General features: G+C 64.3%; 41 protein-coding genes and 1 pseudogene (1 of these 42 running past the window's edge). 16 read left to right on the plus strand and 26 right to left on the minus strand.

Translation table 11 applies throughout. The features are described 5' to 3' along the window. A protein-coding gene (locus tag RHODMAR_RS02375) for a ribonuclease J (protein ID WP_051047720.1) crosses the window boundary here: on the plus strand, positions 1-1,457 show its 3' portion. 253 nt of this gene lie to the left of the window's left edge; the window shows 1,457 of its 1,710 coding nt (coding positions 254-1,710); its start codon lies beyond the left edge, outside the window; the stop codon is at positions 1,455-1,457. Positions 1,458-1,469: 12 nt separating this feature from the next. Here the strand turns inward: RHODMAR_RS02375 and RHODMAR_RS02380 are convergent, their stop codons facing one another. From RHODMAR_RS02380 to RHODMAR_RS02390, 3 genes are all read right to left on the minus strand, one after another. After that, positions 1,470-1,874 (minus strand): MerR family transcriptional regulator, encoded by a 405-nt coding sequence (locus RHODMAR_RS02380; RefSeq protein ID WP_008710895.1) that lies wholly within the window; start codon positions 1,872-1,874, stop codon positions 1,470-1,472. Between the two features lie 34 nt (positions 1,875-1,908). Then, the gene (locus RHODMAR_RS02385) at positions 1,909-3,417 is read right to left on the minus strand and encodes a SulP family inorganic anion transporter (RefSeq protein ID WP_042937687.1); all 1,509 of its coding nucleotides are present in this window, start codon (positions 3,415-3,417) and stop codon (positions 1,909-1,911) included. Between the two features lie 124 nt (positions 3,418-3,541). Beyond that, positions 3,542-4,528 (minus strand): 2-hydroxyacid dehydrogenase, encoded by a 987-nt coding sequence (locus RHODMAR_RS02390; protein WP_008710900.1) that lies wholly within the window; start codon positions 4,526-4,528, stop codon positions 3,542-3,544. Between the two features lie 146 nt (positions 4,529-4,674). Here RHODMAR_RS02390 and RHODMAR_RS02395 point away from each other — a divergent pair, with 146 nt between their 5' ends. Next, positions 4,675-5,748, plus strand: a complete 1,074-nt coding sequence (locus RHODMAR_RS02395) for an SDR family oxidoreductase (protein WP_008710903.1) — start codon at positions 4,675-4,677, stop codon at positions 5,746-5,748. Positions 5,749-5,801: 53 nt separating this feature from the next. Here RHODMAR_RS02395 and RHODMAR_RS02400 read toward each other — a convergent pair whose 3' ends face one another. The 3 genes from RHODMAR_RS02400 to RHODMAR_RS02410 form a co-directional block, all read right to left on the minus strand. Next, positions 5,802-7,220, minus strand: a complete 1,419-nt coding sequence (locus tag RHODMAR_RS02400; RefSeq protein WP_008710905.1) for a xylulokinase — start codon at positions 7,218-7,220, stop codon at positions 5,802-5,804. A gap of 40 nt (positions 7,221-7,260) precedes the next feature. Continuing rightward, positions 7,261-8,958: a SulP family inorganic anion transporter gene (locus tag RHODMAR_RS02405; protein ID WP_008710907.1), complete on the minus strand. Its 1,698-nt coding sequence runs from the start codon at positions 8,956-8,958 to the stop codon at positions 7,261-7,263. 109 nt (positions 8,959-9,067) lie between these two features. Beyond that, the gene (locus RHODMAR_RS02410; protein WP_008710908.1) at positions 9,068-9,424 is read right to left on the minus strand and encodes an ArsR/SmtB family transcription factor; all 357 of its coding nucleotides are present in this window, start codon (positions 9,422-9,424) and stop codon (positions 9,068-9,070) included. Positions 9,425-9,553: 129 nt separating this feature from the next. On the opposite strand from RHODMAR_RS02410, the gene RHODMAR_RS02415 reads away from it, so the two are divergent. From RHODMAR_RS02415 to RHODMAR_RS02435, 5 genes are all read left to right on the plus strand, one after another. Then, positions 9,554-10,201 carry a TetR family transcriptional regulator gene (locus RHODMAR_RS02415; protein ID WP_008710911.1) on the plus strand — a complete coding sequence of 216 codons (648 nt, stop codon included), beginning with the start codon at positions 9,554-9,556 and terminating at the stop codon, positions 10,199-10,201. A 138-nt stretch (positions 10,202-10,339) separates the two neighbouring features. Next, on the plus strand, positions 10,340-11,506 hold the full coding sequence (locus RHODMAR_RS02420) for an acyl-CoA dehydrogenase (RefSeq protein ID WP_042937652.1): 1,167 nt from the start codon (positions 10,340-10,342) through the stop codon (positions 11,504-11,506). Between the two features lie 5 nt (positions 11,507-11,511). Further along, positions 11,512-12,360 carry a 3-hydroxybutyryl-CoA dehydrogenase gene (locus RHODMAR_RS02425; RefSeq protein WP_269744595.1) on the plus strand — a complete coding sequence of 283 codons (849 nt, stop codon included), beginning with the start codon at positions 11,512-11,514 and terminating at the stop codon, positions 12,358-12,360. A gap of 167 nt (positions 12,361-12,527) precedes the next feature. Further along, complete coding sequence (locus RHODMAR_RS02430) at positions 12,528-13,322, plus strand: SDR family NAD(P)-dependent oxidoreductase (protein WP_008710918.1); 795 nt, start codon at positions 12,528-12,530, stop codon at positions 13,320-13,322. 160 nt (positions 13,323-13,482) lie between these two features. Continuing rightward, a complete protein-coding gene (locus RHODMAR_RS02435) occupies positions 13,483-14,376 on the plus strand; it encodes a glucose 1-dehydrogenase (protein WP_008710920.1) in 894 nt (297 codons plus the stop codon). 107 nt (positions 14,377-14,483) lie between these two features. Here RHODMAR_RS02435 and fabG read toward each other — a convergent pair whose 3' ends face one another. The 3 genes from fabG to RHODMAR_RS02450 form a co-directional block, all read right to left on the minus strand. Beyond that, positions 14,484-15,242 carry a 3-oxoacyl-ACP reductase FabG gene (gene fabG / locus RHODMAR_RS02440; protein ID WP_008710922.1) on the minus strand — a complete coding sequence of 253 codons (759 nt, stop codon included), beginning with the start codon at positions 15,240-15,242 and terminating at the stop codon, positions 14,484-14,486. Positions 15,243-15,309: 67 nt separating this feature from the next. Next, positions 15,310-16,047, minus strand: a complete 738-nt coding sequence (locus RHODMAR_RS02445) for a lysophospholipid acyltransferase family protein (RefSeq protein ID WP_008710924.1) — start codon at positions 16,045-16,047, stop codon at positions 15,310-15,312. A gap of 123 nt (positions 16,048-16,170) precedes the next feature. Further along, positions 16,171-17,136, minus strand: coding sequence for a lysophospholipid acyltransferase family protein (locus RHODMAR_RS02450; RefSeq protein WP_232433552.1), 966 nt, complete (start codon positions 17,134-17,136; stop codon positions 16,171-16,173). Positions 17,137-17,252: 116 nt separating this feature from the next. Between RHODMAR_RS02450 and RHODMAR_RS02455 the strand changes: the two genes are divergently transcribed. Then, complete coding sequence (locus RHODMAR_RS02455) at positions 17,253-18,656, plus strand: GntP family permease (RefSeq protein WP_008710927.1); 1,404 nt, start codon at positions 17,253-17,255, stop codon at positions 18,654-18,656. Between the two features lie 37 nt (positions 18,657-18,693). Here the strand turns inward: RHODMAR_RS02455 and heR are convergent, their stop codons facing one another. From heR to RHODMAR_RS02480, 6 genes are all read right to left on the minus strand, one after another. Continuing rightward, positions 18,694-19,485 carry a heliorhodopsin HeR gene (heR, locus tag RHODMAR_RS02460; protein ID WP_008710928.1) on the minus strand — a complete coding sequence of 264 codons (792 nt, stop codon included), beginning with the start codon at positions 19,483-19,485 and terminating at the stop codon, positions 18,694-18,696. A gap of 147 nt (positions 19,486-19,632) precedes the next feature. Further along, positions 19,633-20,337, minus strand: a complete 705-nt coding sequence (locus RHODMAR_RS02465) for a M50 family metallopeptidase (RefSeq protein ID WP_008710932.1) — start codon at positions 20,335-20,337, stop codon at positions 19,633-19,635. Between the two features lie 79 nt (positions 20,338-20,416). Further along, positions 20,417-21,373: an acyl-ACP desaturase gene (locus tag RHODMAR_RS02470; RefSeq protein ID WP_008710934.1), complete on the minus strand. Its 957-nt coding sequence runs from the start codon at positions 21,371-21,373 to the stop codon at positions 20,417-20,419. Positions 21,374-21,501: 128 nt separating this feature from the next. Next, entirely contained in the window at positions 21,502-21,999 is a 498-nt protein-coding gene (locus tag RHODMAR_RS02475; RefSeq protein WP_008710936.1) for a GtrA family protein, read from the minus strand. 94 nt (positions 22,000-22,093) lie between these two features. After that, entirely contained in the window at positions 22,094-22,261 is a 168-nt protein-coding gene (locus RHODMAR_RS28090; protein ID WP_157225959.1) for a hypothetical protein, read from the minus strand. A gap of 122 nt (positions 22,262-22,383) precedes the next feature. Continuing rightward, a complete protein-coding gene (locus RHODMAR_RS02480) occupies positions 22,384-23,769 on the minus strand; it encodes a maltokinase N-terminal cap-like domain-containing protein (protein ID WP_008710938.1) in 1,386 nt (461 codons plus the stop codon). 155 nt (positions 23,770-23,924) lie between these two features. Between RHODMAR_RS02480 and RHODMAR_RS02485 the strand changes: the two genes are divergently transcribed. Beyond that, a complete protein-coding gene (locus RHODMAR_RS02485; RefSeq protein WP_042937654.1) occupies positions 23,925-24,689 on the plus strand; it encodes a pirin family protein in 765 nt (254 codons plus the stop codon). 8 nt (positions 24,690-24,697) lie between these two features. On the opposite strand, the gene RHODMAR_RS02490 is transcribed toward RHODMAR_RS02485, so the two are convergent. From RHODMAR_RS02490 to RHODMAR_RS02505, 4 genes are all read right to left on the minus strand, one after another. Further along, positions 24,698-25,804, minus strand: coding sequence for a GGDEF domain-containing protein (locus RHODMAR_RS02490; protein ID WP_008710940.1), 1,107 nt, complete (start codon positions 25,802-25,804; stop codon positions 24,698-24,700). 98 nt (positions 25,805-25,902) lie between these two features. Further along, positions 25,903-27,477, minus strand: a complete 1,575-nt coding sequence (locus RHODMAR_RS02495) for an ABC transporter permease (protein WP_042937656.1) — start codon at positions 27,475-27,477, stop codon at positions 25,903-25,905. After that, positions 27,474-28,352, minus strand: coding sequence for an ABC transporter ATP-binding protein (locus tag RHODMAR_RS02500; protein WP_008710944.1), 879 nt, complete (start codon positions 28,350-28,352; stop codon positions 27,474-27,476). The genes RHODMAR_RS02495 and RHODMAR_RS02500 overlap by 4 nt, the downstream gene beginning before the upstream one ends. Continuing rightward, positions 28,349-28,963 (minus strand): TetR/AcrR family transcriptional regulator, encoded by a 615-nt coding sequence (locus RHODMAR_RS02505; RefSeq protein WP_042937696.1) that lies wholly within the window; start codon positions 28,961-28,963, stop codon positions 28,349-28,351. Before RHODMAR_RS02505 ends, RHODMAR_RS02500 begins: the two co-directional genes overlap by 4 nt. A 54-nt stretch (positions 28,964-29,017) precedes the next feature. On the opposite strand from RHODMAR_RS02505, the gene RHODMAR_RS02510 reads away from it, so the two are divergent. Further along, positions 29,018-30,976, plus strand: a complete 1,959-nt coding sequence (locus tag RHODMAR_RS02510) for a M13 family metallopeptidase (RefSeq protein ID WP_008710948.1) — start codon at positions 29,018-29,020, stop codon at positions 30,974-30,976. 77 nt (positions 30,977-31,053) lie between these two features. Next, positions 31,054-32,365 (plus strand): annotated as a pseudogene (locus RHODMAR_RS02515) (cytochrome P450). On the opposite strand, the gene RHODMAR_RS02520 reads toward RHODMAR_RS02515, so the two are convergent. The 5 genes from RHODMAR_RS02520 to RHODMAR_RS02545 form a co-directional block, all read right to left on the minus strand. Further along, complete coding sequence (locus RHODMAR_RS02520) at positions 32,343-33,428, minus strand: ABC transporter ATP-binding protein (protein WP_008710953.1); 1,086 nt, start codon at positions 33,426-33,428, stop codon at positions 32,343-32,345. The pseudogene RHODMAR_RS02515 and the gene RHODMAR_RS02520 sit on opposite strands and share 23 nt — an antisense overlap. Further along, positions 33,428-34,753 (minus strand): ABC transporter substrate-binding protein, encoded by a 1,326-nt coding sequence (locus tag RHODMAR_RS02525; RefSeq protein ID WP_008710954.1) that lies wholly within the window; start codon positions 34,751-34,753, stop codon positions 33,428-33,430. The genes RHODMAR_RS02520 and RHODMAR_RS02525 overlap by 1 nt, the downstream gene beginning before the upstream one ends. Before the next feature lie 28 nt (positions 34,754-34,781). After that, positions 34,782-35,672 carry a carbohydrate ABC transporter permease gene (locus RHODMAR_RS02530; protein ID WP_008710956.1) on the minus strand — a complete coding sequence of 297 codons (891 nt, stop codon included), beginning with the start codon at positions 35,670-35,672 and terminating at the stop codon, positions 34,782-34,784. After that, on the minus strand, positions 35,669-36,601 hold the full coding sequence (locus tag RHODMAR_RS02535; protein ID WP_008710958.1) for a carbohydrate ABC transporter permease: 933 nt from the start codon (positions 36,599-36,601) through the stop codon (positions 35,669-35,671). Before RHODMAR_RS02535 ends, RHODMAR_RS02530 begins: the two co-directional genes overlap by 4 nt. Positions 36,602-37,197: 596 nt before the next feature. Further along, on the minus strand, positions 37,198-38,112 hold the full coding sequence (locus tag RHODMAR_RS02545; protein ID WP_008710960.1) for a L,D-transpeptidase: 915 nt from the start codon (positions 38,110-38,112) through the stop codon (positions 37,198-37,200). Positions 38,113-38,409: 297 nt separating this feature from the next. Between RHODMAR_RS02545 and RHODMAR_RS02550 the strand changes: the two genes are divergently transcribed. The 4 genes from RHODMAR_RS02550 to RHODMAR_RS02565 are packed head-to-tail and all read left to right on the plus strand — an operon-like array spanning position 38,410 to position 41,523. After that, positions 38,410-39,144 carry a glycosyltransferase gene (locus tag RHODMAR_RS02550; protein ID WP_008710962.1) on the plus strand — a complete coding sequence of 245 codons (735 nt, stop codon included), beginning with the start codon at positions 38,410-38,412 and terminating at the stop codon, positions 39,142-39,144. Further along, positions 39,141-40,136 (plus strand): acyl-CoA dehydrogenase family protein, encoded by a 996-nt coding sequence (locus tag RHODMAR_RS02555; RefSeq protein WP_008710963.1) that lies wholly within the window; start codon positions 39,141-39,143, stop codon positions 40,134-40,136. Before RHODMAR_RS02550 ends, RHODMAR_RS02555 begins: the two co-directional genes overlap by 4 nt. Beyond that, positions 40,130-40,879, plus strand: a complete 750-nt coding sequence (locus tag RHODMAR_RS02560; protein ID WP_008710965.1) for a PIG-L deacetylase family protein — start codon at positions 40,130-40,132, stop codon at positions 40,877-40,879. Before RHODMAR_RS02555 ends, RHODMAR_RS02560 begins: the two co-directional genes overlap by 7 nt. Continuing rightward, positions 40,876-41,523: a class I SAM-dependent DNA methyltransferase gene (locus RHODMAR_RS02565; RefSeq protein WP_008710966.1), complete on the plus strand. Its 648-nt coding sequence runs from the start codon at positions 40,876-40,878 to the stop codon at positions 41,521-41,523. Before RHODMAR_RS02560 ends, RHODMAR_RS02565 begins: the two co-directional genes overlap by 4 nt. A gap of 26 nt (positions 41,524-41,549) precedes the next feature. Here RHODMAR_RS02565 and RHODMAR_RS02570 read toward each other — a convergent pair whose 3' ends face one another. Continuing rightward, positions 41,550-42,290 carry a GAF and ANTAR domain-containing protein gene (locus RHODMAR_RS02570; protein WP_008710968.1) on the minus strand — a complete coding sequence of 247 codons (741 nt, stop codon included), beginning with the start codon at positions 42,288-42,290 and terminating at the stop codon, positions 41,550-41,552. Positions 42,291-42,390: 100 nt separating this feature from the next. Continuing rightward, positions 42,391-43,416, minus strand: a complete 1,026-nt coding sequence (locus RHODMAR_RS02575) for a zinc-binding metallopeptidase family protein (protein WP_008710970.1) — start codon at positions 43,414-43,416, stop codon at positions 42,391-42,393. A 243-nt stretch (positions 43,417-43,659) separates the two neighbouring features. On the opposite strand from RHODMAR_RS02575, the gene nhaA reads away from it, so the two are divergent. Further along, complete coding sequence (nhaA, locus tag RHODMAR_RS02580; RefSeq protein WP_008710973.1) at positions 43,660-45,516, plus strand: Na+/H+ antiporter NhaA; 1,857 nt, start codon at positions 43,660-43,662, stop codon at positions 45,514-45,516. Positions 45,517-45,541: the final 25 nt, after the last annotated feature.

Below are 45,541 nucleotides of genomic sequence, written 5' to 3' on the forward strand. Positions count from 1 at the left end.
TGGTCGCGATCGTCCTCACCCACGGACACGAGGACCACATCGGCGGCGTCCCCTATCTGTTGCGCGAGCGCGGCGACATTCCCGTCATCTCGTCGAGGCTGACGCTGCACTTCCTGGCGGCCAAGTTCGAGGAGTTCAAGGTCTCGACCAAGCTGATCGAGGTCGAGGCGGGGCAAACCCGTCAGGAAGGCCCGTTCGAGCTCGAGTTCCTCGCCGTCAACCACTCGATCCCCGACGGTCTCGCCATCGCCATCCGGACGGACGCCGGTCTGGTGCTGCACACCGGCGACTTCAAGATGGACCAGTTCCCGCTGGACGGTCGGATCACCGACCTCCGCGGATTCGCACGGCTCGGCGAGGAAGGGCTCGATCTACTCCTCGTCGACTCGACCAACGCCGAAGTTCCCGGGTTCATGGTCTCCGAACGCGATCTGGTCCCGGCCATCGAGAAGGTCTTCCGCGAAACATCGGGGCGGGTCATCGTCTCGAGCTTCGCCAGTCACGTACACCGCATTCAACAGGTACTCGACGCCGCGCACGCGCAGGGTCGCAAAGTTGCGTTCGTCGGGCGGTCGATGGTGCGCAACATGAAGATTGCGACCGATCTGAACTACCTCGATGTGCCCGACGGACTCGTCGTGGACCTACCGAAGCTCAATCGGCTTCCGGCGAACAAGATCACGCTGATCTGCACGGGATCGCAGGGCGAGCCCCTCGCGGCGCTGTCGCGGATGGCGTCGGGTGAGCATCAGATCAAGGTGGGCGACGGCGACACCGTGCTGATGGCGAGCAGCCTCATTCCCGGAAACGAGAACGCGATTTACCGCGTCATCAACGGTCTCGTCGACAAGGGTGCACGGGTGGTGCACAAGGGAAATGCGAAGGTGCACGTTTCCGGCCACGCCAGCGCAGGCGAGCTCGTCTACTGCTACAACATCCTCGAACCCGCCAATGTGCTTCCCGTACACGGGGAGTCGCGACACCTGCGTGCCAATGCCGATCTCGCCATCAGGACCGGCGTTCCGCGCGATCGCGTGCTGATCGCCGAGAACGGCAGCGTCATCGACCTGTTCGACGGCGTCGCGAGCATCACCGGCAGCGTCCCGATCGAACTCATCTACGTCGACGGCAGTTCCGTCGGCGGTGTCACCGAGGATTCGCTGGCCGATCGACGCCTGCTCGCGAACGAGGGCGTGCTGACCGTTATCGCCATCGTCGATCCCGATACCGGCCTGCTGGTCGACGACGTCGACTTCATCGGACGCGGATTCGCGCACGAGGCCAACGCTTTCGACTCGCTGGCCAAGGCGATCGGCAAGACCCTGACCCGAGAGAGCGACGTCAAAGTCGCATCGCGCGAGCACATCGAGAAGCGGATCGTGCAGGAATCGGCCCGCTGGGCCAAGCAGACGCTGGGCCGTCAGCCGCTCATCGTCCCGGTGGTCGTGGACGGATAGATCCCGGCCGGCTCAGGGCTCGGCCGCTGCTCCGCGCGCGGAGAGCAGCTCCGTCAGCTCCTCGGCGTAGGCGAGCTGCCGCCGCAACGTGCGGCAGCTCTCCTCGGCCTTGGTGTGGCATTCACCGACGAAATCCGCAGCCGAGGATCGTGAGTCCTCGCTCGCATCGGCGTCGGACACGACGTCGAGGGATTCGAGAAGTTGCTTCATCTCGGCCAACGTGAAGTCGAGTGGCTTCATTCGGCGTATGACGAGCAGGCGCTCGACGTCGGCCTCGGTGTACAGCCGAAAGCCGCCTGCGGTGCGGGCAGAGGGCGTGACCAAGCCGACGTCGTCGTAGTGGCGGACCGTGCGGATCGACAGCTCGGTTCGTTGAGCTACCTGCCCGATCTGCATGTGAAGGCCGTCGTCGCTCATGTGCCGCCTCTCTTCGTTCGACCAACCACCCTAGTCAGAGCTCGGCACCCATGTTTCCGCTGAGGCGATCGTGCCGCTCGATCGACGACGCGTTCAGTCCGACGATGTCGACGGTCTTGCCCTTCGCTGCGTACTTGGTGGTGATGGCGTCGAGAGTCGCGACGGTCGAGGCGTCCCAGATGTGCGACTCCGACATGTCGATGACGACGTTCTTGGGATCTCCGACGTAGTCGAACTGATAGATCAAGTCATTGCTCGACGCGAAGAACAACTCGCCCTTCACCGCGTAGACGCGGGTGTCGTCGTCAGGATGAGCCACGTCGACCACCTCGGTCAGATGAGCAACCCGGCGAGCGAACAGCACCATCGCGGTGATGACGCCGACGACCACGCCGTAGGCGAGGTTGTTGGTGGCGACCGTGACCGCGACCGTGGCCACCATGACGAGGGTCTCGCTCTTGGGCATACGTCGCAGCGTCTTCGGGTTGATGCTGTGCCAGTCGAAGGTTCCGACGGAGACCATGATCATCACCGCGACCAACGCGGCCATCGGAATCAAGGCCACGATATCGCCGAGTCCGACCACCAGGATCAGCAGGAACACTCCGGCGAGGAACGTCGAGATTCGGGTGCGGGCACCGGAGACCTTGACGTTGATCATGGTCTGGCCGATCATCGCGCAGCCGCCCATGCCGCCGGTGAACCCGGTGACCAGGTTCGCCACGCCCTGGCCCCAACCCTCGCGGGTCTTGTTCGAGTGCGAGTCGGTGATGTCGTCGACGAGCTTGGCCGTCATCAGCGACTCCAGCAGTCCGACCAGGGCAATGGCCAGCGCGAACGGCGCGACGATCGACAGCGTGTCGAGAGTGAACGGCACGTCCGGGATCAGGAACGACGGCAGCGAGGAGGGCAGTTCGCCTTCGTCACCGACATCGGGCACCGCCAGCGCGAACACGAGTGTGACAGCGGTGAGAACCACGATGCCGATCAGTGGTGCCGGCACGATGGTGGTGAGCTTGGGCAGGAAGAACATGATGAGCAAGCCGACGGCGACCAGCGGGTAGACCAACCACGGCACCCCGATCAGATACGGCAGTTGCGAGCTGAAGATCAGGATCGCCAGCGCATTGACGAATCCGACCATGACGCTGCGCGGGATGAATCGCATCAGTTTGGCGACACCGACAACGCTCAGCACCACCTGCAGCACGCCACCGAGAATCACGGCCGCGATCAGGTAGTCGAGTCCGTATTCACGCGCCAGCGGAGCGACGACCAGCGCGATCGCCCCGGTGGCGGCGGAGATCATCGCCGGTCGGCCACCGACGATGGAGATCGTGACCGCCATCGTGAACGACGCGAACAGCCCGACGCGTGGATCGACTCCAGCGATGATCGAGAACGAAATGGCCTCCGGAATCAACGCCAGCGCGACCACCAGGCCGGCGAGGACCTCGGTCTTGAGTCGTCTCGGCGAGCGCAATGCACCGAGCACCGAGACGTCTTCGACGGCGGTGACAGGCACCTGGGCAGCTCGAGACACGACAACTCCGTTCGATTTCTTGGATGCGAGCAGATCGAAGCCGGTCAGGGTGACAACGGGCGTCCGCTCCGCGGGCAACTCTACTCTTACCGGAGGGAAGGTTGCGAATCGTCGGCGCGGACGATCAGGGCGTCACCGGAGTGACCAGGGTGCCGTCGGCCAGGAAGCGATCGAGGTTCTCGAGGGTCAGAGCTTCCATTGCGGCGCGTGTCTCCACCGTTGCGCTGCCCACATGCGGCAGTAACACCACGTTGTCCAGGGCCAGCAGCGCGGCGGGCACATTCGGTTCGTGGGCGAACACGTCCAGGCCGGCTCCGGCGAGTTGCCCGGCCGCGAGCAACTCGATCATCGCCTCCTCGTCGACGACGCTTCCGCGGGCAATGTTGATCAGATACCCCTGCGGCCCCAGCGCTTCGAGCACTGCGCGATCCACCAGTTGCGCAGTGCCCGCACCACCCGACGCGGCGATGATCAACACGTCGACGCTCTCGGCGAGTGCCGTCGGACCGGCTGCATACGCGTAGGGCGAGCCGTCGATCTCGTGTCGATTGTGGTACGAGACGGTGCATCGAAATCCGCCCAGCCGATGCGCAATCGCCGAACCGATGCGGCCCATCCCGATGATTCCGACGCGCTTTCCGGTGACCTGACGCGTCAGTGGTGGGTTGCCCTCGGCCGCCCACCGGCCGGCGCGCACGAAACGCTCGGCGGAGGAGACCCCGCGCACGGTGTCGATCACCAAACCGACGGCGAGATCCGCCACACAGTCGGTCAACACGTCGGGGGTGTTGCTGACGCCGATGCCTCGTTCGGCTGCCGAGTCGACATCCGTGGCGTCGTATCCGACGCCGAAGTTCACCACTGCACCGAGCCGCGGCAACCGTTCCATCAACGCGGCATCGACGCCGGTGCGGCCGGACGTGACGACCGCGATGATCGACTCGCCGTGCGCATCGAGGAACTGATCACGTTCGTCGCCCTCGGGAAGTTCCAGCGCGTCGTACTCGGAAACCAAGGTGTCCATCAACGACGGTTTCAAAGGCCCGACTCGGAGTACCCGCCCGCTCCGACTCGAATCCGATTGATGAACAGCAGTTTTGACGGCAACCATAATTCTCCTCGCGCGACGACTGGACATGCTCGTTTCCTCAACGGTATGCCGCATCTGGATCTCGTCGACTGTCGCGGTCGGGGTGCGCCTGCTGTGAGACACGACGCGTCAGGTGTTGCATCTGCCCCAGTGGGTAGTCGGCACCGATGACTACGAACAACACGCGTGCGCTGATCGTCGGTGCCACCGGCATCTCCGGGCAGGCCCTGTGCCGCGCCACACTCGATGCAGGCTGGACCACCTACGGACTGAGCCGCAGCGGCAGTGTCCCGATCGAGGGCGTCGTGCCGGTCGCGGCGGATCTGCTCGACCCGACTTCGCTCGAAGCGGCCCTGCACGACGTGCGCCCCGAGGTCGTGTTCTTCACGGCCTGGATGAAGAAAGATTCCGAGCAGGAGAACATCGAGGTCAACTCGGCGACGCTACGCAACGTGCTCAATGTCCTCGGACCCATCGACTCGGTGAAGCACGTCGCGCTGATGACCGGCCTCAAGCACTACCTCGGACCGTTCGATGCCTACGGCGAAGCGGTGATGGCCGAGACGCCGTTCCACGAAACCGAAGACCGCCTCGACACCCCGAACTTCTATTACGCCCAGGAAGACGAATTGTTCGCCGGCGCAGAGAAATTCGGATTCGGCTGGAGCGTGCATCGCGCGCACACCATCTCCGGATTCGCCGTCGGCAACGCGATGAACATGATGCTGACGCTGTCGGTCTACGCGTCGATCTGCAAAGAACTGGGCGAGAAGTTCGTCTTTCCCGGATCCGAAACACAGTGGAACGGTCTCACCGACCTCACCGACGCCGACCTGCTCGCCGAGCAAATGGTGTGGGCCGCAACCGATGACAACGCACACAACGAGGCGTTCAACATCGCCAACGGTGACGTGTTCCGCTGGCGCTGGCTGTGGCCGCAGTTCGCCGCGCACTTCGGCGTCGAGCCCGAGGGCTTCGACAGCGAGCCGCGGCCCCTCGAGCCCCGCATGTCCGACGCGGCCGCAACGTGGAAGCGCATCGCCGACAAGCACGATCTCGTGGAAAGCGATGTCTCTCGCCTGGCGTCGTGGTGGCACACCGACGGCGACCTCGGCCGCGACATGGAATGCCTGACGGACATGAACAAGTCCAAGAAGGCCGGCTTCCTCGGCTTCCGATCCACGCCGGACGCCATCGCCTCGGTGATCGAGCGCTACCGAGACGCGCGCCTCATTCCGTGAGAGCGGCTCCGCCGCATGTGCGCGGAACTTCGACCCCTGCTACGAACTTCCGCTCACATGGCGGTGGTGCCCTCCGTCAGATCCCGCACCTCGGCGTAGCGCTCCCGCACCGCCGGGGTGGGGTCGGCCTCGTAGGTCTGCGACGGTGCCTGCGCCCAGGTCGGCGGCTCGCTGGTTCCGGCCAGTGTCCACGCGGCCTGCCGCGCAGCGCCGTCGGCCACGTACTCGCCCGGCTCCGGCACGATCACCGGAACGCCGAGAATGGCCGGAGCCAGTTCGCGCAGTGCGGCAGACTTCGCGCCGCCGCCGATGAGCAGCACCCGCTTCGCCTCCACACCTTGTGCACGCAGGTGATCGATACCGTCGGCCAGTCCGCACAGCAACCCTTCGACTGCCGCTCGCGCGAGGTGGCCCGGCGTCGAATTGCCCAGTCGTAGACCATGAATCGCGCCGGACGCGTCGGGACGATTGGGAGTTCGCTCGCCCTCGAGGTACGGCACCAACACCAAGCCCTCGCTGGCCGTCGACAGTGCCAACCGGGACAACTCGTCGTGATCGACGCCCAGCAGACGCGCCGTGGCATCGAGTACGCGGGCGGCATTGAGGGTGCATACCAGCGGCAGCTGACGGCCGGTGGCGTCGGCGAATCCGGCGACAAGGCCCGAACCGTCGGCTGCGGCAACCGATGTCACTGCCGACACGACGCCGGAGGTTCCCACCGATACGATCACGTCACCGGGCTGTGCATCGAGCGCCAATGCTGCCGCCGCGTTGTCTCCGGTTCCCGGCCCGATCAGCGCCCCGGCCGGTGTTCGGCCGATGGTCTCGTACGGCGCAGCGACCCGTGGAAGCTGTGGGTTGCGACCACGAAACCCCAACTGCAGCAGATCTGTTCGATATTCGTTGGACGCGGCCGAGAAATATCCGGTACCGCTGGCGTCGCCGCGATCGGTGGCCAGGGTGTCGAGCCCCGATGCGCCGCCGAGCTGCCAACCGAGCCAATCGTGCGGAAGGCAGACTGCCGCAGTGCGATCGGCGTTGTCGGGCTCGTGGTCGGCGAGCCACCGCAACTTTGCGACGGTGATGGAGGCAAGCGGAACCACTCCGACTGCGTCGGCCCAGGCCTGTCCACCGTCGACGCCTTCCTTCTCACCCAACTCGGCTACGAGATCCTCGGCGGCTCGAGCCGACCGAGTGTCGTTCCACAGCAAAGCCTTACGAACAACCGATCCCGCGTCGTCGAGGCAGACCATGCCGTGCTGCTGTGCACCTACCGACACCGCATCCACATCGTCGAGGCCGCCTGCGTCGGCGATGGCCTCGTCGAGCGCATCCTTCCATCGCTGCGGATCGATCTCGGTACCGTCGGGATGAGCTGCTCGCCCCTGGCGGACCAACTCCCCCGACTCGGCGTCACGGACGAATACTTTGCACGATTGGGTGGAGGAATCGATGCCGGCAACGAGAGCCACGGTGAACTGGTCCTTTCCTACGCAAGTGTGACCTACGACTCTACCCGTGGTGCACGGCCGCGTCGGTGACGAGTGCACGCGCGTGGGCGATGGCCTGCGGTGTGGTGTCGAAGACGCGTCGCGCATCGTCGTCCTTGGTGGTGAACACACCCAGTGCGACAAGGGGGCGTAGGTGTTCGGGTTTGGCTCCGGAGATGAGGACGGTGATTCCGCGGTGTTCGAGCTCGGTGATCGTGTCCTTGAGGACGATGGCCCCGGTGGCGTCGATCGTGGTGACTCGTGACATGCGCAGGATCACCACTTTCACATCCGAGACGTCGGCGAGTTCGAGCAGAAAGCTGTGCGCTGCACCGAAGAACAAGGCACCGTCGATTCGGTACGCGACGATGTGTTCACGAAGCAGCTCGCCTTCTTCCTCCGAGACTGCGTCGAGTGCGTCCAGGGGAACCTGCTCGACCGTGGCAGATCGAGCGACGGCGCGCAGGGCCAGGATTGCAGCGAAGCCGACGCCGACCGCTACCGCTGTCACGAGATCGAAGACGACCGTGACCAGGAACGTTGCCATCATCACCACGGTGTCGCCTCGACTTGCCCGGGTGATCGCCCGGATCGACGCGGTCTCGACCATCCGCACCGTCGTCGCCAGCAATACCCCGGCCAGGGCGGCGAGCGGGATGTCGGCCACGAGTCCAGCGGCGGAGTACATGATGCCCGCGAGGATCACGGCATGAGTGAGTGCCGCTAGCCTGGTCCGCGCGCCGGACCGAACATTGACTGCAGTGCGGGCAATGGCACCGGTAGCGGGAATGCCGCCGAACAGGGGCGCGGCAATGTTGGCGAGCCCCTGTCCGAACAGCTCCCGGTCGGGGTTGTGGCGAGCGCCGACGCCCATCGAGTCGGCTGCCGTCGCGGAGAGCAACGATTCCAAGGCTGCCAAAGCTGCGACGGCACAGGCCGGGGCCAACAACGCCGTCATGTCGCCCAGATGAAAGAAGCTCAGGCTCGGGACGGACAACGACGACGGAATCGCGCCGATGCGGGCGATGTCGAGGTCGAACAACTGCGTGACCACAGTTGCCGCGGCGACCGCGACCAAGGAGAACGGAATCTTCGGTACCAGACGGCCGCCCACGAGCATGACGACCGCGACGGCGAGCGCCACGGCGGGGGTCAGGACAGTCGCATGCGAGACGAACGAACGAGCGGCGTCGAACGCGGATTGCCACACCTTCTCACCCTGAGCATCGGTGATGCCCAGAGCGGCCGGAACCTGTTGCAGCGCAATGACCACGGCGATTCCTGCGGTGAACCCTTCGATGACGGGAGCAGGCATGTACCGCACGGCTCGGCCGACGCCTGCCGCTGCGAGCAGAAGCAGAATGACTCCGGCCATCAAGCCGACGGCGAGAACCCCGGTGGACCCGTACTTCGCCACGATCGGCACCAGTACCACCGTCATGGCACCGGTCGGCCCCGAGACCTGGAACCGCGATCCGCCGAACACCGCGGCGACGACGCCGGCGATGATCGCTGTGGTCAGTCCCGCTGCAGCCCCGAGTCCGGTGCTGACACCGAAGCCGAGAGCCAGGGGCAACGCGACCAGGGCCACGACGAGACCGGACAGTAGGTCCGCGCCGGGTGCGCGGACGGCGGGTTTCCACTCGCTCCATCTGGGCAGGAGCGCCGTCACTGTTCTCAATGCTTCGCTGGTGCGGGTGTGGCGTGTCGGTTCGGACATCACTGGGCCTTCTGACAACTATTCGATCCCTGATCTATCTGATTGCTAAGTTTAGCAAGTAACGAATCAGGAAGACAGGGAGTCGGTCGTCACTCCGAAAGCACGCAGGTCAGGCGCGGTACGGCGCGCGCATCCCCGACTCACCGTCCAACAACTCGGCCTGGTTGGCCACCACTCCGGTGAGTATTTCCCGCGCCACCACCAGCAGGTCTGCCACTTTCGGCGACGTCAGCGTGTACGAGACCGACAAACCTTCCCGAGTGCCCTCGATGAGGCCGGCGCGTCGGAGGATGGACAACTGCTGCGACAGGTTCGCCGGCTCGATGCCTACTTCCGGCAGCATCTCGGACACCGCGTATTCGCGCTCGCTCAACAACTCCAGCACTCGAATTCGTGCAGGATGCGCCAGCGTCTTGAAGAAATCTGCCTTCATTCGGTACAGCGGCCTGCTCGAATCCGTGGCCATGACATCCTTCCGGGTCACCCGACACCGCGTGGCAGGCTACTTGCGAACACTAGCAATCAATTACTCGCATCGAAGGGCCTCGGAAGGACGTCCTCCCTGCCCGCACCGAAGTCCGCTACCTTCACTCCCATGAGCCCAGAACCCGAGGAATCGACCGACTTCAGGCTGACGGTGGCCACGGCGGCCCTGGATCTGTTCTCGGTCAAGGGCTACGAGTCGACGACGGTGGACGACATCGCCGGGGCGGCCGGGATCTCGCGACGGACGTTCTTTCGCCAATTCCGCGCCAAGGAAGACGTCGTCTTCGCCGATCACGAAATACTGCTCGAGCAGGCCGGTGCCTTTCTCGAGTCGAACGAGGGCGATCCCTGGCAAGCGGTGTGCGACGCCGCGCAACTGGTGTACGAGCGATTCTCCGACTGGAAGGAGATGTCGCGGCTGCGCTACCAGGTAGTCCACCGCATCCCGGCCTTGCGCGACCGAGAAATCGTGACCGTCTTCCGGTACGACCGGCTTTTCGTCGACTATCTGCAGCAGAGGCTGCCCGATCATTCGCACCTCGAGATTCTGCAGTTCTCCGCCACGGTGACCGCCACCCACAACTACATTCTTCGGCGGATGATTCGCGACGGCCTTCCCACGTCCGTCGACGATCTGCGGTCTGCGTTGGCCCAGGTTCGGGCGCAGTTCCTCGGCGAGATCGTCGTCGCATCGTTCCCACGGGGCGTTTCTGTCGCCAAAGTCGTCGACGCGTTGGCGGATCACACAACTGGCTGAAGCGTCGCCTCGAGGTGGCACTCAGTGCCGCAAAACGGTGGCCCGCTCTTGAATCATGCAAAATCTGGGCGTAGAGTTGACATATCCTTGGCACTGAGTGCCCTTTGCCAGCAGTGCTGACCCCTACCTTCAAGGAGCGTGGCCGACATGGCCGGAAATCCCGACTTCGATCTGTATCAATCGCCCGAGGAGCACAACGAACTGCGTGCTGCCATCCGCGCGCTGTCGGAGAAGGAGATCGCCCCGTACGCCAAAGAGGTGGACGAGGACTCACGTTTCCCCGAAGAGGCCCTCAAAGCCCTCAACGCGTCCGGCTTCAACGCCATCCACGTTCCCGAGGAGTACGACGGCCAGGGTGCCGACTCGGTCGCTGCCTGCATCGTCATCGAAGAGGTCGCTCGCGTCTGCGGCTCGTCGTCGCTGATCCCCGCCGTCAACAAGCTCGGCACGATGGGATTGATCCTCAAGGGCTCCGAGGAGCTCAAGAAGCAGGTCCTGCCATCCCTCGCCGGCGGCGCAATGGCGTCGTACGCCTTGTCCGAGCGCGAAGCAGGCTCCGACGCAGCAGGCATGCGAACCCGAGCCAAAGCCGACGGTGACGACTGGATCCTCAACGGCGCCAAGTGCTGGATCACCAACGGCGGCAAGTCCGAGTGGTACACCGTCATGGCCGTGACCGACCCCGACAAGGGTGCGAACGGTATCTCGTCGTTCATCGTGCATATCGACGACGAGGGCTTCACGATCGGCCCGAAAGAGAAGAAGCTCGGCATCAAGGGCTCGCCCACCACCGAGCTGTACTTCGAGAACTGCAAGATTCCCGGCGACCGCATCATCGGCGATCCGGGCACCGGCTTCAAGACCGCCCTCGAGACCCTCGATCACACGCGCCCCACCATCGGCGCGCAGGCTGTGGGTCTGGCTCAGGGTGCACTCGACGCAGCCATCGCATACACCAAGGACCGCAAGCAGTTCGGCACCGCGATCTCGAGCTTCCAGGCCGTGCAGTTCATGCTCGCCGACATGGCGATGAAGGTCGAAGCAGCCCGACTGATGGTCTACAGCTCCGCAGCCCGCGCAGAGCGCGGCGAGAAGAACCTCGGGTTCATCTCCGCGGCAGCGAAGTGCTTCGCGTCCGACGTGGCCATGGAGGTCACCACCGACGCCGTGCAGCTGTTCGGCGGCGCCGGATACACCACCGACTTCCCGGTCGAGCGGATGATGCGCGACGCCAAGATCACCCAGATCTACGAGGGCACCAACCAGATTCAGCGTGTCGTCATGTCGCGGGCGCTGCTCAAATGAGCGATATCGAACTCGTAGGCGTCATCGGCGGCGGCACCATGGGTGCCGGCATCGCCGAGATGTGCGCTCGCTCAGGTGGTTCCGTGCTGATCCTCGAGACGAGCCAGGCGACGGCAGACGCCGCCGAGGCGCGTCTCGACAAGTCGTTCGCGCGAGCAGTCAAGTCCGGCCGTATCGAGGCGGACGCGGCGGACAAGGCCCGCGCGGCAATAGCGTTGACACTCGACATCGACGACTTCGCAGACCGCGACCTCGTCGTCGAGGCGGCACCGGAGATCGAATCGCTCAAGCTCGATCTGTTCGGCAAGCTCGATTCCATCGTCAAGCCCGAGGGAATCCTGGCCACGAACACCTCGTCGATCCCCGTCATCAAGATGGCGAATGCGACGAAGCGTCCCGACAAGGTCGTCGGAGTGCACTTCTTCAACCCGGTGCCGGTGCTTCCGCTCGTCGAGATCGTCGTCAGCCTGCTGACCAGCGAAGAGACAGTCGACGCCGTGACGGACTACGCGGGAAACACGCTGGGCAAGAAGACGATCCGCGCCGGTGATCGTGCCGGATTCATCGTCAACGCTCTGCTCATCCCGTACATGGTCTCGGCCATCCGCATGCTCGAGTCCGGCTTCGCCAGCGCGGAGGACATCGACGAGGGGATGGTCAACGGCTGCGCACACCCGATGGGGCCATTGCGTCTGACCGATACCGTCGGCCTCGACGTCACCCTCGCGGTGGCCGAGTCGCTGTACGCCGAGTTCCGCGAGCCGCACTACGCTCCGCCGCCGCTACTTCAACGCATGGTGGATGCGGGAATGCTGGGACGCAAAACCGGCAAGGGTTTCTACACGTATTCGTAGTAGCCCTCCGCCCCTTCTAAATCCCCGCCCCTTCTGGATCCCCGCCCCTTCTGGATCCCCGCCCCTTCTGGATGAATGTGGCATTCAGCTTCTCGGAGAAGCTGAATGCCACATTCATCCGTTCGGGGGGCGCACACTGGAGTCGTTCCACAACACTGGGAGGCTCCATGAACATCGATCTCGACGGCCGAACTGCCTTGATTTCCGGCTCCAGCCAGGGCATCGGATTGGCCATTGCCACCGAACTTGCCCGCGCCGGTGCGCGCGTTGTTCTCAACGGACGCAGTGCGTCCGCACTCGATTCCGCCGAAGAGAAACTGCTCAGCGACATACCCGGCGCACGGGTGATCGTGGTGGCAGCGGACCTGGCGACGGCGGAGGGAGTAGAGACGCTGCTCGCCACGGTTCCCGTGGTCGACATCCTGGTGAACAACCTCGGAATCTTCGGTGCCAAAGCTGCCCTCGATATCGACGACGACGAATGGCGTCGCTACTTCGAGGTGAACGTACTGTCCGCCATCCGGCTCATCCGCACGTATCTGCCGGCGATGACCGACGCCGGTTGGGGCCGAATACAGAACATCTGTAGCGACTCCGCAGTCGTCATTCCCGAGGAGATGATCCATTACGGAATGACGAAAACCGCACTGCTCGCGGTGACCCGTGGCTTCGCCAAAGCTGCTGCAGGAACAGGCGTTACGGTCAACTCCGTCATCGTCGGGCCCACCCACACCGAGGGTGTCGAGAAATTCGTCGCCGAACTCGTCGGCGACGAACTGCCCTGGGACGAGGCTCAGGCGAAGTTCATGAAGGAGAACCGTCCGCAATCGCTCATCGGACGTCTGATCGAGCCGAGGGAAATCGGCAACATGATCGTGTACCTGAGCTCGGAGCAAGCCTCCGCAACCACCGGTGGTGCACTACGCGTCGACGGGGGCTACGTCGATTCGATCCTGCCCTGAGCCTCGCCTTCGTTCACGTGCACCAGTCTGCGTCATCCCGCCTCGAGGCCCTGGCCGGTGGGTCACAGTTTGTGGCCGACCGTTTCGGGGCATGCATCGAGCACACGGAATCGAGCAGAGGTTCTTCACGCAAATCACCGCATTCGGAGACGATTAGACAGTGAGCGATCAGTACACCTTCACCAACCCCGTCACGCAGTACCGTCAGGACGGCTTCCCGGAACAGCACCAGGATCCGCCCGGTCTGGCGGCAGACCTTCAGCCGCTCGCCGACCACGGTGAGAACAGCTATCGCGGGTCCGGTCGCCTGACCGGCCGCAAAGCACTCGTCACCGGTGCCGACTCCGGAATCGGGCGTGCCGCTGCGATTGCCATTGCCCGCGAGGGTGCCGACGTTGTGCTCAACTACCTGCCGTCGGAGGAGAAAGACGCTCAGGAAGTTGCTCAGCTGGTACGCGACGCCGGCCGCACCGCAGTCTTGGCTCCGGCAGATATCACCGACGAGCAGGCAGCGCGCGGAATTGTGCGCACCGCTGTCGACGAGCTCGGCGGCCTCGACCTGTTGGTCAACGTGGCGGGCAAGCAGCAATTCGTCGAAGACCTTGCGGACCTGTCCTCGGAGCAGTTCGACCAGACATTCAAGACCAATGTGTACGCACTGTTCTGGATCATTCAGGAAGCGGTGCCGCACATGCCTGCGGGTTCGACGATCGTCAACACCAGCTCCATTCAGGCCTACACGCCGTCGCCCGGTCTGGTGGACTACGCGACGACGAAGATGGCCATCAACACCATCAGCAAGGCACTTGCGCAGCAGTTGGCACCCAAGGGAATCCGGGTCAACGTGGTTGCGCCGGGGCCGTTCTGGACTCCACTGCAGGCAGCAGGAGGTCAGCCGACATCAGCACTGCCGGAGTTCGGCAAGGAAACTCCACTGGGCCGGGCAGGTCAGCCGGCCGAGATCGCCGGCGCGTACGTGTACTTGTCCTCGGCCGAGTCGGGATACGTCACCGGTGACACGCTCAATGTCAACGGCGGACTGCCGACTCCGTAATTGATACGACCGCCTGCCCGTGGATGAATGTGGCATTGAGCTACTCCAAGTAGCTCAATGCCACATTCATTCGTTTGCGGGGTCCGGTGTGACGCGATCGAAGGCGGTCAGTCCTTCGGTCCACCTGCGGCGTAGACAACCTGGCCCGAGATGAATCCGGCACCCTCGCTGACGAAGAACGACGCCAGGTGCGCGATGTCATCGGGGTGTCCGACGCGATTGACCGGAATCTGAGACGCAGCAGCAGCTTTGAAGTCCTCGAAAGGCATCCCCACGCGCTCGGCCGTCGCCGCGGTCATCTCCGTTTCGATGAATCCCGGGGCGATGGCATTGGCGGTGACACCGAACTTGCCGAGTTCGATGGCGAGGGTCTTGGTGAATCCCTGCATACCGGCCTTGGCAGCGGAGTAGTTGGCCTGTCCACGGTTACCGAGGGCCGAGGTGCTCGACAGGTTGACGATACGACCCCACTTGGCATCGATCATGTGCTTCTGGACCGCGCGGGTCATCAGGAACGATCCACGCAGGTGCACGCCCAGAACCGAATCCCAGTCCTGCACCGTCATCTTGAACAGCAAGTTGTCCCGGGTGATACCGGCGTTGTTGATCAGCACGGTCGGCGCTCCGAACTCGCTCGCGATGCGATCGACAGCAGCCTGGACCGACTCCTCGTCGGCGACGTTGGCACCGATGGCCACTGCCTGCCCGCCTGCGGACTGAATCGCACCGACGGTGTCGCTGCACGCGGCCTCGTCGAGGTCCACCACAGCAACCCCGAAACCGTCCTTGGCCAGCCGCCTGGCGACCGCAGCACCGATTCCCCGTGCACTACCGGTGACAATGGCGGTCTTGATCTGATCACTCACGAATATCTCCTCATACGACGCCGAACTCGATAACTGTCATCTGTTTCTATCAACACCGGGCGTGCGGTCAGTACGCAGCCACCGCCCCGTCGAGTGCTTTCTGCATACCCTCCGCCACCACCCGGGTGATGTCGATCGGCTTCTCGGGTAGTCCGGTGATGGGGGTATCGATGTAGACGCTGGCCTGCTTCACCTTCGGCACGCCGGGGCCGTAGCTCAAACCGATACAGACCAATACCGGTTCGACGCCCAGCTTGCGTGCACGCATTGCGATGTGGCCGATTCCGCTGCCGACGTGCTGCACCGTGTTGGGATCTTCGAGATTGCAGGTGCCCTCGGGGAACACCGCGAGGTCGTCGCCCCGCTTCATACGCTCGGCGCTGACATCCATCATGCGGCTACCCGCAGCGCTGACGGCGCGCATTCCGTGGTTCTTGCCCCGAAAGACGGGAATTCCGCCCATCATGTCGATTCGCCTGCGCTGCTTGGGTTCCTGGAACAATTCGTCTTTGGCCAATACCCTCGTTCGTCCGATCACCGGACGCAGTGCCGACGACCACGCCGCCGCTGCGAGGGTGTAGGGATCGCTCTCGGTCAGATGATTGACCGCGATCAGCAGACGCGTGTCGTCGTACACGAGCCGACGCAACTCCTCGCGCGCACCATCGGGATACGACACCCGCGGGCGGAAGCGTCGAGCAAGGGCGGCATAGGCCAACCTCGCAACTCGACGACTCTGCTGGTGACGCAGGTAGAAGTCGTACACGGTCACATCGTTCTCGAGAATGACTGCAGGCCGATCCATGAACCGAGCTTAGCCTCACACCTGGGAGGAACCCATAGCCCGGATGTCGTGGCGAAGTGCGAGCTCGAGTGACTCGCTCGATTCGTCTGCACTACTGCGTTATCGAGCTACGACAACGAGGTATCAGCCGAACACCGGGAACTTGCGCTTGAGAGCGAGGGCATCCATTCCGGACTGGATACTCGCGCGCACCTCTTCGTACTTGGCGTCGACGTACGCCTCGTCGTCGCACAGCGCAGGATCGTGGTCGAGCTCGACCGGAGGCATGAAACGGGTGCGAATCTTGGCGGGCAACGGAATTTGCGGCAACGCGGCAGGCGCAATGATCCAGGGAAGCGAGATCGCAATCGGAAACACCTTCAACCGCGCAATCTTGTCGAGCTTGAGCGCCCTCGAGAGCTTGTCGCCTCGAACGAGTACCGGCATCGCGTCGGCCCCGCCGACGGTGGCCACCGGAACGATGGGTACACCCATGCGGATGGCGAGCTTGATGAAACCGGTTCGGCCGCCGAGAGTCGCCTCGTCCCGCTTGCTCCAGGGCCGCAGTGAATCGACCTCACCGCCCGGCCACACGATGACGTCCCGGCCCTCGGCCAAAGCCGTCGACATCGAATCCGGTGCCGCGGGGAGCACACCCATCGATCGGAACACCTTGCCGATCAACGGGAACGCCATCAGTGCATCGTGCGCCGTGCCGTGCAGAATCCGCCTTTCGCCGAAGTGCCGCCACCATTGCGCGCCGACGGTCCACGCATCCCAGACGAACGGCGCACCCGAATGCACGCCGACGACGAGCACCGGCGACTCGGGAATGGTCTCCCAACCGTCGATCTCCATTCGGAAATAGCGGTCCATCACCCCGTTCCAGAGCCGCTGCTGACGGTCCATGGCGATTGTGTTCTGGTCGTCGAGGTCCCAGCCACCGGCGCGATCGGCAACCACGGACCCGAGGCCCCCGGACGCTTTCGCGCGTCGCTCCTTCATCTTCATTCGCGCTGCAGCGGCGTACCGCTGCGCCTGCTCGCGCAACTGCTCCTTCGTCGCGTCGTCGGAGGCATCCCCACCCATTACGTGATCCCCATCACTCATACTGGCACCGTACTCCACCCCGTAGAAGTCGACCGACAACGAGCGCTCGTAACCCCGCGAGACGTCCCACCCGTCCGATATGGTCGAAATTCAAGCCGAGCGAACGAGGTACACCGATGGATCCGATCGAACCGGCATACGGAACGACCACATTGCTGCTGATCGCAGCCGCCGCCGTCGCAATCCTGCTTTTCCTCATCATGAAGGTGAAACTGCACGCCTTCGTCTCCCTGGTTCTGGTCAGCGCGGTCACCGCTGTCGCAGCGGGGATCCCACTGGCAGACGTGCCCGCGGCGCTGCTGTCGGGCTTCAGTTCCACACTCGGGTCGGTCGCGCTTCTCGTCGCCTTGGGCGTGATGGTCGGCAGACTGCTCGAAATCACCGGTGGCGCTCAAGTATTGGCAGATACCCTGATCAACCGGTTCGGGGCCAAACGCGCGCCTCTCGCACTCGGTGTCGCCGCGCTCATCTTCGGCTTCCCCATCTTCTTCGACGCCGGCCTCGTCGTCTTCTTGCCGATCATCTTCACCGTCGCCAAGCGCTTCGGCGGATCGGTACTGCTGTACGCCCTGCCGACCGCAGGCGCGTTCGCCACGATGCACGCCATCGTTCCTCCGCACCCCGGCCCGGTTGCGGCCACCGACCTCCTCGGCGGCGACATCGGGACGGTACTTCTCGTCGGCATTCCCGTCGCCGTCGTGTCCTGGTTCGTCGGCTCCTACCTCGTCGGTACCCAGCTCGGCAAGCGGTTCAACACCACGCCGATCGACCTCTTCTCCACCGGGTCGACGGACTCCGAAGAGCACGACAAAGAGATGGCCGCCCTCCGCGAACCGACGCCGAAATTCGGTGCGGTGCTGTTCATCCTGCTGACGCCGCTCGTTCTGATCTCGCTCAACACCGTCGTGAATACGCTGACGACCTCGGGCATACTCACCGGTGACGAAACCTGGGCCGCCGCATTGACGCTCATCGGCCAGACCCCCATCGCCCTGCTCATCACGCTGTTGCTGGCCCTGTTCATCCTCGCGCCGGGACGCTTCCCGGTGGCCGACGGTGCCAAGTACATGGACCAGGCACTCGGGCCCATCTGTTCGATCATCTTGATCACCGGTGCCGGCGGAATGTTCGGTGGAGTGCTGCGGGCGAGCGGAATCGGGCAGTCGCTCACCGCATCACTGTCCGACGTCGGTCTGCCGATCATCCTGCAGGCCTTCCTGATCGCCACTGCGCTTCGCGTCGCACAGGGTTCGGCCACAGTTGCCCTGACCACTACGGCCGGACTGATCTCGGTGCAGGTAGCCGAACTGGATCTGAGCAACTTCAAGATCGCGTTGTTGGTGTTCGCACTGGCCGCCGGAGCCACCGTCCTCTCCCACGTCAACGACTCCGGCTTCTGGCTCGTCAGCCGGTTCTTCGGGATGGACGAGAAGACGACACTCAAGACCTGGACCGTCATGGAAACGACACTCGGTTTGGCGGTCTTCGCCGTCGCATCACTGCTGTGGGTGGTGTTCTAGGTTCGATCCGGTGGGTGCAGGGTGCGGCTACGCCCGATCAGGCGAGGGATCCGGCCACGATCTGCCAGGCCAGCGCCGACTTCGCGGCGAGGCTGAGGACCAAGTAGACGAACTCGCCGAACGCGTAGTCCTTCCACGGTCCGACCCCTCGGTACTGCAGCCACTGGTTCGCGGCGAAGCTCATGAAGAAGACGAACAGCGAGAAGAAGATTCCGAACACGAAGGACGGGATTTCCGCGGCTCCGAAGAGGTTGACGGCGATCGCTATCCAGGGTGCCGCGCCGGCGATGCAGCCGAACCAGAACGCGGTGAGATCAGGCCGTTGCCCGGGCGGGTTGGAGCGTTCCTGGAGCCAGCCGAACAGGATCATGGCGACGTTGGTACCGATGATCGCGATGATGGCGGTGACCTGGGTGATGCCGGCGTAGAGAGCGATGAGGACGACCATGATCGTTGCGCTGACGCTGTATTCGACCCACCGGAACGGGTTGATGCCCCGAGAGAGGTTGCGTTCGTACGCTGATCGCAGCGGTACCCCGGTGAGGAAGTGGTCCACCGCTGCCAGTGCCAGGAAGAGCGCGACGGCAATGCCGATGGGAATCGCAAACGCTGCCTGGGCCTCTGGGACCTGGGTTCCCGGGGGCCCTGCGGGGTACGCGGTGGTCAGGTCGATGGCGAAGTCGGATGCGATGACGAGCACCGCAACGGCCTGAATCGCATGAAGCGCGGACAGGGAAATGTTCCAGATACGGAGGCGACGCAGCCTGTCCGGTGTGAGGGTGTGTTCTGCGGTGGTCGACGAAGGTCCCGAGTCCGATATGCGTGCCATGTCCACCAGCGTTACAGGTTGCCCGTCCAGTGACAAGGCATAGCGACCAGGACATTCGCCGGCCTCGCGCGGAGCTTCAGCGCCGATCGGGTGTCTGCACCAGTGATGTGGTGTTGTGCGAAGTCATGCCGGCGACCCCCGTGCGTGTCATTGCACCGGAACCAGAATGCGCCAGGCCCCCAACGCCAGCGAGCCGACGGTGACCAGCAGGAACAGTCCGACCCAGACGATGCCGGGTAAGAATGTCAGCCGAGCCAGTTGATCGGCATCGGAATCGCGGGCTCGTCCTGCACTGCGGGAGCGCTGCAGCTCCAACACCGGGCGCGGGCCGGCAACCAGCAGGAAGAACGTGATGAAGTACGCCGCAGCCACCTGCTGCTCACCGGTACCCCACCAGGACACCACGAACAGGGCTGCACCGACCGTGACCAGGGACAGCAGCCCGTAGATGTTGCGAATCATCAACAGCATCAACGCGATCGAGATGACACCGATCCACAACACCGCCACCGCATGCTGGGTTCCGAGCACAAGCGCGGCACCGAGGCCGAGTAGCGACGGCCCCACGTAACCCGCGAACGTCATCGCGATGACACCGAGTCCGGTGGGCTTGCCCTTCGAGATGGCGACGCCGGAGGTATCCGAATGCAGTCGCAGCCCCATCAGCTGACGACCTGTGATCAGCGCCACGAACAGGTGCGCGCCCTCATGGGCGATGGTGACCACGTTGCGCGCTATCCGCCACGTCTGAGGCACCACGACTATGACAAGCGCAGCCAGGGCCGCAGCTTGGACGATCCACACCGGTGGATCAGGACTCACCGCGGAGATGCGGTCCCAGAATTCGTTCACACCCCAGTATGCGGCTTCGCCGCAGTGGTGCGATTACGTGCCGCCGGGGGCACTCGACCGCACCACTGCCGCAGGCATGTCAGGACGCGCGTGCTTCGGCCTTCGCACGTTCGCGGGCGAGGGAGCGATCCCTCATTTCCTCGAATTTGGTGGCCTGACGCTCGAGGTCTTCGAGGAACACAGCGAGTTCTTCACGCTTGTTCTCACCGCGGGCGGTGAAGTCGTTGCGCTCGAACACGCTCCACTTGCGCAGCACCGGCCAGACGACGTCTTCGAGGTGCTGACGCAGGTCGTAGATGCCGTGCTTGGCCATCAGCACACCGTTGCGGCGGAAGTTCGGCATCCCGGCACCGGGCATCACGAAGTTCATCACGATGTCGGAGACCGCCTGCAGCGTCTGATCGGGCGAAATGTCCATCGCTGCGCCGGTGATGTTGCGGTAGAAGATCATGTGCAGGTTCTCGTCGGCCGCGATGCGTTGGAGCATGCGGTCGGCGATCGGGTCGTCGCAGACCTTGCCGGTGTTGCGGTGCGAGACGCGGGTGGCGAGCTCCTGGAACGTCACGTACGCGACCGAGTGCAGCAGACCGACCCCCGCACCGGCAGGCGAGACGTACCCGTTGGTCATGTGGATCATGCGGGCTTCTTCGAGAGCCACGGGATCGACGCCGCGGGTGACGACGAGGTAGTCGCGCATGACGATGCCGTGCCGGTTCTCCTCGGCGGTCCAGCGGCCGACCCAGGTTCCCCACGCGCCGTCGCGGGAGAAGTTCTCGGCGATCTCACGGTGGTAGGAGGGCAGGTTGTCCTCGGTGAGGAGGTTGGTGATCATCGCGGCCTGGGCGACGTCGGAGAGCTTGGACTGCTCGGGGTCGTAGTCCTGGCCGCCGAGGGCGGCGAAGTTGCGGCCTTCGTCCCACGGCACGTAATCGTGTGGATGCCACTCCCGCGCCATGGTGATGTGACGGTTCACGTTGTCCTCGGCAGTGGGCACCAGCTCCTGCAGAAGCTCGAGCTGTGTCAGATCCCTGGCCATCGACATGCCTCCTAGCATTGACGTCAGCTCACGAGCTTAGAGCCATCCGCCCGTCACAGGGGCAGCCTCGCCGAGACTCTGTTAGAGGTAGCAACCGACGTCCTGCCCGAGTCGTGCGATTTCACAGCTCACGGCTGGGCAGGTTCGAGACCGGAGAAGTTCGGTGCGCGGAAGACCCAGCCGCGGAGAGCGACGAACCGGGCCGCACCGAACAGTCCACTGACAGCGATGACGACCGCTACCTGTACGTACGTCGCTGCGGTCGGAAAGAGGATGTGCATGGCAGCCAGGGAGGCGGTACTGAGACCGACCCCGATCAGGGCCAGCCCGCCGGCTTCCCACTGGGTCTGGAACCAGCCGACCCGGCCGACGGCACGGAAGGTATGACGGCGGTGCAGCTCGTTGGCCAGGACGGTGCTGGCGGCCACACCCGCGAGATTTGCGGTGAACGGTCCGAGGAATGCGAGTACGACGAACAACAGGGCATACACACCGTTGCTCGACACTCCGACGACGACAAAACGTACGAACTGCGCCAGAACCGACTCACCGAGCAGTCGAGCCTTGATCCGAGGCACACAGCTCGCCGCCTCGGACGGGGCCGAGGCTTTCACCGAAGTGCTCACGAGGTCTCCAGTTGTAGAACCGGAAGCGTCGATCGGCGCTTCGATCGATACAACTCCGAGCAGGAGCAGATCGGTCTCGGACGTGACGGACGTCTCAGGCCTTCGAGGAACTTTCTTCCCGAGCGCGCTTCTTGCGGTCCAGGTCGATGTTCAGACTGTCGGACTTGATGGACGCGACGAACAACACCGCAACGAGAACCACCACTACGACGATGGTGATGACGACCACCGCGATGCCGAAAATTGCCAAAATACCGTTCATGTCCTGCCTCCCGTGTCAGGCAATACGGTACTTGTCGTAGACAGACCGCTCCACTCCGGCCCAGCTGGGTCGTTCCGACAGGCTCCACTCCCGCCCGACTGGGTCGTTCCGACAGGCTCCACTCAGCTCACCAGGCGCGCCACGGCACGCATCGGCAACGACAGCCACGTCGGCCGATTGCGAGCCTCGTACAGAACCTCGTACACCGCTTTGTCGAGCTCGTACGCGCGCAGCAGATCGGCTTCGTCGCGGGGATCGTGCCCGGCAACCGAGGCATAGCCGTCGAAGAACGCGGCGATGCTCCGGGCGGCCCACTGGTCAGCTCGCTTCCGCACCGAGGGGTCCTCGGGCAGATCGACCAGCAGATGGTTCGCGGCATAGTCGAACGAGCGCAACATTCCCGCGACGTCACGCAGGGCACTGTCCATCTGTCTACGCTCGGCCAACGTCTTGGCCGGCTCACCCTCGAAGTCGATGAGCAGCCACCGCTCGGGAGTCCCCAACACCTGCCCCAGATGCAGATCACCATGGATGCGCTGCACCGTGGTGCTGTTCGACGCCTCCGCCCGCGAAATGAGGGCCGTGGCTGCCGGGATGTACCGAGCGATGTCCGGCACCACGCGTGCCACTCCCGAAATGCGCGCGAGAATCTCCTCGACCGCGGTCGATTCCACCGAGCGCTCGACGGTGCCCAACATCGAGGCCAGGTCGTGATGCACCTGCGCGACGGCCGCCCCGATGCGATGCGCATCCGGGGCGAAATCACCGGGCAGGTCCTCGACCGCCGTGTCCGGAGAATCGAACACCTCGCGAACGCTCGCCAGGGCCGCTGTCCAGCCTTCGGCGGAGTTCGCGGCGAAGTCCTGAATCATGCCCAGTGTGGTCGGCTCACCCCCGACCTCGGCTTCCAGCCAGCCCCGCAGCGGCGCGACGTTGACACTGCCGGCCTCCGCCAACGCACGATGCAGTTCGACGTCCGGGCTGATCCCCGGCGGCACCTGACGGAACAGCTTGAGCAACAGCAGATCACCGAGGATCACCGACGTGTTGGACTGCTCGGCCCCGAGAACCCGACCACGCAGACCGCTCGGCACACTCGAACCATCGACTACCTTGAATTCGATGCTGCCCGTGCCTTTTTCGCTCGTGAAAGCATCGCCGTACAGACCGATGATCTCGGGGTCTCGCAAACCGTCGAACACGGCCACCTCGCCCGCCACGGGAAGTACCCACGGCCGCAGCTCGTCGGTCAACTCGGTGCGGAAGCCCAGGGGCACCTGATAGGTCTGCGTCACCACCACGCCGTCCTGGGTCAGCTGCACCTGCACCAGCAGGTGTTCGGCGGCGAAATGCGGCTCGTCACGGAGGACTTCGCGCGCAACGATCGTCACCGAATCCACCGTCGAACCCTTCGCGCCGAACCACCGTTGCGCCGGCAGCCACGTCGCCAGAGCCTCCTCGAGCTGGGGTTCGACCGTGCTTGCCGCACTCGAGCTGGAACCGACCATGAGAATCTCTCGCCGCCTTCGGGGGTGTGCAGAGGGTGTGACCGTACGTACCGAAACCTACCCACTCGCGGCCACACTCACACTCCGACGGCAAAGACACCCGAACGTTATGCAGGTCGTACGCAAGCACACCGGCGTGCTCGTACAGTGGTTGCATGTCCGCTCCACTGACCGCCCACATCGATGTGCACCGCGCGGGTGATCGACTGAAAACCCGTGTGTCCTGGTTGGACTCGAAGCATTCGTTCTCCTTCGGCCAGCACTACGACCCCGACAACACCCATCACGGACTGCTCTTGGTCAACAACGACGACATCGTCACGGCCGGTCAAGGTTTCGAAACGCACCCGCATCGCGACGTGGAAATCGTGACGTGGGTGATGCAGGGCTCACTGGTTCACCAGGACTCCATCGGGCATTCCGGAATCATCTACCCCGGACTCGCCCAACGCATGAGCGCAGGCAAAGGCATCATGCATTCGGAGAAGAACGACTCCTGGAACATCGACGGCAATCACCACACCGAACCCGTTCGCTTCGTGCAGATGTGGGTGATCCCGGACAGCCCCGGCATCACTCCCGGCTACGAACAACTCGAGATCGGCGACGAGTTGTTGCGCGGCGGGCTGGTCACGGTGGCGTCGGGCATGGACAAACACCGAGGTCAGGCCGCGATCGGGATCTCACAGAAATCGGCAGCGCTGCATGCTGCCAGGCTGACACCGGGAATGACCGTGACTGTGCCCGATGCTCCCTTCGTCCATGTTTTCGTCGCCCGCGGCACCGTCTCGATGGAGGGCGTCGGCGACCTGTACGAGGGCGACGCGGTGCGCATGAGTTCCACTGGGGGACAGGAAATCACCGCCGCCGAACCGGCAGAGGTACTGATCTGGGAAATGCACTCACGGCTTGGTGCCTAGGATCTCGCTCACTCTTGCGCTGCCTGGGTGGACGACGACTCGGCGAAGACAACCTGGTTGCCGCCCCGATGCTTGGCTTCGTACATCGCCAGGTCGGCTCGGCGTAGCAGTTGTGTCGTGACCGCAGCGCTGTCGACAACGGTACGCCGCTGATCGGACGTGTAGCTGCCGTGCGCAACTCCGATGCTCACCGTCAGCGTAGCGGCGTCCTGTTCCGAGTGCGCCGAATTGCGATACAGCTCGGCCAATTCGGCGGCCTCGCACGCGGCCAACGTGGTCACCACAGCGAATTCCTCACCGCCGATGCGTGCGACGAGCACCCCTTCGGTCGTCAGCCGCTTAGCGACGAGCTGCAGTGCGGAGTCGCCTCGGTGATGGCCGAAGCGATCGTTGATGGATTTGAATCGGTCGACGTCGATGACCATCACCGACACATCTGTGGCATCGAGCAGAAATATCGGCAGTGCCTCGTCGAGTCCACGCCGGTTGCGGACCTGTGTGAGCGGATCGACGTTGGCGGCCTGCGCTTGAACCTGAAGCTTGAGCAGCAGGAACTGGAAGAACGTCGGACCCATGAATGTGATGGGAAGCAGAACCACCAGCTGCGCGATCGCCAGGCCGTGATCTGCATCCGGCGACAACAGGATGAGTACGAAGAACAGCGCCACGATGAAGCCGGCCCACATCAGGTGCAAGCCCATCACGCGGGAGCTGTGAAACAGCTGCACATAGACACTGTTGGTCGCCAACATCGCGCAGGCCAAGAAAACAACCTGCGGCGACCCGTAGGCCAGCAGGATGCACGCCGTGCCGACATCCGCATACGCAGCGAACATCAAGGACACCCGCTTCGAGGGCCACGGCACCTTCAGCCAGGCGATACCGACCAGGAGTGTCGACACGATCGCAACGACGAAAATCGCCCTGCCGACCGCCGACGTCGGAGGGGTTTCGGTGAGCAGTAGCAACGCGGCCGCGCCGAGCCCGTACGACATTGTGCTCAGTGCTGCCGCGAGACGATATGGCGTGAGCGCACCGTGTAGATCGAGGTAACTGACCACCGATTCGTAGCTGTGCGGCTGGCGCCACCACGTGCGTAGGAATGTCGACTGCATGTCACCTCCATCCGCGCGTGTCGACGGAGGATGGCGACCGGTCATGGACGGCACCGTCGGCCGTCGGACCAGCCGCCGATAATGCTAACCGCCCATCGTCACCCGCGGATGTCTCTTCGCACGAATGCTGCCGAACCCGCAATGCCGATGGCGGCGGCGACCGCGACCAGCCAACCGATCGACGCCAGCGAGTCGGCGATGTCCAGTGACCACGGAACGTGTGTGAACGGGGAGATGTCGAGCAACGGCTGCGGCAGGCCCACCACCGCCCCGACCTGGCCGAGTGCCACGACGCCGCCGAGAATGGCCCAGAGAGCCGACGCGAACCGGGGGATCGCGCCGAACAGGGCTACACCGAGGGCCGTCACGACCCACACTGCGGGGAGTTGGCCCAGTGCGCCGCTCAGGACGGAGGGCAGTTCGGCTGCGATGTCGCCGGTGGCCAGCCCATAGCTGACTCCGACGCTCAGCCCCACGACGAGAAGCAACCACACCGGCCCGAGGACGGCGAACAACAGATGACCGGCCAACCATCGGATGCGCGAGACACCGGTGGCCAACACGATCTCGGCCAGACCTGCTTCCTCTTCACTGTGCAGCCGCAGCAGGGCCGACACCGAGTAGGCCGCCACGATGATGCCAACGATGCTCAGCACGGCGGCTATGAACGATTGTTCGAGGGTGTCGCCACCGAACTTCCCCAACGCGTCGCCGATGGTGGCGCTGCTGCCGAGTTGGTCACCGATCCCGTTCGCGGACGACCCGATGGCGATGCCGAACAGGGCGATCCCGACGGTCCACACCGCAGTGGTCCCGCGGGACAGTCGCCAGGCCAGGGCGACCGGCCCGGACAGAGACGGCACGGCCGCTACCGGGCCACGACGTTCGGCCCGCAGGCCGCTGCCGAGATCACGCCTGTTCGCGACCGCGAACGCCGCAGCACACAACGCTGCCGCAGTCACCGACGACAACAGGATCGGCCACCACCCCTCGTCGGCGAACGGCCGCACCTGAGCCGACCAACCGATCGGCGAGAACCACGACATGGTTCCCGAACCGATGTCGCCGATCGCCCGAATCGCAAATGCTGCAGCCAACGCACCGAGGGCGTAACCACGAGCGACTCGAGCCCCGGACGCCACCTGCGCCGCCAGCGCCGCGCAACCGACGAAGACTCCACCGACGACGGCGACCGACGCTCCGAACGCAATGCTCCCCGCGGCAGGCAGGCCGAACGCCCACAACGACAGAGTGGACAGCAATCCCGTCGTCGCCACCCCGCCGCCGGCCAGCAACATCGCCGCGGCCAACCCGGCGTAGCGGCCCACCGCCGTCGACCCCATCAGTTCGGTTCGACCCGCATCCTCCTCCGCGCGAGTGTGCCGAACCACAGTGAGGATCGCTGCCAACGGCACGAGCGTGAGCACCAGCCCCGAGCGCCACGACACCAGAGCACCCAGGTCGCTGCCGAAGATCGGGCCGACGAGTGCCGCTTGCGCCGGCGCGGCCAGGGTGCCGAGATAGAACGCCTGTCGGTCTGCCGCCGTCGGATACAGGCCCTCGAAGCTGACCGCGTAGAGCAGCGGGAGTACCCCGAGCAGCACGATCCACAACGGTGCCACCACACGATCGCGACGCAGATACAACCGCAGCAACGCTCTCGTGCCCCTCATTTGTAGTACCCCAGGAACAGCTCCTCCAGAGTCGGAGCAGAACTGACCAGGCTCGTCACACCTGCATCGGCGATAACACGCATCGTCGCTGCAAGAGCGTGGTTCTCCACGGTGCAGGTGATGGTGGAGCCGTCCCTGCTCACTGCGCTGACGCCGGAGAGTGTTGCCAGATCGTCGGGCACTCGATCGACCTCGGCGGTGATCGTCGTCTGGGTGAGATGCCGCATCGATGCCAGCGTGCCGGTGTCGACCGTTCGCCCGTCTCGGACGATGGTCACCGAGCTGCACAGCGCATCGACCTCGGACAGGATGTGTGAGGACAACAGCACCGTCACTCCGCGTCGGGCAGCCTCTTTCACACAGTCGGCGAAGTGCTGTTCCATCAGCGGATCCAGGCCGGACGTGGGTTCGTCGAGAATCAGTAGTTCGACGTTCGAGGCCAGGGCCGAGATCAGTGCCACCTTCTGCCTATTGCCCTTGGAGTAGGTGCGGCTGCGCTTGCCGGGATCGAGCGAGAAGCGTTCGATCAAGTCGGCGCGCCGGGAGGTATCGATCCCGCCGCGCATTCGGGCGAGCAGATCGATCACCTCACCGCCGGTCAGCGACGGCCAGAGCGTCACGTCGCCCGGGACGTAGGCCAGACGTCGATGCAACGCCACGGAGTCGGTCCACGGGTCGCAGCCGAGCAATCGCACTGCTCCGGCGCTCGCGCGAACCAGACCGAGCAGGATGCGGATCGTCGTGGATTTTCCTGCGCCGTTGGGGCCGAGGAACCCGTGCACCTCACCCGTGTCGACAGTCAGGTTCAGTCCGTCGAGCGCCCGGACCGAACCGAACGTCTTCACCAGCCCGTCGACTGCGATTGCGTCGGTCATTGTTTCCCCTCCAGGTAGGCATCCATGGCTTGGGAATCGGTGAACAATCCATCTGTGTAGAGCTCGAGCGCCGGTAGCATGATCTCGGCACCGAGCGCGGTCAACGCCTCGCGGAAGTCGACGTCGGGTCCGGCCATCGCCGCGTAGAGCAGCAGGCCACCCACGTTCTGTCGCGTCAGGAATCGGGCACGCGCCGCGGGATCACGGCTGGGGGTGAAGCGGCCGTCGCGCACACCGTCCTCGAGGTAGTGGACAGCGTCGTCGACCATGTGCTCGAACAGCTCTCGCGCCAGTGCGCCGCCTGCGGAGAAGCTGCGGACGATGTAGGCAACGAGAGGCGCGTACTCGTCGATGCGAGCGAGCTGTTCCATCATCCCGGTGGGGCCGGCGGACGCAGTCTTCGATTCCCGGATCACCCGCAGGACATGCTCGTCGCACGCCGTGCGCAGGCCCTCCTTGGACCCGAAGTGGTGGTTGACGAGGCCGGGCGACACACCAGCAGCCGTGGCGATCGACCGGACCCCGGCGGTGAAGCCCTGCGCGCCGAAGACGTCGATCGCGGTGTCGCGGATTCGTGCCCTGGTAGTGAGATCCTCTGATGCTGTACGCATGAACAACACATTAAACACCCGTTCAATCCAGCGCAAGAGTGTAAAGATGGACGCATGACTTCAGTAGTGAACTCGGGCATCGATCTCAGCTACCAGGACGAGAACACACGTGCGCAGGACGACCTCTTCGTGCATGTCAACGGCAAGTGGCTCGAGGACTACGCCATCCCGGCCGACCGCGCCGTCGACGGCGCGTTTCGGACGTTGTACGACCGCGCCGAGGTGGACGTGCAGACCATCATCGAAGAATCCGCCGCCTCGGATCCCCCCATGGGCAGCGACGCGCAGAAGATCGGCGATCTGTTCTCGAGCTTCATGGCCGCCGACCGCGCCGAGGAACTCGGCGTCACTCCGATTTCCGACGAACTCGACGCCATCTCCGGCGCAACGGATCTCGTCGGTCTCGCCGAAGTTCTCGGTTCCCTGCAACGCACAGGCGTGGGCGGCGGCATCGGCCAGTACGTCGACACCGATGCCAAGCAGTCCGACCGCTATCTGGTCCACTTCAGTCAATCCGGCATCGGCTTGCCGGACGAGTCCTACTACCGCCAGGACGAGTACGCCGAGATTCGATCGAGCTACATCGCGCACATCTCGAAGATGTTCGCGCTCAGCGGCATCGAATACGACGCGCAAACGGTGTTCGATCTCGAGCAGAAGATCGCGGCCGGCCATTGGGATGTCGTCGCCAGGCGCGATGCCGAGAAGAGCTACAACCTCGTCCGATTCGACACCCTGGTACAGAACGAGCCCGGATTCAACTGGGCGGCTTGGATTTCCGGTCTGGGCTCCAGCACCGAACAGTTCGCCGAGATCGTCGTGCGACAGCCACCGTTCCTCAGTACGTTCGTGTCACTGTGGAGCTCCGAGGACATCGAGGCCTGGAAAGCGTGGCTGGCCTGGCGCGTCGTACATTCGCGGGCACCGTTTCTCACCAGTGCGATCGTCGACGAGAACTTCGCGTTCTACGGCACGACTCTGACCGGCACCGAGGAGAACCGAGAGCGCTGGAAGCGCGGAGTCTCCCTGGTGCAGGACGTGCTCGGTGAAGCCGTCGGCAAGCTCTACGTCGAACGCCACTTTCCGGCCGATTCCAAGGCCCGGATGCAGGTGCTCGTCGAGAACCTCACGGAGGCGTACCGCCGCAACATCTCCGAACTCGAGTGGATGAGCCCGGAGACCAGGCAGCGGGCTCTGGAAAAGCTGGAGAAGTTCACCCCCAAGATCGGCTACCCCGATCGCTGGCGTGACTACTCCGGCGTCGAGATCAGCGCCGACGATCTGCTCGGCAACTACCGCCGGGGCTACACCGCGGACTACCAGCGCGACCTCGACAAGCTCGGTGGCCCGGTCGATCGTGACGAGTGGTTCATGACGCCTCAGACGGTCAATGCCTACTACAACCCGGGCATGAACGAAATCGTCTTTCCCGCAGCCATTCTGCAGCCACCGTTCTTCGATCCCGATGCAGACGACGCAGCCAACTACGGCGGCATCGGAGCAGTGATCGGCCACGAGATCGGCCACGGATTCGACGACCAGGGTGCCAAGTACGACGGTGACGGCAACATGGTGGACTGGTGGACCGACAGCGACCGCGCCGAGTTCGGCAAGCGCACCACGGCCCTGATCGAGCAGTACAACGAGTTCGAGCCCGCTGCACTGCCCGGCCACAAGGTCAACGGCGAATTCACCATCGGCGAGAACATCGGCGATCTGGGCGGCCTGTCGATCGCGGTCACCGCCTACGAGATCTCACTCGAAGGCAAAGACGCACCGATGCTCGACGGCCTGACCGGATTGCAGCGGGTGTTCTTCGGCTGGTCACAGGTGTGGCGCACCAAGGCCAGAGACGCCGAGGCCATCCGTCGACTCGCGGTCGACCCGCACTCGCCGCCGGAGTTCCGCTGCAACGGCGTCGTGCGCAATCTGGACAGTTTTCACCAAGCCTTCGACGTAGAGCCCGGGGATGCGCTGTACTTGGAGCCGGGCAAACGCGTCAGGATCTGGTAGCACCATGTGAGTGGAACTTCGTAGCCTGCTACGAAGTTCCACTCACCTCGTGAAGGCAAAGGGGAGGGGTATTTCGGATGAGGGAATTCGTACGATGGCTCAAGGCGCACGGGTCGGATTCGGATTCGCGCCAAGCGTGCTGCGGCAGCCGGTGATCCGCAGGCCATGCTGGTTGCCGACCCGGCAACGCGGGCGAATCCGACGACCGTCTACGAGAAGCTCCGCCGCACAGCGCCTCCCGTGAAGACCCGGATCTCGAACATCACCGTGCACCACCGGGTGGCCTTCGATCTGCTGCGCTCCGACGACTTCCGCACCACCCAGCTCGGGGGCACGTTGCCCGCGCCCCTGCAGTGGATCGAACGACACACCAGATCCGGCGCTCTGCATCCGATTCTCCCGCCGTCCCTGTTGTCGGTCGAGCCACCGGATCACACGAGGTACCGCAAGTTGGTGTCCTCGGTCTTCACCGCCCGTGCCGTGGCGCAGATGCGCGATCAGGTGCAGGAGACCGCCGACGCTCTGCTCGACGAACTGTCCGACGGCTCTCCGGTTGTCGACATCGTCGATCGGTACTGCGCACGCCTGCCGGTCGCGGTGATCGGGCGCATCCTCGGCGTTCCGGAGAAAGACAATCAGCAGGTTCTCGAGTTCGGCGAGATGGCCGCGCCCAGTCTCGACATCGGCCTGTCGTGGAGTCAGTTCAAGCAGGTCGAGCGCGGCCTGGTCGGGTTCGATGCCTGGCTCGCGCAGCACATCGCCGAGCTGCGCCGCAATCCTGGTGACGACCTGATGAGCCAGCTGATCGCCGCCAAGGACGAGGGCATCGGACTCAACGACGAGGAGCTCAGGGCCACTGCAGGTTTGGTGTTGGCAGCGGGATTCGAGACGACCGTCAATCTGCTCGGCAGCGGAATCCGGCTGTTGCTCGACCACCCCGAGCAGCTCGCTGTACTGCAGCACGATCCGTCGCACTGGACCACGGCCGTCGACGAAATGCTCCGAATGGAATCTCCGGTGCAGCTGACCGCGCGGGCCGCCCGACACGACGTCGTGGTGGAGGGCGTGCCGATCAGCGAGGGATCGCTGGTAATACTCGTGCTCGCCGGTGCCAATCGCGACCCGTTGGTGTTCGAGGATCCGAATCGTTTCGACGTCACCCGCGCCAACGCCGGCAAACACCTGTCGTTCTCGGGTGGACGCCACTACTGCCTCGGCGCAGCGCTCGCCAAGGCCGAATCGGAAGTGGGCCTCAAAGCGCTGTTCGACAGGTTCCCGAACCTGCAGTCGGCAGGCGAGGGAACTCGGCGCAACACCCGAGTCCTACACGGATGGGCCACACTCCCGATCGATCTCGGTCAGCCCGCTACGACAACCGCAGACCGGTAGCGGAGTCGAAGAAGAACAGCTCATCCAGCTTGGGTACCAGTCGAACGGTTTCGGCCAGGGCGATCGACAGCTTCCGATCGACGCGAACCGAGATTCGCCCGGAGGTCGTCGTCCATCCATCGTCGGAGCGGGGCGCGGAGGCATAGACGAACGACTCCGCGCCCAGTTCCTCGATCAACTCGACGGTCAGTTGCAGCCCGGTGCCACTGCCCTCACCGACCAGATCCCAGGATTCCGGACGAATTCCGACGACCACGCGCTCGCGCGCGGACGACGGCACCGGAATACGCAGTTCGCCGAGTACGGCAGCACCGTCTCGCACGGGGGCGTCGACGAGATTCATTCCGGGTGACCCGATGAATCCCGCGACGAACGTGTTGACGGGATTGTCGTACAACTCCCGCGGGGAGGCGATCTGCTGCAACTTGCCGTCGAGTAGCACCGCGACGCGGTCGCCCATCGTCATTGCCTCGACCTGATCGTGGGTGACGTAGACCGTGGTCGTGCCCAATCGCCTTTGCAGACCGGCAATCTGGGCCCTGGTGGACACTCGCAGCTTGGCGTCGAGATTGGACAGCGGCTCGTCCATGCAGAACACCTTGGGCTGACGCACGATGGCGCGGCCCATGGCCACCCGCTGACGCTGCCCGCCGGAGAGCTTGCCGGGCTTGCGGCCGAGCAGCGACTCGAGTTCGAGCATCTTCGCTGCGTCGAGTACTCGGGCTGCGGTGTCGGACTTGCTCATTCCGGCGTTGCGCAGCGCGAAACCCATGTTGTCGCCGACGGTCATGTTGGGATACAGCGCGTAGTTCTGAAACACCATCGCGACGTCCCTGGCCCGCGGCGCCAACGAGGTGACGTCCACACCGTCGATTGCGATGTGGCCGCTTTCCACAGATTCGAGACCGGCGAGCATCCGCAGACTCGTCGACTTGCCGCAGCCCGAAGGACCGACGAGGACGATGAATTCACCGTCCGCGATATCGAGTTCGAGAGTATCGACAGCGAGCGATTCGGCTCCCGGGTACCGGTGCGAGACACCGGCGTAGTGAACGGCGGCCATTACTTCGGCAGCTTCGGGGTGATCTGGCGGTCGATGATCTGCTGCAGCTGATCCGAGACGGACGCGAAGGTGGTGGCGACGTCGGCGTTCTGCAGAGCGATCTGCTCGAGTCCGCTGCCGATGATCTTGTCACCGCCGGGGACGAACACGCGGGCGTAGTCCTGCGAGCGGGTCTTCGCCAGCTGGTCGACGGCTGTCTTCGCGTTCGGGTTGGCCTCGAGGAACGCGATCTCCGACGGGTCCTGCTGCGCCGACTTGCGGACCGGCATGTATCCGGTGTTCTGCGAGAAGTAGGCGGTGTTGGCACCGTTGGTGATGAAGTCGATGAATTTGAGCGCGTTGATCTTTCGCTCGTCCGAGATCTTCGCAGGGATGGCCAGACCGGCCCCACCGGTGGGGCAGCCGGGTGCGCCACCGGAGGCCGGCAGGAAGGCAGTTCCGAACTCGAACCCGGCACCCTTGGTGATGGTCGAGAGGTCTCCGGTGGAGGCGATCGTGGAGGCCAGGATGCCGGCGGCGAAATCGTTGGCGATGTCGTTGGAGACTGCGGCGTACTTCTTGGTGTAGATCATGTCTTGCAGGAACTTTCCTGCCGCAATGGTATTGGGATCGTCGAACTTCAGCGCGAACTGATCCGAGTACGATCCGCCGAAGGTCCAGATCGGGCCCTCGAACGTCCACCCCAGATAGTCGACGGCGTTGCCCCAGCCGTGGGCGAGCTTGCCGTCGCCGACGACGGCCTGGATGCGCGGGCCCCACTCGTCGAATTCTTGCCAGGTGGCCGGTCCGCGATCGGGGAGTCCGGCAGCCGACCAGACGGCCTTGTTGTAGTAGAACAACGGCGTCGAGCGCGAGTACGGCAACGCCCAGTGGCTGCCGTTCCAGTTGTAGTCGGCCAGCAGCGAATCCACGTAATCGGACTGGTCGACCCCGGCTGCGGAGAAGTGCTTGTCGAGCGGCTCGATGGCACCGGTCAGAGCGTAGTTGAACCACCAGACATCCGAGAGCACGACGACGTCGGGCACGTTGTTACCGGACAGTGCCGCGTTGAACTTCTGCGACACCTCCTCGTAGTTCTTACCTGCATCGATGAGATTGACCGTCAGGCCCGGGTTCTCGGCCTGGAAGCGGGAGATCAGCTCCTTCTCGAAGTCCTGGGACTTGCCCGGGTGGTTCGACCAGAAGTTGATGGTGCTCGCATCGCCTTCGACGCTGTCACCCCCGGAGGAGCCCGAGCCGGGCCCGCTGCAGGCGGCCAGGGCCGCAGCGGCTGCCGCTGCACCGGTGAGCGTGAGGAAGCCACGTCGATTGATGATGTGTGCCATGGTGTTCGACTCCTGATAGTGAGGTGAATCAGCCCTTGACCGCACCGGAGGTGAGGCCCTTGATCATGTGGCGTTGCAGGACGAGGAAGACGAGAAGGATCGGCAGAATGGTCAGGACGGTCGCAGCCATCACCGCACCCCAGTTGGTGTAGCCCTCGCTGTTCTGCAGCAAGGTCAGGCCGACCGGAAGCGGTGCGACCGACGAGTCGTCGGACATCAGGAACGGCCAGAGGTACTCGTTCCATTCGGTGACGATCGTGATGATGGCGAACGCCACCATGGTCGGACCGGACAGCGGCAGGATCACCCGGAACATCAACCGCACCGGACCGGCCCCGTCCATGCGCGCGGCCTCGATGATCTCCGGGGGTAGCGACAGGAAGTGATTGCGCATCAGAAAGGTACCGAAAGCGACGCCCGCCAGCGGAATGATGATGCCCTGGAAAGAGTTACGCCATCCTAGATCGGCGATGAGTGAATAGTTCGAGATCACGGTGATCTGGTTGGGCACCATCAACGCGGCGATGATGACGAGAAAGACGATGTTCTTGCCCGGGAAGCGCAGGAACACCAACCCGTACGCACTGAGCACGCCGAGAACGAACTTCACCGACGACAGGACTGCGGTGATGACGATGGAGTTGCGCAGGTAGGTGAAGAACGGCACCTCCGTCGTCGCCTCGTTGTAGTTTTGCGGGTGAAAGATGCTGGGCCACCACGTCACCGGCTGCACGTAGATGTCCGGACGGTCCTTGAACGAGGTGATCAGAATCCAGAACAGCGGCAGCCCGATCATCAGCAGGACGGCGACCATGGCCGCGTAACCGAGGATGTTCGCCGTGCGTCGGGTGCGTTGCGGATCGCGGTTGCTCGACGGCTTCTCCGGCACCGCGGCGTCGGGCTTGCTCACTACTGTCATCGCTGATCGTCCCGATCCATGATTCGTACCTGCACGAGAGTGACGATCAACAGCACGAGGAACAGGATCGTCGCGACGGTGGCACCGTAACCGGCCCGGAAGTTACGGAACGTCTCCTCGTACACCTGGTAGACCATCGTCGTGGTTCCGGTGCCCAGCGGACCACCGCGGGTCATGACGTTGATGATGTCGAAGACCTGAAGCGAATTGAGCAGCACGGTGATCGACAGAAAGAAGGTCGTCGGACGTAGTTGCGGCAGCAGCACTTTGCGGAACGTGGTCCAGCGGCTCGCCTGATCGATCTCGGCCGCCTCCATCAGTTCCTTGCGCACACCCTGCAGGGCCGCGAGGTAGATGACGAAGGTGTATCCCAGGTTCTTCCACAGGTACGTCACGGTGATCATGACCATCGCCCACTTGGGATCCTGGTAGAAATCCGGGACCGCGCCGAGGCCGACGCGTCGCATCAGGTCCTGTACCAGGCCGAAATTGGGGTCGAAGACGAACTGGAACGCGATGCCGATCGCGGCACCCGAGATGACGAACGGGGCGAACACGGCAGAGCGAACGAAGTTGCGGCCACGCAGCTTTCGATCCAGCAGCATGGCGAGGATCAGGCCGAGAACCAGCGAGCCGACGACGGCCGCGACCGTGAACACGACAGTGTTACCGACGATCTGCCAGGTGTCGTCGCGTGACGCCCACTCGCGGTAGTTGTCGAAGCCGACGAACGTGGACGTGGGTGACGACAGGTTCCAGTCGAAGAACGAGAACTGGAAGTTCTCCACCAGCGGCCGATACGTGAACACCGCCAGCAGGGCCAGGTTGGGGCCCACGAGGATGAAGAACAGTGCGTAATCGGTCCACGGCCGCGAGAAGAAGCTCTTCTTGCGTGCCGTGGGCAGCACTCGTTCGGTTGTTGCACTCACCGCGAGGACTGTGCTCAGTCTTCGCTAACGAATGGTGAACTCAGCCCCAACGCTCACCGTCGCGCAGACCAAATACCGCACGTGCAGTCGTGAAAAGGGGACAAACCTCCTGAACTCACCCGATCAAGTCTGGAGACGTGACCGATGCGTACGCACGCCACCTTCGTCCTGCTCGCTGCCGGTTTGATGCTGGCCGGCTGCTCCCCTGCCGATGACACCGGCAACGATGACGCCGCGCCAGCACCTGCATCGGACGCTCTGTCGGTGCCCGGAATGATCATCTACACCAGCAATTTCGATGTCGCCACCACCTCGGTGATCGGCGGCGGCGCGCCACGGTGTCACGGTGTCACGGTGTCACGGTGTCACGGTGTCACGGTGTCACGGTGTCACGGGACAGGACGAGATCCTCGGCAAGATCGAGGCAGCGACGGCGATGTTCGACAAGGCCGCTGCGTGCGGGGCACGAACGGACGTCTCCCAGCCGGCCCCGTGTCTACTCACGGCTGACGCGTTGAGCTGAATCGGCGCTGCACCCATGTGCACGGAAATTCGTAGCCCACTACGAAGTTTCACTCACATGCGGCGAAGCCGCTCTAGCGGTTCCAGTCTCCGAGACCGTCGGATCCGCTGAGGGTGCCGCCGCCGGTGTTGACGACGATGACGGGGTCGCCCTTCTGGGCGTTCTCGAAGAACCACTTGCCGTCTTCGGTGCTGACGTTGAGGCAGCCGTGCGAGGAGTTGGAGTAGCCCTGCTGCGATTCCGACCACGGAGCTGCGTGCACGAAGATGCCGCTGTAGGAGATGCGCGTCGCGTATTCGACGTAGGTGCGGTAGCCGTCCTCCGAGTCCACCGGGACGCCGTAGGTGGACGAATCCATGTACATGTCGCGGAACCGCTCGCCGACGATGTAGGTGCCGTTCGGGGTTTCGTGACCGACCTTGCCCAACGAGGTGGGCATCGTCCTGACGACTTCACCATTGCGGGTGACGGTGATCTGCTTGGTGTTGTCGTCGGCTGTGGTGATGATCGAGTCGCCGGTCGAGAACTCGGCTTTCGCACCGCCCGCTTCGACCGTCACCTGCGTGTGCGCCGGGTAGAACTCGTTGGGCAGCCACCGCACCTGACTGTCGTTGATCCAGTAGAAGTGACCGGCCACCGACGGGTTGGTGGTGACACGAATGGCACGGAGCGCGGCATCGCGGTCTCCGATGGCCTCGTCGAATCGGATGGCGATGGGCTGGGCAACTCCGACGACCTCGCCGCCGGACGGGCTGATGCTGGGATCGGAGAAGTTCGCAGGCGCGGGCTGGGGTACGAGCTGCCGCTGCTGAGGAGCGGGCGCGGCGGGATCCGAGGACCCGGGGAAGCCGGGAATCGAGATGTCCGGGCCACCGGGCCACAGCGGGGCGGCCTGCGCAGTACCGAACGCGGCGGACGCAGCAAGGGCTGTACCTGCGACGATCGCGCCGATGCGGGCGAACCTGCGTGTGCGAACCGGTGATGCCATGTAACCCGACCATCCTTCGTGCTGCGTCGCGACACCCACCGACAATGCTGTTGGCAGGCAAAGCCCATTAACACATACCACCACGACATTTGCTAATCGGAAATGTCCGAAAGCGGCGAAAGAAACCTCGAGTACGAGTATCTTCCCGCAACCGGACCGAGCCGGGTCGCAGCAGGCCAGGCCGTATGTGTCGACGGCCCTGGAACGGGTATGAGTGCAGGAGCACCTCATCCGTCCAGACACCGGCGGCTTCCATTGCGGACTCTTCACACGTCCGGTGTCCGAAAAGGGTGAACCGTGATTACAGACCCTGTACCTGGTGTCCTCATCGGCCGTTCCCACATCAGCCACGTAGTGGTCGTCGTACCCGCGCACAACGAGCAGGATTTGCTCGACGCCTGCCTGACGGCGTTGTCGCGGGCGGAGCGTCACGTCGTCGAGGTGGCCTCGGTGACCGTCTCGACGATCGTCGTTCTCGATGCGTGCACCGACGATTCCGCGCGTATTGCGGCACGTCACCCGTCGGTGTCGACCGTGACGGTCGCGCACCGCAACGTCGGTGCGGCCCGGGCAGCCGGCTTCTCGAACTACTCCTCAGAACTCGCAGCCACCACCTGGTTCGCCACGACCGACGCCGACACCCGAGTGGGTGAGGACTGGCTGGTCGGCCATCTTCGGCACGCCACCGACGGCGCTCGGGCGGTGGCAGGAACGGTGTCGGTCGAGTTCGAGGGCCGCGTCGAAAAGGACGTACGGCTGCGATCGACCTATGACGCGCACTATCGACATGAACTCGGCCACCCGCACGTGCACGGTGCCAATCTCGGAATCCGGGCGGCGGACTACCTGTCCGTCGGCGGATTCGCGCCGCTGGCCACCGGAGAAGACCACGACCTGGTGCGTCGGCTCGAACTCGGCGGCACCACCTGCCGGCGGGTGTGCGACATTCCGGTCGCGACGTCGGGCCGCCTGCGCGGCAGAGCGCCCGACGGTATGGCCGGATTCCTACGTTCTCTGGAGCCTTCCGCATGATCGAGACCAGCCTCCGGGCATCGACCGACCGAGCCGAGCAACACACCGGGTTGCGCGCTGCGTTCTTGGCCTTCGAGGCCGACGGTCGTCTCGACCTGGCGCTGCCCGGCTCGGGATACACCGACCTGCGCTGGCAATCGCTCGCAGCCCTCAGTCGGCACAACACCGTTCTCGGCAGATGGTCGGAAGCGCACACCGATGCGATCGCGATCCTGCACGAACTCGACGGCCCGACGCCACAGCGCGGGCAGATCTGGGGAGTGTGGGCTGCGGAGCCGCCGGCCCCGGTTCTCGAAGCGGCACCGGCAGATTCGGGCTGGCTTCTCACCGGAACCAAACCCTGGTGTTCCGGCGCATCGCTGTGCACGCATGCCCTGGTCACCGCCCGCGTGGACGGCAGTCCTCGGTTGTTCGCGGTCGATTTGACGCACACCGGCGTCGCCTCAGTTCCGAACACGTGGCATGCGGTGGGGATGAGCGAGAGCGACTCCGGCCACGTGGCGTTCGACAACGTCCCCTCCGTCGCGGTCGGCGGGCCCACCGACTACCTCACCCGGCCGGGCTTCTGGCACGGGGCCATCGGGGTGTCGGCCGCCTGGTTCGGGAGCGCGTGCGCGGTGGCGGACACCCTTCATGCCGCCGTCCGCAACAGGCCGGACCCACATCGAGCTGCCCATCTCGGCGCCATCGCCGCCTCGCTCGGGGCCGCCTCGAGCGCACTGACCACCGCCGCAGCCGAGGTGGACGCGGATCCATTCGACCGCTCCGGGCGAGCTCGAACCCGAGCCCGCGTCGTGCGGGCGGTGGTCGAGGATGCGGCGACCCAGTGCATCGACCGCGTCGGTCGCGCTCTCGGTGCCGGCCCACTGTGCAGCGATGACGAGCACGCGCAGCGCGTCGCAGATCTCACCGTCTATCTGAGGCAGAGCCACGCCGAACGCGATCTCGAAGCCCTCGGGCACGACATCGCCGAGGAGGACAACCCATGGTAGAGAACGCATTCGACGCCGAAGTCGATGTCGGCACCGCCGAATCGGACTGGATGTCGGCCGACTGGTCCATCCCCGGTCTGCAATGGAAGGACGTCGTCACCATGGTCGTCGTCGCTCCGCACCCCGACGACGAGGTGCTCGGCATCGGTGGACTGCTGTCTTTGGCAGCCGCGGCGGGCGTCGATGTGCGGGTGGTCGCGGTGACCGACGGCGACGGCTCCCATCCCGGTTCCCCGACGGTGACGGCGGACGACCTGCGCGCACGTCGCCCCGTCGAGTCCGAACGTGCGTTGGCCGAACTCGGGATCGACCAGCCTCCGACGCGTCTGCATTTCACCGACGGCGGCGTCGAGAACCACGAGGACGCGCTGGCCGCTGCACTGATCCCGCTGCTCGACGCGACCCCGGGCACCTGGTGCCTGACGCCGTGGCGCGGGGACGGCCATCCCGACCACGAAGCCACTGCGCGGGCAACGATCGCCGCGGCGAACACTGTCGGGGTACCGGTTCTGGAGTACCCGATCTGGATGTGGCACTGGGCAACTCCCGATCACCCGGCGGTGCCGTGGACGCGTTGCCGCCGTATCGATCTGCCGGCGCACACTCTCGACGCCAAGCGCGCGTCGATCGAGCAGTTCGACTCCCAGATCCGGCCGCTGTCCGAACACCCCGCGGACCGGGCCGTGCTGCCGCCGCACATACTCGCGCGCTATCAGCGGCCCTTCGAGGTGGTGTTCGCATGAGCCCGGACTCTCGAGCAAGTCTGAGCGTCGAGTACTTCCGTGACGTCTATGCGGAGAAGGACGATCCGTTCATGCTCGACAGCAAGTGGTACGAGAAGCGCAAGTACGCACTGACAATGGCCTCGCTGCCCAAGCCACAGTATCGGCGCGCACTGGAGCCCGGTTGCTCGATCGGTGTACTCACCGAACACTTGGCCGCCCGATGCGATCAGGTGGTGTCGACCGACGTGGTGCAGAACGCCATCGATTCGGCTCGTTCACGCGTAGGCGACACTGCTGCAGTCGAATTCGCACTGTGGTCCCTGTCGGACGACTGGTCGGCCCTGCCCGAACCGACGGTGCCCTTCGATCTGATCGTCATCAGCGAAGTCGGCTACTACCTCGATGCCGCCGATCTGGCGTCGGCGATGACCCGCGTCGTCGAGCACTTGGAGACCCGGGGAACGCTGGTGGTCGCGCACTGGCGTCACGCCGTGGACGACTACCCGCTCTCGGGTGATCAAGTACACGACATCATCGCCGCCACAACGGGATTGGCGTTGCTCAGTCGCTACCTCGACGAGGACGTACGTATCGAGGTCTTCGTGGCCTCGGACGGTCCGGCGGTATCGGTCGCGAGCACCGACGGCCTCGATGTGCGGTGACTACGCTCGATCTCTGAACAGGGGGCTCAGTCGGTGGACTTCGCCGCGTCGATCACCAGTTGCTCGGCGAGATCGGCGAGCTTGACGTTGGTGTCCTGAGACAGCTTGGCCAGCAAGGCGAATGCCGCCTGCGAGTTCAGGTTGTAGCGTTCCATCAGCATGCCTTTGGCCTGACCGATCAGGTCTCGGCTCGTCAACGCTGCCCGGATCTGCTGTTCCTCGCGGGCGCTGGAGAACGCGATGGCGGCGTGGGCAGCGAACAGTGAGCCGATGGATTCGGCCTCGACCGAGAACGCGTCGGTCCGGGTGGAATGCAGGTTCAGCGCGCCGAAGTTGACCCCCTCGACGTAGAGTTGGAAGCAGATCATGCTCTTGACCCCGAGCGCGGACGCGGCGTCGGCGAACAGCGGCCAGCGGGTGTCACTGTCCATGTCGTCGATGCGGATGGTGGTCTGCTCGATCGCCGATTCGAGGCAGGGACCTTCGCCCAGCTGCTCCTGAATCTTGTCGCAATGACCGGCGGGTTCTCCCACCAGTGCAGCACTGTGTACGAACTTGCCCTGCAGCACTGTGGTGATGGACGCGAACTCGGCGGCCGGGACGTTCGCCACTGCCGACTCGGTGATCGTCAGAAGAACTCGATCGGGATCCGAATGCTGGCGGCGCAGCTTCTCGGCGATCTCGGCCAGCCGACGGCTGAGCACGAAATCGGTCACCGAGGGGCGAATGCCCGTCGACTCCACTGTCTGCTCGCTGATGATGGCCACCTCGTCCTACTGCTGCGCTGGGGCGTACCCCGGGGTCGGCGGGATGCCGACACCACAGGATACGCCCCTACCGGCCAGGTCAGAGACCGTTAGCCGAGCATCAGAGTGCGCTGGGTGCGATCAGGGAGTGCACGTACCCGATTTTCTTCACCACGGTCGCCGGCAACACGAACGGGTAGAGGTCCTGATGACCCATCGAGCGATTGATCTGGTTCAGTGCCCATGACAGCGGCAACCACCACTCGACGATCTGATCGAAGCCGACGTCGCCGGGCAGCGGGCTCTCCAGTGTCGAACCGGCCGGTGCCATCCCGAAGGCCGCGGCCGTGTCGAGGGTGTCGCGGATGTGCAGGTAATGCGCGAAGGTCTCGGCCCAGTCCTCGGCGGGATGCATGGTGGCGTAGGACGAGACGTAGTTGTCTTCCCAGCCGTCGGGCGCACCTTCGCTGTAGTGCCGATCGAGCGCGTCCTGATAGCTCGAATCCGGATCGCCGAACAATTCCTCGAACGCGGCCCGGTGCTCGCCGTTTCCGACCAGCACCATCTGGTAGTAGTGACCGATTTCGTGACGGAAGTGTCCGACCAGCGTGCGGTACGGCTCGGACATCGCCACGCGCAGTTGTTCGCGGTGCACATCGTCGCCCTCGGCAAGGTCGAGGGTGATCAGGCCGTTGTCGTGGCCGGTCATCACCTGCTGTTCGGCACTCGAGAGCAGATCGAAGACCAGGCCCGTCTCGCTGTCCTCGTCTCGGCCGACGATCGGCAAGCCCAGTTCGGTGAGTTCCAGAATGACACGGCGCTTGTTGGTCTCGGCGTCGGCGTACGCGGCCATCGCGTCCACATCGTCGTCGGCCGGCCTGGTTCGTGTCAGGCGGCAGGACAGGCAGAGTTCGTCGGTGTCTCCGGTATCGACCAGCCAGTTGCAGCGCGCGGTATTGAGGTTGGCGCACATCTTCCACATGGTGCCGTCCACCTCGGCTTCGGCGACGCCGTCGTCGGCCTTCTCAGGAAGCACCAGCAGAGCTCTGCTCGGCAGATGGAAGCCGAGTGCACTCGAGCAGCTCAGACACAGTGAGTTCTCGAACGACAGCTTCTGTCCGCATTTACGGCAGATGAAATCACGCATGGATGTTCCTTAGTGGCAGGGGTGAGTCGGGCTCGTATTCCCGTTTATGTGCGAACTAATGCCCGCTGTCGAATATGTCGCGCACATCTCTCGGGTGTCGAGCACGGCCGGCTCGCGATGCGACGAGTCCGGCAGCGCAATAACGTTACTCTGCGGGCTCTCACCTGCGTGGAAGCAAACCGTCGACCCTCGCGTTGGTACAGACTGCTTCACAACACACTGAACGAAGGGCTCGGGCTGCAGATGGCAGATCAGATCACGCCGACGAATCGGCCGATGGCCCGCTTCGTCGAACGGCTGTCGCGGGCTCGCGGCGAGAAGAACAGCGAGACCCTGGCGGCAGGCTTCCTGCTCGCAGCAACACTGATCGCGCTGATCTGGGCGAACTCCCCCCTGGGTGATACCTATCAATCGTTCTGGCACACCGAGCTGTCGGTCACCGTCGGCGAGCACGGTATCGCACTCGATCTCGCCCACTGGGTCAACGACGGCCTGATGGCACTGTTCTTCTTCGTCGTCGGGCTCGAAGTCAAGCGCGAGTTCGCGATGGGTGAGCTGACCGACCGATCACGTGCCGCCATCCCCATCGTCGCCGCGATCGCCGGGCTCGTGGCACCCGCGTTGTTGTTCCTCGCCTTCAATCCGTCCGGTCCCGCCGCTCAGGCGTGGGGTGTCGTCATTTCCACCGACACCGCGTTCCTACTCGGGGCACTCGCCGTCCTCGGTCCGAAGAAAGCCGCGCGGCTACGAATCTTCCTGCTCACCCTCGCCGTCGCCGACGACGTGGGCGCGCTGGCGATCATTGCGTTCTTCTACACCGACAACCTCGACGTGGTGCCGCTCGCGCTGGCCTTCGTCGGTCTCGGCCTGATCTTCCTGCTGCGTCGACTCGAAGTGTGGCGCGGCGTGGGGTACTTCGTCGTCGCGCTCTTCACCTGGGTCGCGATGTACGAATCGGGGGTGCATCCCACCCTCGCCGGGGTGATGATCGCGTTGATCCTGCCGGTCTACCCACCGCGACGCATCGAGGTGGAACGGGCATCGGATCTGACGCGCGCGTTCCGGCAGTCCCCGAACCCCGAATATGCCCGCGCGGCCCGCCTCGGTCTGGATCGAGCCGTCTCGGTCAACGAGAGACTCATGCGGCTCTACCAGCCGTACACGGCCTTCATCATCGTGCCGATCTTCGCCCTCGCCAATGCCGGAGTCGTACTCAGCTCCGAGACGCTGAAAGCCGCGTCGACCTCGACGCTCACCTGGGGCATCATTGCCGGCCTCGTTCTCGGCAAGCTCATCGGAATCACCGGTGCCTCGGCCATTTTCGCGAGGCTCAAGCCCTCCGCCCTGTCTCCGGGGCTGACGCTCTCGCACATCGCAGGCGGTGCGGCGATGTCCGGAATCGGCTTCACGATTTCGCTGTTCATCATCGATCTCGCACTCGATGACGAGCTACTGGCGGATGAGGCACGCGTCGGCGTGCTGGCGGCCTCGGCCGTTGCCGCACTGCTCGGCTGGATCCTGTTCCGCATCGACGCCAAAATTCACCCGCCGAAAGCCGAAGCGTCACTGCGCATTCTGCGTCCGGTCAGCGCAAAGCGTGATCACATTCGCGGTCCGGTCGACGCGCCGTTGACGATCGTCGAGTACGCCGATTTCGAGTGCCCGTTCTGCAGCAAGGCAACCGGCAGCGTCGCCGAGGTACGCAAGCACTTCGGCGACGACCTCCGGTACGTCTACCGCCACCTGCCGCTCGACGACTACCACCCCCATGCCCGCTACGCTGCCTATGCCAGCGAAGCTGCTGCCGCGCAGGGCAAGTTCTGGGAAATGGCCGACGCGTTGTTCCGCAACAGCGACGCACTCGAGCCCGACGACATCGACGGCTATGCGCGCGAACTCGGCCTCGACATCGACAAGTTCGACGACGACATCCGTACCGGCGATCACGTCGTCCGCGTCGAGGACGACGAACTCGACGCGACCTCCTCCGATGTGGGCGGCACTCCGACGTTCTACCTGGGACGGGGCGACAAGAACCTCATCCGTCACGTCGGGCCCTACGACGCCGCGACACTGATCCGGGCGCTCGAGGAGAGCTAGCGGGCGAACCGATCGGTATTTTCTA

The organism is Rhodococcus sp. AW25M09, from assembly GCF_000333955.1.
Lineage (GTDB): Bacteria > Actinomycetota > Actinomycetes > Mycobacteriales > Mycobacteriaceae > Rhodococcoides.

Coding starts and splice junctions, on each gene's coding strand:
- RHODMAR_RS02380 (WP_008710895.1), bottom strand. CDS start 1,874: ATGAGCGACGACGGCCTTCACATGCAGATCGGGCAGGTAGCTCAACGA.
- RHODMAR_RS02390 (WP_008710900.1), bottom strand. CDS start 4,528: ATGGTTGCCGTCAAAACTGCTGTTCATCAATCGGATTCGAGTCGGAGC.
- RHODMAR_RS02395 (WP_008710903.1), top strand. CDS start 4,675: ATGACTACGAACAACACGCGTGCGCTGATCGTCGGTGCCACCGGCATC.
- RHODMAR_RS02405 (WP_008710907.1), bottom strand. CDS start 8,958: ATGTCCGAACCGACACGCCACACCCGCACCAGCGAAGCATTGAGAACA.
- RHODMAR_RS02410 (WP_008710908.1), bottom strand. CDS start 9,424: ATGGCCACGGATTCGAGCAGGCCGCTGTACCGAATGAAGGCAGATTTC.
- RHODMAR_RS02415 (WP_008710911.1), top strand. CDS start 9,554: ATGAGCCCAGAACCCGAGGAATCGACCGACTTCAGGCTGACGGTGGCC.
- RHODMAR_RS02430 (WP_008710918.1), top strand. CDS start 12,528: ATGAACATCGATCTCGACGGCCGAACTGCCTTGATTTCCGGCTCCAGC.
- RHODMAR_RS02445 (WP_008710924.1), bottom strand. CDS start 16,047: ATGGATCGGCCTGCAGTCATTCTCGAGAACGATGTGACCGTGTACGAC.
- RHODMAR_RS02450 (WP_232433552.1), bottom strand. CDS start 17,136: ATGAGTGATGGGGATCACGTAATGGGTGGGGATGCCTCCGACGACGCG.
- RHODMAR_RS02455 (WP_008710927.1), top strand. CDS start 17,253: ATGGATCCGATCGAACCGGCATACGGAACGACCACATTGCTGCTGATC.
- heR (WP_008710928.1), bottom strand. CDS start 19,485: ATGGCACGCATATCGGACTCGGGACCTTCGTCGACCACCGCAGAACAC.
- RHODMAR_RS02470 (WP_008710934.1), bottom strand. CDS start 21,373: ATGGCCAGGGATCTGACACAGCTCGAGCTTCTGCAGGAGCTGGTGCCC.
- RHODMAR_RS28090 (WP_157225959.1), bottom strand. CDS start 22,261: ATGAACGGTATTTTGGCAATTTTCGGCATCGCGGTGGTCGTCATCACC.
- RHODMAR_RS02480 (WP_008710938.1), bottom strand. CDS start 23,769: ATGGTCGGTTCCAGCTCGAGTGCGGCAAGCACGGTCGAACCCCAGCTC.
- RHODMAR_RS02485 (WP_042937654.1), top strand. CDS start 23,925: ATGTCCGCTCCACTGACCGCCCACATCGATGTGCACCGCGCGGGTGAT.
- RHODMAR_RS02490 (WP_008710940.1), bottom strand. CDS start 25,804: ATGCAGTCGACATTCCTACGCACGTGGTGGCGCCAGCCGCACAGCTAC.
- RHODMAR_RS02495 (WP_042937656.1), bottom strand. CDS start 27,477: ATGAGGGGCACGAGAGCGTTGCTGCGGTTGTATCTGCGTCGCGATCGT.
- RHODMAR_RS02500 (WP_008710944.1), bottom strand. CDS start 28,352: ATGACCGACGCAATCGCAGTCGACGGGCTGGTGAAGACGTTCGGTTCG.
- RHODMAR_RS02505 (WP_042937696.1), bottom strand. CDS start 28,963: ATGCGTACAGCATCAGAGGATCTCACTACCAGGGCACGAATCCGCGAC.
- RHODMAR_RS02510 (WP_008710948.1), top strand. CDS start 29,018: ATGACTTCAGTAGTGAACTCGGGCATCGATCTCAGCTACCAGGACGAG.
- RHODMAR_RS02520 (WP_008710953.1), bottom strand. CDS start 33,428: ATGGCCGCCGTTCACTACGCCGGTGTCTCGCACCGGTACCCGGGAGCC.
- RHODMAR_RS02525 (WP_008710954.1), bottom strand. CDS start 34,753: ATGGCACACATCATCAATCGACGTGGCTTCCTCACGCTCACCGGTGCA.
- RHODMAR_RS02530 (WP_008710956.1), bottom strand. CDS start 35,672: ATGACAGTAGTGAGCAAGCCCGACGCCGCGGTGCCGGAGAAGCCGTCG.
- RHODMAR_RS02545 (WP_008710960.1), bottom strand. CDS start 38,112: ATGGCATCACCGGTTCGCACACGCAGGTTCGCCCGCATCGGCGCGATC.
- RHODMAR_RS02555 (WP_008710963.1), top strand. CDS start 39,141: ATGATCGAGACCAGCCTCCGGGCATCGACCGACCGAGCCGAGCAACAC.
- RHODMAR_RS02560 (WP_008710965.1), top strand. CDS start 40,130: ATGGTAGAGAACGCATTCGACGCCGAAGTCGATGTCGGCACCGCCGAA.
- RHODMAR_RS02565 (WP_008710966.1), top strand. CDS start 40,876: ATGAGCCCGGACTCTCGAGCAAGTCTGAGCGTCGAGTACTTCCGTGAC.
- RHODMAR_RS02575 (WP_008710970.1), bottom strand. CDS start 43,416: ATGCGTGATTTCATCTGCCGTAAATGCGGACAGAAGCTGTCGTTCGAG.
- nhaA (WP_008710973.1), top strand. CDS start 43,660: ATGGCAGATCAGATCACGCCGACGAATCGGCCGATGGCCCGCTTCGTC.